We start from the raw sequence: 56,876 nt of genomic DNA, 5'->3' as shown, positions 1-56,876 counted from the left end.
GTCGTCGTTCCTGCGCGAGAACGCACGCCGCAGCGCGCGGCAGATGCTGACCGCCGGCGGCGCCGACCAGCAGGTCGCCGATGCCGGCCCGAACGGGCACTCGGTGTTTACCTGGGTGCTGCTGCAGGCCTTGGCCGGCAAGGGCGATCTCAACGGCGATGGCCTGATCACCGGTACCGAGCTGGCCGCCTATGTGGCGCCGGCGGTGTCGGCGGTCTCGCAGCAGACGCCGGCCTTCGGCAGCCTGCCCGGCTCGCAGGGCGGCGAGTTCGTGTTCCAGGTGCCGGACAGCCAGGAATACCTCAACGCCGATACGCGCCAGCTGACCGCCGATGCAATCGCCCTGAACAACAAGGTCGACGCTGCCCAGGATGCCAAGAACAGCGAAGCGCCAGTGACCGTGGCCGATCTGCAGGGCGGCAAGGCCAGGCTGGTGGTGCCGACGGCCGCACCGGCCTCGGACCGCCAGCGCTCGCAGCAGGCCAACGACCGTGGCCTGCAGCTGTACCGCGAGAAGCGCTACGACGAAGCTGCCGTGCAGTTCGCCGAGGCGCTGAAGCTGCGCCCGGACTTCGCCCAGGCGGCGAACAACCTCGGCTTCGTCTACTACCGCCAGCAACGCTATGCCGAAGCGGCGCGTTGGCTGGAGAACACACTGAAGATCGATCCGTCGCGCGCAGTGGCCCATCTCAACCTGGGTGACGCGTACTTCCACGCGGGCGACAAAGCCAAGGCGAAGCAGGCCTATACCACTTACCTGGCGCTGCAGCCGCAAGGCAGTGGTGCGGCACAAGCGCGCGCGCAGCTGGAGAAGCTCTGAGCGATGAACGACATGACGCGTACCGAGACTATCGTGGCCATTGCCAGCGCACCCGGTGCGGGCGGCGTAGGTTTGCTGCGCCTGTCAGGCCCGCGTGCTGCAGCCATCGCCAACGCGCTCGGCGCTCCGACCCTGCGCCCGCGCCATGCGCACTACGCGCGCCTGCGCGATGCCGACGGCGAGGTAATCGACGACGGCATCGTGCTGTGGTTCCCGGCGCCGAACAGCTTCACCGGCGAAGAAGTGGTGGAGCTGCAGGGCCATGGCAGCCCGGTGCTGCTGCAGCAACTGGTCGCGCGCTGCATCGCACTTGGCGCGCGCCAGGCACGGCCAGGTGAGTTCAGCGAGCGCGCGTTTCTCAACGGCAAGCTCGACCTGGCACAGGCCGAAGCCATCGCCGATCTGATCGCGGCCGGTGACAACCGCGCCGCACGTGCTGCACGCCGTTCGCTGGATGGTGTGTTCTCGCGTCGCATCGACACTGTGGTCGAACAGCTGGTGCTGCTCCGCATCCACGTGGAGGCGGCCATCGACTTCGCCGACGAACCGCTGGATACGCTCGGCGGCGCACAGGTGCGGCGCGGGCTGCAGCAGGCGCGTAGCGACCTGGCCTTGCTGCGTCGTGATGCCGAACGCGGCCGTCGCCTGCGCGATGGCCTGCATGCCGTGCTGATCGGCCCACCGAATGCCGGCAAGAGTTCGCTGTTGAACGCGCTGGCCGGCAGCGAGCGCGCCATCGTCACCGACATTGCCGGCACCACCCGCGACACGCTGCGCGAGACCATCCGACTGGACGGACTTGAACTGACCCTGGTCGACACCGCCGGCCTGCGCGATGGCGGCGATGCCATCGAACGCGAAGGCATGCGCCGCGCGCGCGCGGAGATCGAACGCACCGATCTGGCCTTGATCGTGCTGGATGCGCGCGACCCGGCCGCGGGCGAAGCAGCCATCGGTGATGCGATGAAGGCGGTGCCGCACAAGGTGTACATCCACAACAAGTCGGATCTGCTGGATGCGATGCCGGTGCTGGACGACCCGGACCGCGTGTTCGTTTCCGCTGCCACCGGCGCGGGACTGGACGACCTGCATGCGCGCCTGCGCTCGATCGCCTCGGCCGGTGCGGGCGAGCAGGTGGACGGTGAGTTCTCCGCGCGTACGCGCCACGTGGATGCCATCGAGCGCGCGCAGGGACATGCGCAGCGGGCGGACGGAGAGTTGGTGCACGAGCGCCTGGAACTGGCGGCGGAAGAGCTGCGGCTGGCGCACGACGCACTGGGCGAGATCACCGGGCAGATGAGTGCCGATGATCTTCTGGGAAGGATTTTCTCCAGTTTCTGCATCGGCAAATAGTGCCGCGGTGAACTGCGACATGCCTGGGTTTCATGCAGTACAGCGACTCCCTCTTGGTACGATTCGACAATGGACCCGATAACCGACAGCGACGTCAGATCCGCGCTCCTTCGCAAGGTGATCGCCGAGCACGTGGCCAATCCCCATACGCTGGTCGTGGAGGAGATGGGGCTCGCTCGCGGCGCCTGCCGTGTTGATATCTGTGTCATCAATGGGCATCTGCACGGTTACGAGATCAAGAGCGACGTCGACACGCTGCGCAGGCTTCCTGTGCAGCAGCAGTTCTATTCAAACGTTCTCGACAAAGCGACGATTGTCGTGGGGCAGCGGCATCTTGACCACGCACTGGAGGTCTTGCCGGAGTGGTGGGGCGTACGAACGGTATCGCGCGGCGCGCGCAATGCGGTGCGAATGGAACTTTTGCGACCTGCAAGACTCAATCCGTCGGTCATCGGGATGGACGTTGCCGCACTTCTCTGGCGTGATGAGATCGCGACACTGATCTGTGCAAGGAACCCGGACAAGGCAGCGCTGCGCGGCAACCGCACAGCACTGTGCGAGCGGCTTGGAGAGGTATACAGCCTCGCCGAGATCCGCACGCTGGTCAGGGAACAGTTGAAGCGCCGGACAGATTGGCGAGGTCGCGAACAACCTTAGTCAGGTGGTGGTTGGTCGCCACCGTCGGCCAGGTCGAACTGCCGCCTGTGCTGGCGACGTTGTTGGCGCAGTCTTCGATGTATTCGTCGCCAGCACTGTAGGTTCTCCCCATGAATACCACAGGGCGATCAGAGATCAGGTGCCTGCACAGGTCGCGGTACTGGTCACGGCCATTGCGCTTGACCTGGGTGCCGACGATGATCCGCCACTGGTCATCGATCGTGTACTTGATCTTTGCATTCGGGTCGAACAGACGTGGGTCCATCATCTCGGTCTGTGGTGACGCGCATCCGTAGTCGCCGAACCACGGCTGACGCTGTGGGGCACTGGCAGCGAGCCGGGTGTACCCACGCCATTCGCGACGATGAACGTCTCCATGAGGGCGATACCCTGCTGACGGGTTCAGGCTCGCAGGGAAGCTTCCGCCGGCCACGGTGAGCGATCTCCACCGGTCCATGTGTGGCAATCCAGCGATCCACGCCTGCCAGAACGATGCCTGCAGGGTCGGAGAATCTGCGACATCTGCCGCACTGTCCAGAACGATGTCCACCTGTTCTGGTGTCACGCCCAGGAGATGCATCAAGCCGTCGATCTTTGCTGAAGGGTTGCCTTCCAGGTCATCGGGAATCAAGCGCAGTGCGCACCCACGACCATCCTGGACGATGATGCTGGCCACTGCCTGCTGATACACCAGATGCCGACCGAGACCGGTGACAGGGATGGCCTGGCAGGCCGACGCCCGCGCGAGATCGAAGACGCGCGCGAGGTGATGGTCTCCATTGGCCATCGTGTCGTCGCCGGCAAGATGTGGTGAATCGAACAGGCAGCGGCGCTTCTTCCAGTTGGTGCTCAATCGCTTGCCGACATTCTTCAGATGGTCGTCTAGCGACTTGGCGGGCGCATCGTTCTCGAAGTCCCACTGTTCGACCGGGATCTCGAACAGGGGATACATCCAGTCCTTGATGGTCTCGCGTGTACGACCTACAGCGAGGTACTCACCTTGCCGCCATTTCAGGATGGGCACGTACATTGTTTTCTCCATGGTCTGGTCCTCTGCCAACATCGGTGTTGGTCAGTCGAGGCTATGACCCATCCTTTCCGCGGTTCAATCGGAAAAATTGCAGAATCGAATCCGAATGGAGATCAGCGCGATCATTGGCCGACCGCAGGCAGCCGAACACCGGCTCCCCCAACCTGTCACATTCCCGCCGCATACTGACGCCCATCACAAACCGCTTGGGGAAGTCGCAGTGAAGTCGTGGGGTCGTGCGTTGTTGTTGTCGCTGGCCGTGGCACCATCGGTGGCCATGAGTGCTGAATCCTCCCCTCCGGCCGCGCCCAAGGTGTCGGTCTACGGCCACCGCGGTGCAAGCGCATTGCTGCCCGAACACACGTTGGCGGCCTATGCGCAGGCCATCGCCGACGGCGCCGACTACATCGAACCGGACCTGGTGATGACCAAGGACGGAGTGATGGTGGCCCGCCACGAGAACGAGATCGGCGGCACCACCGACGTGGCCGAGCACAAGGAATTCGCCAAGCGGAAGACCCGCAAGGTCATCGACGGACAGACGGTCGAAGGCTGGTTCACCGAGGACTTCACCCTGGCCGAGCTGAAGACGCTGTACGCCCGCGAGCGCTTGCCGGAGTTCCGCAGCACCGCCTATGACGGCCAGTTCCGCATCGCCAGCCTGGACGAGATCCTGGCGTTCCTGGTCCAGCAGGCCGGCCGTGCCAACCGTGGCATCGGCCTGGTGCCGGAGATCAAGCACCCGACCTATTTCCAGTCGATCGGCCTGCCGATGGAAGACAAGGTGCTGGCTGCGCTGCGTGGCAACGCCTATACCAACGTCGGCCCGGTCACCATCCAGTCGTTCGAGACCGCCAACCTGCGTTACCTGCGCGGCAAGATCCCGCGTGGCAGCAACATCCGCCTGCTGCAGCTGCTGTGGAAGGGCGATACCCAGCCGGCCGACATCGCCAAGGCCGGCGGCGCGCTGACCTATGCGCAGATGATGACCCCGGCGGGTCTGAAGGAGATTGCGACCTATGCCGATGGCATCGGCCCGGAGCTGCGCTCGATCATCCCGCTGGATGCCAACGGTGCGCTGGGCACGCCGACGTCGCTGGTGCGCGATGCGCACGCGGTGGGCCTGATGGTGATCCCGTACACCTTCCGCCCGGAGAACCATTTCCAGGCCAGCAACCTGCGCAAGGGCGCGGACAATGCGCGCAACGCGGAAGGGTCGATCGCGGAGATGCGTGCCTATCTGGCGACCGGCATCGATGCCTTCTTCACCGATGATCCGGCACTGGGCCGGCAGGCGGTGGATGGAATGGGCGCGGCGGGAAACGCGGCGAACTGACCCGCTCTGGTAGGCGCCAACCTTGGTTGGCACGCGGTCACCGCAGGGAGCATATATGGACGCCGGACGCATGAGCGCCGACCAAGGTCGGCGACTACCGGAACGCGAGGACGCGGCGCCCGGGGTCAGAGCCCCTTCGGGGATCCGACCCCGCCACCGCTCAACCGCGCGGGTCTTGCGGCCGCCGGAACGGGATCACCACATAGTCCTGCCCTTCGCGTGGCTGCCACAGCACCGGCACGCGCTGCGGCGACGGCGGCTCGAGTTCGTCGTCGGCCAGCGGCTCGACCTCGTCTTCCTCGTCCTCCCAGCTGTAGCGCGGGCGCGGCGGCAACGGGTCGGCATTGCGGAACAGCAGTGCGGCGATGATGCCGGCGAAGGCTCCGCCCATGTGCGATTGCCAGGACACGCCGTCGGCGTGCGGCAGCACGGTCATCAGCATGCCGCCGTAGAACAGCATGCCGATCAGCCCGGTGGCAATGGCTGCGCGGTCGCGGCGCAACAGGCCGAGGCTGGCCAGCAGGAACATCAGGCCGTGGGTGACGCCACTGGCGCCGAGATGGAAGCTGCCGGGGTTGCCCAGCATCCACGCACCGATGCCCGAGCCAACCCAGAGCAGGGGCAGGGCACGTAGCGTGGCCTTGGGATAGACGCTGCCGGCGAGGGTGCCGAGGATCAGGATCGCGGCGCTGTTGGCGGCGATGTGTTCGACCGAGGCATGCAGCAGCGGTCCGCCGATCAGGCCGAGCAGGCCCTTGGCTTCAAGCGGTGCCACGGCCCAAGGTCGCCAGTCGAAATGATCCTGCAGGGCGAACACGGCCACCAGCACCAGCACGGCAGCCAGGCTGGCATTGAAGGCGCGCAGGATGCGCGTACGGTCGTTGCGGTCGGCCGGCGCGTCGCCGGCGGGCAGGGGCGCGTTCGTGTTCATACCCTCAGCAATGGCGGTGGCCGGCGCGAAACCAAGGCCACCGCTGCGGGAGAGTGGAGGCGGCCGGCGGGACAATCCGCCGGCCGCATCCTTCAATCCGCCTGGATCAGGCGCCACCTTCCTTCGGCGGATTCTTCAGGCTCAGCACCACCGTGGCGGCGATGATCACCGCGACCACGCCCAGCGAGATCGGGGTCGGGATCTTGAACAGGTCGATGATCATCATCTTGACGCCGATGAAGGCCAGCACCAGGGCCAGGCCGTACGGCAGCAGGTGGAAGCGATCGGCCATGCCGGCCAGCAGGAAGAACATCGCACGCAGGCCGAGCACCGCGAACACGTTGGAGGTCAGCACGATGAACGGGTCGGTGGTGATCGCGAAGATCGCCGGGATGCTGTCCACCGCGAAGATCACGTCGGTCACCGCGATCAGGATCAGCACCGCGAACAGCGGGGTGAACCAGCGCACGCCGTCGCGCTTGACGCTCATCGCGCTGCCTTCGTAGTCCGGCAGCAGGCGCAGGTGCTTGCGCATCCAGCGCAGGGCCGGATTGGCTTCCAGGTCAGGCTCCTGGCCCGCGGCGAACCACATCTTCCAGCCGGTGAAGAGCAGGAAGGCGCCGAACACGTAGAGCAGCCAATGGAACTGGGTGATCAGCACGCTGCCGGCGAAGATCATGATCGTACGCAGCACGATCGCACCCAGGATGCCGATGATCAGCACCTTCTGGCGCTGTTCCTCCGGCACCGCGAAGTAGCTCATGATCATCAGGAAGACAAAGATGTTGTCCACCGCCAGCGCCTTCTCGACCAGGTAGCCGGTCAGGAACTCCAGGCCGACCTTGTTGGCCACGACCTGGCCGGCGGTCTCGTTCAGGTAGAACCAGAGGCCGCCGTTGAAGGCCAGCGCCAGCACCACCCAGCCGATGGACCACCACAGGGCCTCCTTGAAGGTGACCTTGTGCGGGCCACCATGGCGCATCAATACGAGGTCGACCAGCAGGGCGATGACCACCACCGCTGCGAAGCCGCCCCACAACCACAAATTACCGATCGTCTGCATGGGTTTGTCCGTTGGGAAATGAAAAATGCCTCAAGCCGGACGGCGAGGATCTGCAACGGAGGATCGGGAGGGGATCCAGGGACAGAGCTTCGCCAGTACGGCGAAGGTCTCGCTCGCAGTTCCGATGGGCCGGAACTGCCGTTGCACCGGAGCCTGCGGGCTCGAATTGACGGCGACAACGTCTGGGAGCTACTCCCCTTCTGCCGCCGATTCTGCGGCCTGGCCGGGCCGGCGTCAAATGCCCTGGGGCGGGGCTCGGATCCCCGCAGGGGCTCCGACCCCATGCCCACGACGACCAAGGGGTCAGAGCCCCTGTGGGGATCTGACCCCAGCGCCCGGTCTACAATAGGTGGATGAATACCCCCCTTCCCGTTATCCGCCTCAAGAACGCGTGGCGCTCCAGCCACCCGTGGATCTTCCAGAAACTGGTCGAGAAGCCGACCGTCCGGCCCAAGCCCGGCTCCCTCGTCGACGTCGTCGGCGTGGATGGCGAGTTCATCGGCCGTGGTTTCTACAACGGGCATTCGCGTATTGCCGTGCGCATCCTCGAAACCGACCCGCAGATCCCGGTGGATGCCGGCTGGTTCTCGCGCAAGATCGCCCAAGCGGTGTCGCTGCGTCGCGAGGTGCTGAAGCTTGATGCGGTGTCCGACGCCTGGCGTGTGGTGCACAGCGAAGGCGATGGCCTCTCCGGCCTGGTGGTGGACCGTTACAACGATCTGGTGGTGGTGGAGTTCTTCGCCGCCGGCATGTTCCGTCACCGCGAGTGGATCTACGACGCGTTGCGCGAACAGTTCCCGGGTTGCCGCTTCCACAGCTTCGCCGACGAGCACGTGCAGAAGCAGGAAAGCTTCGACTTCCACGGCAACACCACCACCGAAGCGTCGGTGATCACCGAGTACGGCATCAAGTTCCGCGCCGACCCGGCCGGTGCGCACAAGACCGGTTTCTTCGCCGACCAGCGCGAGAACCGTGAGTGGCTGAGCCAGCAGGTGGAAGGCAAGAGCGTGCTCGACCTGTGCTGCAACACCGGCGGTTTCGCCGTGTATGCGGCCGCGCGCGGGGCATCTGAAGTGGTCGGCATCGATATTGATGAAGACGTCATCCAGATCGCCAAGGGCAATTCGCGTCTGAACAACGTGCGCCCGAAGTTCGTCCAGTCCGACATCTTCCCGTGGCTGCGTGATGCGGCCAACCGCGGCGAGAAGTACGACGTGGTGATCCTGGACCCGGCGAAGATGACCCGCGATCGCGAGCAGGTGATTACCGCGCTGAAGAAGTACCTGGACATGAACAAGCTGGCGCTGGGCGTGGTCAAGCCCGGTGGCCTGTTCGCCACGTTCTCCTGCACCGGCCTCGTGGCCGAGGACCAGTTCCTGGACATGCTGCGTCGTGCGGCGTACTTCTCCGGCCGTACCATCCAGATCCTGAAGGTGGCCGGCGCCGGCCCGGACCATCCGTTCATGGCCCACGTGCAGGAATCGCGTTACCTGAAGGCCGTGTTCTGCCGCGTGGTGGACTGACCCACGGCATGGAGCCGGGCGATGCCCGGTTCGCGCACACAGCGCCGAAGACTACCCCCGCGCGCCGGCCTCAGGGCTGCGCGCGGGGCGGCGCAGGAACCGGCTGCAGCTGCTGCAGCAACCCGTTGATCACCTCGGACCTGCGCCGCAGATGGTGGCCGAGCACCATCGCCACCGCACCCAGCGCAAGCAGCGCCGGTACCGCGAGCAGTGCGAGCACCCAGCCGACGTCGAACAGAAGCCAGCCCAGCAGACGCTGGTGATGCCATCGCTGCGACCGTTCAGAGCGGGGCAGCCCCGCTGCTTTCTCGAAGCGGGACTGCATTGCCGGCGATACCGGAACACCGATGTCTTCGCCATTGGCCAATGCATGGGCAGTGGCGACCACGGCCGACGAGGCCACGCCGTAGGGAAGCTCCTGCTGTGCACGCAGATAGGCCTGCCACTGGGGGCTGAAGCTGCTGAAGTCTGGACTGGCGATGAGCGCGTCCAGCTGGCGATGGTCGAGGCGATCGCCCTGGCCCACGGCGGGCGCGGTGATGCCCACGCTTCCCAATGCACCGCACAGCAGCATCGAACCCAGGGCGAACGACCAGGCGAAGCGGCGAACGCGATGGCGGCCGAGCAGGTCGCGCACACCGAAGTACATCCACACCAGCAGCAAGGGGGTCATGACCATCAGGATGAGCAGCTGCTTGCCTGTGTCCTTCGCCCCATAGCCCGCCGGCACGTGCGCCCACGACGGCGGGCCCAGCTCGGTGCCGGTGAATGCCAGCGCCATGTAGGACAGCGCCGTTGCCGCCAGCGGAAGGCAGGCCAGGCCGAAGACCCGCAGCAGCGAGGCCCGCCGGTAGAGCGCGCGCAGGCCCGGAACAGCTTCCACCCGCGCCTGCAGATCCGGCGGGATCTGCAGCGGATCGCGTACCGGCGCGCTCATGCCGGCACCGCCGATGTGCGCAGCAACTGCTGCAGGGCCTGTTTCAGCTGGTCCTGTGCCTGGGCCGCGCTGGCGATCATCTGCGGGCTGGCGTTGTCGCTGTTGTGCAGCGCCTGGATGGTCTGGCGCCAGATTGGCAGCAGGATCTGCACCGTCTCGCTGTAACGATCCAGCAGGTCGATGGCGTGGCTGCGTGCCAGCTGCACCTGCATCCGGCTCATCGAATGGCTGGCCAGCAGCGCGGTCAGGTTGGCTACGCGGCGTTGCAGCCGCTCGACCGGACGGTCGAGCACCGGCGCGTCATCGTCGTTGTCGACGGCCGCTGGCAGCTCCTGCAGGAACTGTACGCCTGCATCGATGTACACCTGCAGTCGCACCCCCTGCACGTCATGCTCGAGCAGCTGCGCATCCAGTCGATCGACGCTGGCACGCACGGCGATGGCCTCGCGCTCGATCCTGGCCAGAACATCGCCGTTGCTGCCCATGGCAATGCGACGGCGCAGGCGTTCTTCGATATCGGCACCGGTGAACCGCTTCCACCATCCCGCGCGCTGCAGCAGCGCATTGGGATCATGTTCGGACAGCCGGCTGACCAGCTCGGCAAGCGCCTGGGCCAGTGCGTTGGCGCTGCCATCCTGCCAGGCCGGCTCGGCGCTGGCGCTGGCCAGGTCGGCCGGGCCATAGCGGCCGATGTCGGTGCGCCCGGCAAACAATGTTGGCAGCACATCACGCTTGAGCTGCTCGACGGTGACCACGCTGGCGGGGACGGGCGCCTGGCCCTGCACGGGCAGCGCGGGAGGCTGGGAGTTCGACATCGATGCTTCCATTCCATGGTCGACGCAGCGCGCGGTGCTGCACGCTGACCTATCGGCTGCCGGCGAGTGTAATGGAGCTGGCGGATCATGCGGCACTACCGGCGTTGGCCGTCGCGGCGCTATGGTCGTGTCCTTCCCATTGCTGGTGGATGCCCATGCCGTCGTTGCGTCGTCTGTCCCTGCTGCTCGCGCTGGCGCTGAGTGCGCCGCTGTCCGCCCATGCCATCGACTTCAGCGCGCAGGAGCTGGCCCGTGCCAAGGCACTGCAGCAGCGCCTGCTGACCCTGGACAGCCATCTGGATACGCCTGCCAACTTCGGCCGCGACGGCTTCGACATCGAGCAGCGGCACGACCGCAATGCGCTCTCGCAGGTGGATTACCCACGCATGGTCGAAGGCGCGCTGGATGGCGGCTTCTGGGCAATCTATACCGACCAGGGCGACCGCACGGCCGCCGCGCATCTGGCCGAGCGCGACCATGGACTGCAGCGGTTGCTGGAGATCCGGCAGATGCTGGCCGCCAATCCCGAGCGCTTCGCATTGGCGCTGACCGCCGATGACGCGGCGCGGATCAAGGCCGCCGGAAAGCGCGTGGTCTACATCAGCATGGAGAACGCCAGTCCGCTGGTGGCCGATCCCAGCCTGCTGTCGTTCTATCACCGGGCGGGCCTGCGCCTGCTCAGCACCGTGCACTTCGCCAACAACGAGTTCGCCGACTCGGCCACCGACCCCAAGGGCGCTGAATGGAAGGGCCTGAGCCCAGCCGGCAAGGACCTGGTGCGCTCCGCGGTGAAGCTGGGCATCGTCATCGACCAGTCGCACGCCTCCGATGCCGTGTTCGACGATCTGCTGGCGATGATGCCGGTGCCGTTCGTGCTGTCGCACAGCTCGGCCAAGGCAATCTACGACCACCCACGCAACCTCGATGACGCACGCCTGCGCAGGCTGGCCAGGGCCGGCGGGGTGATCCAGGTGAACGCGTATGGCGGCTACCTGATCGACACCGCCAAGTCGCCCGAGCGCAAGCAGGCCGAAGAAGCCCTGAGCAAGCAGCTGGGGGGCTGGGAAGGCATGACCATCGAACAGGGCGTGGTGCTGCAGAAGGCCGAGCAGGCACTGGACCACGAACACCCGGTGCGCCACGCCAGCCTGGACGACTTCTTCGCCCATTTCGAGCACATCCTGAAGGTGGTCGGCCCCGAGCACGTCGGCATCGGTCTGGACTGGGATGGCGGCGGTGGCCTGAGCGACCTGCCCGATGTCAGTCAGCTGCCGAAGATCACTGCGTGGCTGCTGCGCAAGGGGTACAGCGAACAACAGATCGCCGCCATCTGGGGCGGCAACCTGCTGCGGGTGATGCGCCAGGCGCAGGACTATGCGGCAAAGCAGGGCGGCTAGCCCGCCCTGCGGCAATCCCTCAGCCGCCCAGTGGTAGTGCCGGCCGCTGGCCGGCAGCAGAAAGACCGCCGGGCATGGCCCGGCACTACCTTTACCGGCCGATCAGCGCATTGCGACGGCTGTAGGCGAAGTACAGCACCAGGCCGACCACGTTCCACGCCAGGAAGTACAGCTGGGTGGTGTGCGGCAGGCTGATGAACAGATAGATGCAGCCCAGCGCCGCCAGCGGGCCGACGATGAAGGCCAACGGCGTGCGGAAGGTGCGCTCGCGGTTCGGTTCACGCACGCGCAGCACCACCAGGCAGATGCCAACGGCGGTGAACGCGGCCAGGGTGCCGGCATTGGCCAGTGCGGCGATCTCGTCCAGGCGTGCAATGCCGGCCAGTGCCGACACCACCACGGCGGTGAACAGCGTGGTCGCCACCGGCGTGCCGGTGCGTGCGTTGACCTTGGACAGTCCACGCGGCAGCAGACCATCGCGGCTCATCACGAAGAAGATGCGGCTCTGGCCGTACAGGAAGGCCAGCAGCACGGTCGGCAGGGCAATGATGGCGATCACGCCGATCAGCATCGCGGCGGTCGGCTGGCCCAGCTGGCGCATGATCAGTGCCAGCGGCTCAGCACTCTGGCCGAACACGGTGTAGCTCATCGCACCGATCGCGGCCAGCGCCACCAGCACGTACACGATGGTGCAGCCGACCATCGAGCCGATGATGCCGATGGACAGGTCGCGCGCCGGGTTCTTGGTTTCCTCGGCGGCGGTGGAGATCGCGTCGAAGCCGTAGAACGCAAAGAAGATGATCGCCGCTGCGGCCATCACGCCACGCTCGACGCCATCGGGCCCCAGCGTCTTGGCGAACCCGTAGGGCATGAACGGCTGCAGGTTGTTGGTATCGAATGCTGGCAGCGCTACCGCCACGAAGATGGCCAGCGCGATCAGCTTGAATACCACCAGGATCGCGTTGAGGGTGGCGCTTTCCTTGGTACCGGCCATCAGCATCAGTGCCACCAACCAGGTGATGACGATGGCGGGCAGGTTGATCATGCCGCCATCCACATGCGGGCCGGCCGCGAGCATGGCCGGCAGGCGCAGGTCCCAGCCGAACTGGCTATTCACCCACTCCAGGAAGCCGACGAAATAGCCGGACCAGCCGACCGCCACGGTACTCACCACCAGCGAGTACTCCAGGATCAGGCTCCAGCCCACCACCCAGGCGAACACTTCGCCCAGGGCACTGTAGCTGTAGGTATAGGCGCTGCCGGCGGCCGGCATCATCGTGGACAGCTCTGCGTAGGCCAATGCCGCGCAGGCACACACCGCGCCGGCGATGGCGAAGGAGATCAGCACGGCGGGGCCGGCGCGGTCGGCACCCACGCCGATCAGGGTGTAGATGCCGGTACCGACGATGGCGCCGATCCCCAGTGCGATCAGGTGCGGCCAGCTGAGGGTGGGAACCAGGCGTCGGCCGGCTTCATGGACGGTGACGGAATCTAGGGACTTGCGCCGAAGTAGGGACATGCAGGCCTCGGAAGGGGTGACAGAGAACGACAAGTTCCCGAGTGTGACCGAATGCAGCGCAGCATTACCACTGACGGGGGGCATGGCCGGCGCGACGTGCACTGGACCTTGGGCAGCCTGCCGGAATCGGCATAAAAGTCCTCAGCAGAGCCCGCTAACGGTGACAGTCGTCGTCCTGGAAAGTGTCGACATCTTCTTCGAATACCGTGCGGCGGCCAGCACCGCAACAACGGCAAGGGTTGGCGTTGCGGCCATGGCGCCTCTTTTCCAGCAGGGGGGGCGCCCGCATAGCGCGCCCCGTGTTGCCTGCTCAGCGCGTGCGCGGTTGCAGTTGCGTACCACCGCTCATCAGCATGCGTGGCAGCGGCATCTGCAGGAAGTCGTGCGGGAAGGCAGGTGCGACCGCGCTGATCGCATCCAGGCGCGCCAGGGCGTCTGCCGGCAGCGCCAGATCCAGCGCCGCCAGGTTGTGTTCGAACTGGTCCAGGGTGCGTGCACCGACGATCGGCATGGCCCCGGCACCTGGCCGTTGCAGCAGCCAGGCAAGGGCGACCTGCGCAGCGGAGTGCGAGAGGTCCGCCGCGATGGCGGCGACTTCCTCGGCGATTGTCAGCGAACGTGGTGTCAATGCACCATTGATGAGCGCCACGCTGCGCCTGGAGCCGCCCGGCGTGGCATCGGGGGACTCGGCCGCCGTCAGGTCCGCTGTGCTGTACTTGCCGGTCAGCACCCCGCTGCCCAGCGGCGACCACGCCACCACGCCCAACCCGAGTGCATCGGCCATCGGCAGCAGTTCCTGTTCGACGCTGCGCTGGATCAGGCTGTATTCGATCTGCAGGGCTACCAGGGGGGACCAGCCGCGCAGGTCGGCCAGTGTCTGCATGCGGGCGATCTGCCAGGCCGGGGTATCCGAGATGCCGGCATACAGCACCTTGCCGCTGCGCACCAGGTCGTCGAATCCCCGCATCACCTCATCCACGCCGGTGGTGTCGTCCCAGGCGTGCAGGTACAGCAGATCCAGGTAGTCGGTGCCGAGCCGGCGCAGGCTGTCCTCCACCGAGCGCATCATGCTCTTGCGATGGTTGCCGGCGTTGTTCGGATCGCCCGGCACGGTCGCCAGGGTGTACTTGCTGGCGATCACCAGCCGTTCGCGGCGGCCCTGGGCGAACCGCCCGAGCAGGGTCTCTGCGCTGCCATTGGTGTAGTTGTTTGCGGTATCGACGAAGTTGCCACCGCGTTCGACGTAGGCATCGAAGATGCGGCGGGCCTCGGCTTCGTCCGCGCCCCACCCCCAGTCGGCACCGAAGGTCATCGTGCCCAGCGCCATCGGGCTGACACGCAGGCCGGAGCGACCGAGCAGGCGGTAGTGATCAAGTGACATGTGGCATTCCATCGGAGGAGGCGGTGTGCCGCCGGGAGGCAAAGCATCCACCCGATGATCTTGTGGATAAACTGGACACAGCCGAACTGAAAATGAAGGAAGGCTTCACAATGGATCCCTCCGCACCGCTGTCGGCGGTGGTCGCGTTTGTCCACGTGGCCGACCACGCCAGCTTTACCCGCGCCGCAGATGCGCTTGGTGTCTCGACGTCGGCACTGTCACAGAGCGTGCGCGCGCTGGAAGCGCGGATGGGCGTGCGCCTGTTGCAACGGACCACGCGCCGGGTGGGGCTGACCGAGCACGGTGCACGCTTCCTGCAGCGCGTACGTGGCGGGCTGGCTCAGATCGAATCGGCTTTCGAAGACCTGGACAGCGCGCGGACCGTGCCGGCCGGTCGGCTGCGCATCACCCTGCCACGCATCGTTGCCGAGCGCCGGGTTCTGCCGGCGCTGCCGTCCTTCCTGGCCAGGTATCCGCAGGTGGAGGTGGAATTGTGCGTGGAGCCGGCGTTGACCGATCTGGTCGCCGAGGGCTTCGACGCCGGCATCCGCCTGGGTGAGTCGTTGGCGCAGGGCATGATCGCGGTGCCGATCGGGCCGCCCGAGCGCCAGGTGGTGGTGGCCACGCCGGGATACTTCGCGCGCCACGGTGTGCCGCAGAGCCCGCAGGACCTGCAGGGCCACGACTGTATCGTCCACCGCCGCGCCAATGGCCGGCTCATGCCCTGGGAATTCAGCCGTGAGGGGCGTGACCTGGACGTAGCCGTCGAGGGGCGGCTGGTGTTCAACGATGCCGAACTGACCTATGCGGCGGTGCTGGCGGGGCTTGGCATGGCGCAGGGGTTCGCTTCGCTGGTCGCCGACGACCTGGCCGCCGGCCGCCTTTGCAGCGTGCTGGAGGACTGGCAGCCGCCGTTCCCCGGCTTTCATCTGTACTACCCGGCGCGCGAGCATATGGCGCCCAAGCTGCGGGTGTTCATCGACCACCTGCGCGCGGCATACCGCGCCGACGCGATCTCAGCCGTTCAGGCCCAGGCGGATGCCGAAGCCGACCAGGAACAGGCCGGCCACACGCCGTAGCGCATCGCTGACCCGCGGGTGCTGGATCAACCGACGGCGGGCCAGGTTGCCGACCCAGATCAGCAGCGAGCAGTAGGCGATGCTGACCACGAAGATGATCCCGGCCAGCGCCGCGAAGGTGGCCATGCCCTGGTGTGCCTTCGGGTCGATGAACAACGGCAGGAACGCCATGTAGAACAGGATCGCCTTCGGATTGAGCAGGCTGACCAGGATCGCCTGGTGGAAGTAGCGGCCCGGCTGCATGCGCACCGGGCCAACCTCGGCGCCGTCACCCTTGGGTGTGCGCAGCAGGCTGATGCCTACCCATACCAGGTACGCCGCGCCGAGATACTGCACGGCATGGAACACCGTCGGATTGGCCTTCAGCAGCGCGGCCACGCCGGCCAGTGCCAGCCACATCAGGATCTGGTCGCCGACCAGCAGGCCGGCCAGCGCCGTGTAGCCGCCACGTACACCGCCGCGACCGGTAGCGGTCAGCAGGGTGAAGGTGCCCGGCCCGGGCAGGGCGAGGAACACCAGCACAGCGAGCAGGAAGGTCCACAGGTCCTGGATGCCCATCCACGGCATGGCGCGACTCTCTTACAACGGGGGAGCGCCATTGTCGGCCAGTGCTGGCGCAGGCGACAGGGGCGTGTCGCCATTGCCGGGCATCGCGGACAGCAGCGGTTGCAGATGCTGGCGCAGCTGTGCGTGCAGTTGCCGCACCGCCGGTGAGAACTGCTTGCGGTGCGGGCAAACCAGCTGCAGGGGAATGTGGCTGCCGATGCCATTCAGCAGCACCTGCAGGCGCCCTTCCAGCACGTCGTCGCGGACGTCCAGCCAGGACTTGTAGGTGATGCCTTCACCGGCGACCGCCCAGCGCCGCACCACGTCGGCGTCGTCGCAGACCAGTGGCCCGCGCACCGGGATCACCACGCGGCGCCCCTCCAGCTCGAACGACCAGCGATCGTAGGCGCGGCCGCCGAGCTGGTAGACAAGGCAATCATGCTCGCGCAGATCTTCCAGGCGGCTGGGCGTGCCACGCCGCCGCAGGTACTCGGGCGACGCAGCCAGCACCCGCCGGTTCTGTTCCAGCAAGGGCAGGGCGACGTAGCTGGCGTCGTCGAAATGGCCGATGCGGATGGCCACGTCGACCGGGTCGCGGAACACGTCGGCCACTTCGTCGGACAGGCGCAGGTGCAGTCGCAGCCGTGGATGCGCGGCGCGGAACGCGGTCAGCCACGGCAGCAGCAGGTTGCGGCCGAAGTCCGAGGGCGCAGACAGCTGCAGGGTGCCGTGCAGTTCGGCGTCCTCACCCTGCACCCGCGCCTGGCCTTCGCGCAGGGTGCTCAGAACCTCCTGCGCGTAGGGGAGGTACAGCGCGCCTTCGGCGGTCAGCCGCAGGCTGCGGGTGGTGCGTACGAACAGGCGCAGGTCCAGTTCGCGTTCCAGTCGCGCCACCGCTGCGGCAACCTGGCCCGGCAGCAGGTCGGCCTCGCGCGCGGCCTGGGAGAAGCTGCCCAGCGCGGCGGTACGGACAAACAGCTGCAGATCGTCGAAGCGGACCATTTTCATTGCTGCAGTGAAAGTGTTGATCGATTCTGCGCCTTTCCGCCCCCCTGCGCACGGCGCACGCTGTGACCTCTCCTCCCTGGATATCCCCCATGCGTGCCATTGCCTACACCCAAGCCGGCCTGCCGATCGACGACCCGCAGGCCCTGATCGATCTCGACCTGCCCCTGCCCCAGCCGGGCCCGCGCGACCTGCGGGTGGCGGTGCGCGCGGTGGCGGTGAATCCGGTCGACACCAAGGTGCGACGCGGCGCTGCCACCGATGGCCCGCGCGTGCTGGGGTGGGATGCGGTCGGTGTGGTCGATGCAATTGGTAGCGAGGTGACCCTGTTCCAGCCCGGCGATGCGGTGTACTACGCCGGTGTGATCGATCGCCCGGGCAGTAATGCCGAATACCAGCTGGTGGACGAGCGCAGCGTTGGCCGCAAGCCGGCCAGCCTGGACGATGCCGCCGCTGCGGCGCTGCCGCTGACCGCCATCACCGCGTGGGAACTGCTGTTCGACCGCCTGCGCATCGCCGAAGGCGGCGGCGATGGCCAGACCCTGCTGGTGATCGGGGCAGCGGGTGGCGTGGGTTCGATCCTGGTGCAGTTGGCGCGTCGGCTGACCAGACTCACCGTGATCGGCACCGCCTCGCGCCCGGAGACCCAGGACTGGGTGCAGGCGATGGGCGCGCACCATGTGATCGACCACACCCGGCCGCTGGCCGAGGGCCTGGCCCGGCTGGGCATCACCCAGCTGGACCATGTGGCCAGCCTGACCCACACCGACCAGCACTATGCGCAGCTCGTCGAGCTGCTGGCGCCGCAGGGGCAGCTGGGGCTGATCGATGATCCGGGCCAGATCGATGTGATGGCGCTGAAGCGCAAGGCCCTGTCGCTGCACTGGGAATCCATGTTCACCCGGCCGCTGTACAGGACCACGGACATGCAGCGCCAGCACGAACTGCTGAACCGGGTGGCCGATCTGGTCGATGCCGGTGTGCTGCAGACCACGCTGGGCGAGCACTTCGGGCGCATCGACGCGGCCAACCTGCGACGCGCGCATGCGCTGCTGGAGAGCCATCGGGCCAAGGGCAAGATCGTGCTGGAAGGCTGGTAAGGGTTCGGGCCAACCGGAGACAAGAAACCCGAAGCGATCCTTCTGACCTTCATCCACGCATGGCGTGGATCTACTGCAGATCGCGGAAGTCCGTGAAAGGCGGGGTGGCATGGGTTTGCGGGACCGCAGGCGCCATGGATGGGTTTACGACGTGTCCCGCAAATCCATGCCACTCCGCCATCCCACCGAATGCTGCCTTTCGATGTTGACGTTGCCTCTGCGGGTGCAGGGCGCAGCCCTGCCGGACCCCCTACGCCACGCCGTTGTCCACATGCTCGGTAAAGCCCGGCCGTGGGCGCAGGCGCTCGAACCAGGCTTCCACGTGGGGCAGCGCCGGTTTGTTGCCGGGGGTGCTGCGCCAGCGCTGCGCCGACAGGCCCAGGACGATGTCGGCGAGGGTGAAGGTGGTGCCCGCCACGTAGGCGTTGCTGGCCGCCAGTTGCGCGTCCAGCGTGTCCATCAGCTGGTTCCAGTGCGCCAGGCTTGCCTCGGCGCGTGCGTCATCCGCAAAGTCGGGGTGCTGGCGTACGCGGGCCATGAACACGTGGCGCCAGGCGCTGTTGAGGTCGGTGGCCTGCCAGTCCATCCATTGCTCGACCCTGGCGCGGTCCTGCGCCGTGGCCGGCAGCAGGTCATCGCGGCCCTGGCGTGCGGCCAGGTAGCGGCAGATGCTGTTGGACTCCCACAGCACGAAGTCGCCGTCGCGCAGCACCGGTACCTGCCGGTTCGGATTCAGCGTGGTCAGCAGGTCCGGCAGCGGTGACGGTTCATGCTTCAGCGGGAGATCGAGTTCGGCGCACAGCCACAGCACCTTGCGTACGTTGATCGAGGTGGGTTTTCCGTACAGTACAAACATGGGCTCGTTTCAGCACTTGAGACTGGGCCAGCCTACACTTGTCCCATGCAAACCGAATTCCTCCTCGTCGCCGGCCTGCTGCTGGTCGTGCTTGTCCTGCAACTGGTGGCGCTGCTGCGCCGCCCGCCCCATGATCGGCTGGAACAGGCCGTGCGTGATGAAGCGCGCATCGGCCGCAGCGAGTTGCGCGAGCAGCTCGATGGGTTCGCGCGCGCGCTGACCGATCTGTCCACCCGCACCGATCAGCGTCTGGATCTGCTGCGCGAAGCGCTGGGCGAAGATGCGCGCAAGGCCCGCGCCGAGGCGGCCGACAGCCAGCAGCGCAGTGCCGTCTCGCTGGGCGAACGCCTGCAGGAACTGCGCGTGCAGCTGGATGTGTTCGGCCAGCAGCAGGAGGCGCGCATCCATGCCTTCGGCCAGCAGCTGCAGGAACTGACCGCGCGTACCGACACCCAGTTCGGTGCGCTGCGGCAGGCCCTGGTGGAGGATGCCCGCAAGGGCCGCGAAGAAGGCGCGCAGTCGCAGCAGCGCCTGACCGAGAGCCTGGGCCTGCGCCTGCAGGAGCTGACCCAGCGCAACGAACAGCGCATCTCGGAAATGCGCGCCACCCTGGAAGAACAGCTGCGCGCGCTGCAGGCCGACAACGCGCAGAAGCTCGAGCAGATGCGCCATACCGTCGACGAGAAGCTGCAGTCCACGCTGGAAACGCGGCTGGGCAATTCGTTCAAGCTGGTGTCCGAACGGCTGGAACAGGTGCAGCGCGGGCTGGGTGAAATGCAGCAGCTGGCGACCGGCGTGGGCGATCTGAAGCGGGTACTGACCAACGTCAAGAACCGCGGCAGCTGGGGCGAAGTGCAGCTGGAGAACATCCTCGAGCAGACCCTCACCCAGGAACAGTACGCGCGTGGGGTGAAGGTGCGTCCTGACGGCAACGAGATGGTCGATATCGCCGTGCGCCTGCCGGGCCGTCGCGACGATGACACGCCGGTCTGGCTGCCGATCGATTCCAAGTTCCCGCGCGAAGACTATGAGCGCCTGCTTGATGCACAGGAACAGGGCGATGCCGAGGGCGTTCGCCTGCAGGGCATCCAGCTGGAACGCGCGATACGTGTGCAGGCCAAGTCGATCTGCGAGAAGTACATCGTGCCGCCGCACACCACCGATTTCGCGGTGATGTTCGTGCCCACCGAAGGACTGTATGCCGAGGTGATCCGGCGCCCGGGTCTGGTCGACCTGCTGCAGCGCGAGCATCGCGTGGTGGTGGCCGGGCCGACCACCGTCACCGCGCTGCTCAACAGTCTGCAGATGGGCTTCCGCACATTGGCCATCGAACAGCGGTCCAGTGAAGTGTGGACGTTGCTGGGTGCCGTCAAAACCGAGTTCGGCAAATTCGGTAGCGTGCTCGACAGCGTGAAGACCAAGCTCGATCAGGCCAGCAAGCAGATTGACCAGACAGGGGTACGCACGCGTGCCATTGCCCGGAAGCTGCGGGATGTCGAGTCGCTGCCGGCCGAACAGAGTCGGCAGTTGCTTCCCGACAGCCTGCTGCCCGAGGAGGGGAGCGAAGAAGGCAATGAGGGCGAAGAGGCCTGAGCAGGGCTGACACGCCGCGTGCATGGCGCTGTGCGTATGCTGGCCGCCGTCCACCTCGATCAGGTACCGCCATGCGTTTCCATCGCTTTGCCAGCCTTGCCCTGGGCGTGCTGCTTGCCGCCTGCAGCAGCACCCCACCGGCCAGTGAAGACGCAGGCACGGTAGCCGCGGCGGCCGACAGCCCTGAAGCCGCGGCAGCCTATGAAGAAGCACGCGATGTGGACTGCCGCGCGGCGGGCGGTACCCTGCAGCCGTTGGGCCGCCTGCAACGCGTGCAATGCGTGATTCCCTATGCCGACGCCGGCAGGACCTGCAGCAGCAAGAGCGACTGCAGCGGGCAGTGCCTGGCCACGGGCGAGTTGGCTGCCGGCGTGGTCGCGACCGGCACCTGCCAGCGTGATATCAGCCAGAACTTCGGTTGCCGCCAACGCGTCGACGATGGCAAGGCGCAGGGCACGATCTGCGTGGATTGAGGGTAGTGCCGGCCGCTGGCCGGCAGCCTCATGAACCTTCGGGAACGGTCGTGCGGTTGCCGGACCGCGGCCGGCACTACCGGACACGTGCGGCGGTATGCTGGTGGGCCTTTCCCCGCTGTAGCCGGAGCCCCCGCGTGAGCACCCCGATCCAGGACATTTCCCTCACCACCATCGATGGCCAGCCGTCCTCTCTCGCCGACTACCAGGGCAAGGTACTGCTGCTGGTCAACGTGGCGTCCAAGTGCGGCCTGACCCCGCAGTACGAAGGCCTGCAGGCGCTGTACGCGGAGAAGCACGCGCAGGGCCTGGAGGTGCTGGGCTTCCCGGCCAACAACTTCCTCGGCCAGGAGCCCGGCAGCGAGGCGGAGATCCAGCAGTTCTGCCAGCTGACCTACGACGTGAGCTTCCCGATGTTCGCCAAGATCAGCGTGGCCGGTGAAGACACCCACCCGCTGTACCAGCAGCTGACCGCCGCGCAGCCGCAGGCGATCGGCGAAGGCCCGCTGCGCGAGCGCCTGGCCAGCAAGGAGATTCCGATCCACCCGGCCCCGGCGGTGCTATGGAACTTCGAGAAGTTCCTGGTCGGCCGCGATGGCAAGGTCATCGCCCGCTTCGCCCCGGACGTTGCCGCCGATGATGTGCGCCTGCGCGAAGCCGTCGAGGCGGCGCTGGCGGCCTGAAACGACGTGCCAACCAAGGTTGGCACCTACCGGTAAAACAAAAAACCCCGCCGAGGCGGGGTTTTTTCATGCGTTGCCGGCAGTGGTCAGTTGGTCCACTGCGGCATCGGCATCGCATCGACCGGGATCGGTGAGTTCGCATCGTCGCGGCCACGCTCGCGCTTGCCGCGCAGGTCGTTCTCGATCTGGTAGTTGCGGCGCTGCATCCACGCATCGCGGACCAAGGCGTATTCGTCCACCGCGGTATCGCGCAGGTCGTCGATCGCCAGCAGCTGCGCACGGGTATCGACCAGCTGCAGGCCCTGCAGGCCGATGCGGTACTTGTCGCTTTCGATACGGCGGATCGGCGACAGCGGGATGTCACCGGCCAGGCCGAACACATCACGCACGGTGCGCGGGCCGAAGAACGGCAGCTCCACGTAACGCGAACGACGCCAGCCCCAGGCACCCAGGGTCTGCCCGAAGTCCTCGTTGCGACGCGGCACCATCGCCTTGCTGGCCGGGTCGAACAGGCCACCAATGCCCAGCGTGCTGTTCATCAGGAACCGGCCCAGGGTGTCCCAGGCATCGCCCGGGCGGCCTTGCAACAGCTGGTTGGTGATGGTCAGCGGCGCACGCAGGTTGCTGAAGAAGTTGCTCACGCCGGTACGCGCAAAGCGCGGCACCACGTGGGTATAGGCGGTCGCCAACGGGCGGGCGATACCGCGGTCGACGGCGTTGTTGAACCCGTGCACCTTGCGGTTGAACGGTTCCCACGGGTCGTACGCGGTGGTGTTGGTGGTGCTGCCATTGGCACCGTACAACGCGTCGAAGTCGTCATCGCCGCCCGGAGCGGTGGCGGCGGCGGCATCATTGCCGGTTGCACCCTGCGAAGCGGTAGCCGGTGCCGGAGAGGCCGCAGCAGGTACGGGGGCGTCGGCAACGGCGCTCGCAGCAGGCGCATCCGCACCAACAGCGTTATCGACGGAGGAGGTGCTCGTGGCCGGCACCACGGTGTCGGCCACCGGTGCGTCGCTGCGTGCCGGTTTGCCGGCACAGGCGCTGAGCGCGGCGGCCAGGAGGATCAGAGGGAAAACGCGCACGACGTTCATGTCAGCTCGCAGCAGAAGTAGCGTTGAAGTCCAGGACGGGCGACAGCCGGTAGGCCGCGCTCAGCTCGTTGTAGCCGGCGGGGGCGCCGGAGATTGTCAGCGGATGGCCGCCCTGGCGCGCGCGTGCGGCCAACTCGGCCAACAACGCCAGGCCGGCGCTGTCCACGCGCTCGACCTCCGCCAGTTCCAGCCGCGACAGCTGCGCAGGCAGGGCCTGCAGTTGCGGCCACAGCGCGATCACCGCTGCACGGTCAAGCACCCCGCGCAGGCGCAGGGTGTCGCCTTCCAGCAGCGCCAGCGCCTTATTTGCCATTGCCGGCCGGCCCAGCCTGCATGCTGCCGCTGCGCAGTTCGGTGGCCACCTGCTTGATGCCCTTCTGTCGCAGCGGGGCATCGAACTGGTTGCGGAAGGTCTGCACATAGGAGATGCCTTCGATGTTCACGTCGAAGATCTTCCACTGGCCGCCTTCGTTGCGCATCCAGTACTCGACCGGCGTCGGCTCGCTGCCGGCACGCACCAGCTCGGTGCTCACGCGCACGCCGCGGTTGCCCGGCAGCGGGCTTTCGCCCTTCAGGCGGAAGCTCGGCTTGCCCTGGATGTTGAGCAGGGTCGAGCCATAGCGCTGCATCAGGTTGTCGGCCATCGCATTGGCGAACAGCTTGATGTCCGCATCGGCGGCACCACGGGCGTGCGTGCCCAATACCAGGCGTGCTGCATAGTCGCGGTCGAAGGTGCGGTTGAGCTCACTGTCGATATAGCTGCGCAGGCTGGCCGGGTTGCCGCTGAACTCGGCTCGGCGCTGCTGCAGGGTCGTGAGGATGCGCGTGCTGGCGTCGATCACCACCTTGCCGGCCTGGCCCTGGGGGGCGGCGGCAGCGGCGGGGGCGGCCTGCGCCTGGGCCAGGAACGGGGTGGCCAGCAGCAGCGACGAGGCGAGCAGGGCCGGGATCAGTTTCATCTTCATGGTTGCGGTTCCGTTGCAGGCGCCTGCGCGCCATCGTTGGGCTTCGGAGCAGCGCCGCCACCGGCGCCGCCACTGAACATGTATTTGCCGACCAGCTGCAGCAGGTCCACGGCCGGCTGGGTGAAGACGATCTCTTCGCCGGGCTTGAGCACGTCCGGATCGCCGCCGGGCTGCAGACCGATATAGCTCTCGCCGAGCAAACCACTGGTGAAGATGCCCGCCGAGGTATCGGCCGGCAGATCCTTGACCTTGCTGTCCATGCGCAGGGTCACGATCGATTCGAACTTCACCGGGTCCAGGTCGATCGCCGCGACCTGGCCGACGGTGACACCACCGATCTTCACCGGCGCCTGCTTGCGCAGCTGGCCAACCTGGGAGAAGCGTGCCTTGAGTTCATAGCCTTCGCCACCCCAGCTCCAGCGCTGGTTGGTCGAGGCCACGGCCAGCACCATCAGCGAGGCCAGGGCCAGCAGCAGGAAAGCGCCGACGGAGAATTCGAGTCTGGGACCGCGGATGGCCATGTGGATTACCTGATCAGTCGTGGTGGCCGCACGCCGATGCGCGCCGCCGATGGAGGGGTTAGGTGAACAACATTGCCGACAGCACGAAGTTGAACATCAGCACCAGCAGCGAGGCGTTGACCACCGCACGGGTGGTGGCGACGGACGTGCCTTCGATGGTCGGTTCGGCGTGGAACCCGACATAGGCGGCAACCAGTGCGGCGGTGCCACCGAAGATTGCCGATTTCAGCATCGCCACGCCGAAGTCGTCCCAGAAGTCCACGCTGCCACGCAGTGCCGACCAGAACACGCCGTTGTCCAGGCCCAGCACGTGCACGGCTTCGAAATAGCTGGCGCTGATCGCCAGCGAACAGAAGATGCCGGTCAGCAGCGGCACGGTCAGTACCGCCGCCCAGAAGCGCGGCGCCACGGCCTTGGCCACCGGGTCGATGGCCATCAGTTCCAACGCCTTGATCTGGTCGGTGGCGCGCATCAGGCCCAGTTCGGCGGCGATCGAGCTGCCGGCGCGGCCGATGAACAACAGCGCGGTCAGCACCGGTGCCAGCTCGCGGTACAGCGACAGGCCGAGCAGGGTGGACAGCGCGTCGGCCGCACCGAAGGTGGTCAGCGTGCGGTAGCCCTGCAGGGTCAGCACCAGGCCGACGAAGGCGCCGCCCACGGCGATGATCGGCAGCGAGCGCGCACCGATCTTGTAGATCTCGCGGGTCAGCTCGGCCAGGAAATCACGGGTCGGCAGCGAACCGCGCAGCACGGTCAGCGAGAACAGACCGGCACGGCCCAGCGAACGGGTGGCTTGCACGAACGGCATCAGGCAACCCTCGCGCGCGGTGCGGCATCGAACGGAATGGGACCGTCGGGCTGGCCGTGCAGGAACTGCCGCAGCAGCGGGTCCTCACTGGACTGCAGCGCTTCGGGCGTGCCCTGGAACACGATGCCGCCGTTGGCGATCGCGATCACCTGGTCGCAGATCGGCAGGGTCTCGTGCACGTGGTGGCTGACGATGATGCTGGTCAGTCCCAGGCTGTGGTTGAGGCGCTGGATCAGGCTCATGATCACACCCGAGGCGATCGGGTCCAGCCCGGTCAGCGGCTCGTCGTAGATCATCAGCGGCGGGTCCAGGGCCAATGCACGGGCCAGTGCCACGCGGCGGGCCATGCCACCGGACAGTTCACGTGGCCAGGCATCGGCGGCGGCCAGCAGGCCGACCGAATGCAGCTTCATCTGCACCAGCCGGCGCAGCACCGGTGCCGGCAGGCGGGTGTGGGTGCGCAACGGCAGGGCGACGTTTTCGGCTACGGTCAAGTCGGTCAGCAGGCCATTGCCCTGCAGCAGTACGCCAACGCTCTTGCGCATCTCCAGCAGTTCGGCGGTGCGCTGCGGGATCGGCTTGCCGAACAGGGTGATGTCGCCTGCAACCGGGCGCAGTTCGCCGGTCAGCGCCGCCAGCAGGGTCGACTTGCCGCTGCCGGAGGGACCCAGCACGGCAGTGATGCTGCCTTTGGGCACCTGCAGCGAAACGTCGCGCAGGATCGTGCGCCCGCTCCGGTCGATGCGGACGTTGGACAACTGCACCAGACTGGAAGTGGAAGCCGACATGGGCACCCTTAACGTTTTTTCGACATTGAAGCATCGGGTCAGACTGCTGAACATAAGCAGACTGGACGGTCCAGTATTGTTGCACGGTCGGACCGCCGCCAGACCGGGACAATTCCTGAAACGGCCGGAACAATCCGTCGCGATCACCGTGCCCCGGCATTGAATACGGCCGGGTGTGCTGCACACTGTGCACGATGAGTGACCCGGGCAGCGATTTCCGCCTCTACCATTCCAATTCGCTGGACGTGCTGGCTGCCCTGCTGGCGCGCAACGTGCGTGTGCCGGTGCCGGGACAGCCGCTGCTGGCGCCCGAGGTGGTGCTGATCCCGCAGGTAGCGATGCGGCGCTGGCTGCAGGCGACCCTGGCTGCGGAGTATGGCGTGGCCGCCAACCTGGAATTCCTCACCCCCGGTGAGTTCGTTGCCCGTGCATTGAACGCCAATGTCGAGGGCGAAGCCGACGACCTGGACGCGGCCGCCCTGCATTGGCGCCTGTACCAGGCCCTGCGCGACCCGCACCTGTTGGCGCAGCCCCCCATGCGTGCGCTGCAGTCCTATCTTGCCGGTGGTGACGCGCTGAAACCCTGGGCCCTGGCCGGCGAACTGGCCTCGGTGTTCGAGAAGTACCAGGCCTGGCGCCGCGACTGGCTGCTGCGCTGGGAAGCCGGCGCCGACGCCGCCGATCCGCAGGCCATCCTGTGGCGCAGCATCGCCGCAGGCCATGGTTACCGCGCGCGCCGCATCCAGGCCTATCTGGACCGCTTCGAGGGCGCCGGCCAGCCGCTGCCGAAGGGCCTGCCGCCGCGGATGTCGGCGTTTGCCACGCTCAACATCTCGCCCGACGTACTGCGGGTGATGGCCACCCAGTCGCGGGTGGGCGAACTGCATTTCTATCTGCCCACCCCGGTGCAGTCCTACTGGGGCGACCTGCAGACCCTGGCAGAGCGCCTGCGCAGCGGCGCGCCGGACCCGTTCGGCGAGGCCGCCGGCGAGAACCGCCTTCTGGAAGCGTGGGGTGCGGCCGGCCGCGATTTCATGGCGGTGCTGGGCAGCTATGAAGTGGTGCATCCGGCCGGCGAGATCGCGGCCTACTCCGACCCCGAGGAAGATACGCGCCCGACCATGGACCAGGGCGGGCTGTCCGACAGCCTGCTGCATCGCCTGCAGCGCGACCTGTTCCACCGTCGTGCATTGCCTTCCGGGGAATTGCGCGATGGCCTGCGCAGCGACGACCCGAGCCTGCAGGTGCACGCCTGCCACACCCGCCTGCGCGAGCTGCAGGTGCTGCACGACCAGCTGCGCAGCCTGCTGCAGGACCCGCGCTTCGACCCGCCGTTGCAGGCGCGCGAGATCGCCGTGCTGGCGCCGGACATCGATCCGTATGTGCCCTACCTGGAAGCGGTGTTCGGCGGACGGGGGGGCGAGGACGAACACATTCCCTATGCGCTGGCCGACAGCAGTCCGTTGGCCGGCGAGCCGCTGGCCGACGTGTTCGTGCACCTGCTTGGCCTGCCGATTTCGCGCTTCGGCCTGAACGAGGTGCTGGATCTGCTGGCCAGTGCACCACTGGCCGAGGCCGCCGGTCTGGAAGCGGTGGACTTCGACCGACTGCATGGCTGGCTGCAGCAGGCGGGCGCCCGCTGGGGCCTGGATGCCCAGCATCGCGACCAGCTGCAGGCCCCCAGCGATGACGCCTATACCTGGCAGTTCGCGCTGGATCGCCTGCTGCTGGGCCACGCCACCGGCAGTGAGGTGGACCTGGCCGGGGTGGCGCCGTGGATCGAACTGGAAGGCGGGGCGCTGGATGCGCTGGACCGGCTGCTGCGCCTGCTGCGCGTGCTGGCCGTCTACCAGCGCCGGCTCGGCGAGCTGTTGACCCCGGCACAGTGGCGGCAGCGCCTGCTGTCGCTGCTCGATGCCCTGCTGCCGACACCGCCCAGCTCGCCCAACAGTCAGCGCGCGCTGGAGCGCCTGCGCAAGCTGCTCAACCAGTTCGCCGAGGATGCGTACAAGGCCGGGTTCGCCGACGGCGTGCCGCCGGAGGTGGTGCGTGCGCACTTCGCCGGTGCACTGGCCGAGGCCGATACGCGCGCGCCGCTGTTGACCGGTGGTATCAGCTTCGGCCGCATGGTGCCGATGCGCCTGCTGCCGTTCCGGGTGATCTGCGTGCTCGGCCTCAACGATGGTGATTTCCCGCGTCGTGACCCGGCCGCCGGCCTCAACCAGCTCACCGCCGAACTGGATACGCCGCGCCGCCGTCCCGGCGACCGCTCCACCCGCGAAGACGATCGCTTCCTGTTCCTGCAGCTGTTTGCTGCCGCCCAGGACGTGTTCTACCTCAGCTATCTCGGCGCGGACCCGCGCGATGGCAGCGTGCGCGAACCCTCGGTGCTGGTCAGCGAACTGATCGACGCTGCCGCGGCCTATCACCTCGATCCGTCGACCGCCACGCGCGATTTCACCGTGCGCCACGCGCTGCAGCCGTTCTCGCCGGCCGCCTTCGGTGATGGCGACCCGCGCCGCTTCAGCTATCGCCGGCAGTGGCATCCGGCTGCCGGGCGACTGGGCGGCCAGCGCGGCGGCCTGCTGCCGTGGTTCGACGCCGCACTGCCGCCACCGGCGGATGACGCGGTGGAAGAAGAGGTCTCGCTGGAGAGCCTGCGTCGTTTCCTGTGCGATCCGGCCGGCCAGTTCCTCGCACAGTCGCTGGGACTGCGCCTGGCCGACGACGTCGAGGACGTCGACGACCTGGAGCCGCTGGTGCTGTCCTCGCGTGGGCCGGAGAAGCGCAGTGTGCAGCTGGCCGTGGTGCAGGCCACCCTGGCCGGAGACAGCGAGCCGCTGTACCCGCGGCTGCGCGCACGCGGGCTGCTGCCGTCGGGCATCCTCGGCGAGCGCCAGTTCGAAGTGGAACAGCTGAAGACCCGCCCGTACGCCACGGCCATGCTCGGCTGGTTGCAGGGCACGCCGCTGGAAAGTCGCCGCTATGAAGTGGAGATCGACGGTGTGCGCCTGCATGGGCGGGTGGGCGATCGCCATCCCGAGGGCCTGGTGCGCCTGCGCGCTGGCGCCCTCAACGGCAACGCGGTGATCCGCCAAGGGCTGGACTGGCTGTTGGCCAACGCCGCCGGCGATGCTTTGCCGCTGGTGCAGTTCCACGATAGCGGAGATGCCGGCCCCGGTCCGCATGTCTTGCCTGCGCTGACCGTACCTGCAGCCCGCGCGGCATTGCGCGCGCTGCTGCAGCTGCGCCAGCGCGGCCTGCGCGAGCCGCTACGGTTCGCGCCCTACACCGGCTGGGTGCTGTTCAACGCGCCGGTGGAAAAGCAGCGCAGCGAAGGCTGGAAACAGTGGCATGGCAGCGATCGCAGCTGGGGTGAAGCCAACAGTGATGCCTGGCAGCTGCTGCTGCGTGGCGCCGATCCATTTGCCGACGACGCCAGCTACGCCGATCTGCTGCGCAACAGCCAGGTGGTCTTCAGCGCCGTGCGCGAAGGGCGCAGCTTCGGCAATGATCCACAGGCAGGCCACGCATGAGCAGTGTTGCCGAGGGCCCTTTCATCAACACGCATTGCCCCGACCCTTACCTGGCGTTGCCGCTGCACGGCACGCGACTGATCGAAGCCAGTGCCGGCACCGGCAAGACCTTTACCCTGGCGACGCTGTTCACCCGTCTGGTGGTCGAACAGGGCCTGCGTATCGGCCAGATCCTGGCGGTGACCTTCACTGACGCCGCCACCCAGGAACTGCGCAAGCGCATCCGCGAGCGCCTGGCCCTGGCCGCACGCCTGGTCGATCTGCCGCCAGGCGACGATGAAACACCCGACGCGGCGCTGACCCGGCAGGTGCTGCAACGCCATCTGCAGGACGGCACGGAAAGCGCCAAGGCGTTGAAGCGGCGCCTGCAGGTGGCTGCCGATGAAATCGACCTGGCGGCGATCTTCACCATCCACGGATTCTGCACCCGTGTGCTGCGCGAACATGCGCTGGAGAGCGGGCATACCTTCGACCCGCCCGAGCTGCTGGCCAGCGATCGCGAGCTGCTGGAAGAGCTGGCGGCCGATCTCTGGCGTGTGCATGCCAACGACCCGGCAACGCTGGAACCGCTGACCTGGTTGTGGTCCCACCCGGATGCGCTGGCGGCTGACCTGCGCGCGCTGCTGGCACCGCCACCGCTGCACCCCCCACTGCAGCCGCTGGCCGTGGACGATCCGCGCCCGGCGCTGCAGGGTGCGGCGGCGGAACTGTCGATGGCCGTGCGCGAGCACGGTGAGCGCTTCTTCCTGGACCTGTGCGAAGCGGTCGACAACAAGTGGATCAACGGCGTTTCCTACAAGCTGGGCTGGCTGCACCCGCTGGGCCGCCAGCTGTTGGGCTGGGCCGAGCGCGGCGACGCAGCCGAACTGCTGTCCAGCGACCGCTTGCCGGCGCTGCTGCCCGATGCGCTGGTGGCCAAGACCAACAAGAAGTTCGCCGAGCGCACGCCGTCCTCGCCGCTGCAGGCACCGCTGCAGCGCTACGTGGCACTGCTGGCCCAGCGCGAACAGTGGTTGCGGGCCAGTGCGCTGAACTTCCTGCATGCGCTGCGCGAGGATGCCACCCAGCGCCTGGCGGCCCTGAAACGCCTGCGCCGCGTGCAGACCTACGACGATCTGATCGACGGTGTGGCCCGCGCGTTGGAAGGCCCGCAGCGGCTGGACCTGGTGAAGCAGCTGCGTGCGCAGTACCGCATCGCCCTGGTCGATGAATTCCAGGATACCGATGATCGCCAGTGGGGCATCTTCCATACCGTGTTCGGCGCCTCGCCGGAGGTGGACGAATTGGGGCTGCAGCCGGCGCTGTTCCTGATCGGCGACCCCAAACAGGCCATCTATGGCTTCCGCGGCGGCGACATCCATACCTACCTGAAAGCCAAGCAGGTGGCCGAGCAGGCACCGGCGCTGGACCAGAACTTCCGCTCGCGCCCGGCCGTGCTGCGCGCGCTGCAGGCGCTGTACGCCAACGCTGGCGAAGACGCATTCCTCGAACGCGACATCCAGTTCGAACCGGTGCGCCCGGGTGGCGTGCGTGCCGATGAGGATTACCTGCGTGATTGCCGGGCCGCACCTGCCCTCACCCTGCGGCTGTTGCGCAGCGAGGGTGAAAAAGCTCTCGGCGCCGATGCGTCGCGCGACGCGGCAACCCAGGCCTGCGTGGCCGCGATCCACCAGATCCTGCTGGAGGCGCGTGCCGGCACCGCGCTGCTGCGTGGGCGCCCGGTGCAACCCGGCGATATCGCCGTGCTGGTACGCTCGCATCGCGAAGCCACGCTGGTGCAGCGTGCACTGGCCGCAGTTGGCATTCCCGCGGTGGCGGCCGGCAAGCAGAGCCTGTTTGCCACCAGCGAGGCCCGCGACCTGCGTGCGCTGCTGCTGGCCCTGCTGCAACCGGCCGACGAAGGACGCCTGCGCACTGCATTGGCAACGGTGCTGCTGGGGCAGCGCGCAAGCGCGATTGCCAGCATGGAGCGCGAGGGTGACCTGCAGCGCGGGTTCCAGACCCAGCTGCTGCACTGGCGCGAGCGCTGGCAGCGTGGTGGCCCGTTCGCGGTGGTAGCCGATGTCTGCGCCGCGCAGGGCGAGCGCCTGTTGGCGCTGATCGATGGCGAGCGGCGCCTGACCAATTACCTGCAGCTGGGCGAACTGCTGCAGGAAGCCTCGGCGCAGGCACTGGGCATGCACGGCCTGCTGGACTGGCTGCAGGGGCAGATGGTCAACGCCGACCAGGACGATGAGCAGCAGCTGCTGCGGTTGGAGTCCGATGCGCGGCGGGTGCAGATCATCACCCTGCACAAGAGCAAGGGCCTGGAATACCCGCTGGTGTTCCTGCCGTTCGTGGGTATCGATGGCGGCGCGCCGAACACCGCTACCCACTGCACCGTGCACCTGCAGGGCGAGCGTCAGCTGCACTGGAAGCTGGACAAGGACGAAGCCTGGGAAGCGGCCAGCAGCCAGCGCGAGCGCGAACAGCGTGCAGAAGACGCGCGCCTGCTGTACGTCGGCCTGACCCGCGCCGAGCATGCGCTGTGGATCGCCACCGGCGATCTGGCTGGCCACGCGAAAACCCGCCTGGCCCCGTTGCTGGGCGATCTGCAGGTGCTGCGCGCGCATGCGGACGTGGAGCTGGATGACAGCGCGTTGCCGGGCCGCCTGCCGCAGCTGCTGGCCGAAACCGAAGGTGAGCTGCCCGCGGTGCGTGCATTGACCCGCCGTGTGCCCCATGACTGGTGGGTCTACAGTTTCACCCAGCTGGCACATGCCGACGCGGGCAACGGGGACGATATCGAAGCGGCGGCCACCGAACTGCCGGCACCGGCCGCCGACGAACCCGCCGGTGCCGAGCTGCCGCTGGAACCGGCATTGCCGGAAGCCGCTGCAGAAGACATGGCGCCGCCGGATCCACGCTTCATGGGCAGCCGCTTCGGCAACGTCCTGCACGATGCGCTGGAGAACGTCGACTTCGCACTGTGGAGCGGCTGGCAGCCGCAGCAACCGGCACCGGAAGGACAGGCCGAGGTACTGCGCCGCTCGCTGCACGACGAAGGCTATGCCGACGAGGATCTGGACGATGGTGTGGCGGTGCTGGTGCCGCTGGTGGGCCATACCCTCACCGTGCCGCTGCCCGAAGGCGGTGCGCTGTGCAGCGTGCCCGAGCACGAGCGTCGCGCCGAGATCGAGTTCCACTTCGCCATCGAACCGACCGCAGTACCGGTGCTGCTGCAACTGCTGCACGACCACGGTATTTCCAGCGCGCGGCGCGGCTTCGGCCTGCGCAGAAGGCTGGAAGGCCTGATGACCGGCAAGATCGATCTGACCTACGTGCGTGATGGCTGCTGGTATGTGCTGGACTACAAATCCAACCGGTTGCCGGGCTACAGCCCGGACCTGCTGGAGATCGCCATGCGCCACAGCGAGTACGACCTGCAAGCGCTGATCTACACCGTCGCACTGCATCGCTGGCTGCGTTTCCGCCTGGGCGCGGCCTACGACTACGCGCGCGACATGGGCGGTATCCGTTATCTGTTCTGCCGGGGCCTGGACGTTGCCGGCAACGGCGTGCACGTGCAGCGCTTCGCACCGGCATTGGTGGATGCGCTGGATGCCTTGTTTGCCGGCGGCGAAGCGGCCCAGGCCGCTATGGCGGCGCGCGCGCGCGGAGAAATCGCATGAGCCTGCTGCGCGATCTGCATCGCAGTGGCCAGCTGCGTACCCTGGACCACGCCCTGGCCACCAGCCTCAAGCGCCTGCGCGAGGACACGCCGGACGACGTGGCGTTGGCGGCCGCACTGGCCTCGCTGGCCGTGGCGCAGGGGCACGCTGGCTTCGATCCACGCCAGCCACAGCGCCTGATCGACGGCGTACCAGCATGGCCTGAGCCTGCGCAGTGGCTGGCACAACTGCAGGCCTCGCCTTGGGTAGCGACGCCGCAGGACGCCAGCGTCGCCGCAGAGGAAGCGCCGCTGGTGCTGGAGAACAGCCTGCTGTACCTGCGCCGTTACCGCGAGTACGAGCGGCAGCTGGCGGTCGGCCTGCAGCGCATCGGCCGCCATCCGCTGCCCGCACCGGACATGGCTGCCGTGGCGCCCCTGTTCGCGCGCCTGTTCCCGCAGGCCGCCACCAGCGAAGACCAGCAAGCACGCGCCGCCGGCGTGACCCTGCGCCACCCGTTGGCCCTGGTCACTGGTGGCCCTGGTACCGGCAAGACCACCACCATCGCCCGCCTGCTGCTGCTGTTGGCGGCACAGGCGCTGCACCAGGGCCTGCCCGTGCCGAAGGTAGCGTTGGCTGCACCCACCGGCCGCGCTGCCGAGCGCATGGCCGAAAGCCTGCGTTTGGCCGTACAGCGGCTGCAGGAGCAAGGGCTGGATCCGGCGCTGTGCACCGCGCTGCCCAGCACAGGCACCACCCTGCATCGCCTGCTGGGGGTGATTCCCGATTCACCGCGCTTCCGCCATCACGCCGACAACCCGTTGCCGGTGGACGTGGTGGTGGTCGACGAAGCCTCGATGATCGACCTGCCGCTGATGGCCAAGCTGGTCGACGCGATCGCCAGCGGCACCCGCCTGATCCTGCTCGGCGATCCCGACCAGCTGCCATCGGTGGAAGCCGGCGATGTGCTCAGCGCCATCCTGCGCGCCAGCGGCGATGGCATCGGCACCCGTGCCGACGATGCGCAGGCGCTGCATGGCCTGCTGGCAGCGGCCACGCTGCAGCCACAGGCAGCACCGCGGGCGTTCGCTGGCCGCCGTGTGCAGTTGCAGCGGGGCTACCGGCAGAGTGATGCACTGGACCTGGCACCGCTGGCGCAGGCCGTGCGCGGCGGTGACAGCGGCACCGCCCTGCGCCTGCTGCGCAGTGGCGAACTGGCCGGCGTCCGCTTCCATGAAGGCGAGGCAGATCCGTTGCGCGGCCAGCGCGAGCATCTGCTCGATCATTGGCGCGCGCTGGCCGACGCAGTGGATCCGGCGCAGGCGCTGCAGCAGGCTGGCCGCCTGCGTGTGCTGACCGCACTGCGCGAAGGCCCGCAGGGTGCGCGTGGCCTCAACAGCCGCATCGAACAGCTGCTGGCCGGCAACACCCCGGGCTACTTCCAGGGCCGGCTGCTGCTGATCACCGAAAACAGCTACCGCCACCGCCTGTTCAACGGCGATATCGGCATCTGCCTGCGCGATGGCAGCGGCGCGATGGTGGCCTGGTTCCCCGGCGAGGCCGCCGACCAGCCGCGCGCCTTCCACCCGGCAGCGTTGCCTGCACACGAGAGCGCCTTCGCCATGACCGTGCACAAGGCGCAGGGCTCGGAGTTCGACGAAGTGTGGCTGCAGCTGCCACGGCAGGACAGCCGCGTGCTCTCGCGCGAGCTGGTCTACACCGGTCTGACCCGTGCCCGCCAAGTGCTGCATGTGGCGGGCAGCGCGGACGTGCTGCAGGCGGCATTGAAACGACATGCCAGCCGTCTGGGTGGCCTGGCCTGGCGGCTGGGCGCGGAAGAGGTGTCCGACGAACCAACGTGTATCGAACAACCCACGGTGCAGGGCCAATTGTTCTGATCATGGGTCGGATCCCTTTCCCAACGGGAAAGGGCTCTGACCCCATCGAGGTCTCGGCGGCGCCTCTGTCGCATTTGCCCTTCTGGGATCGCTAGCCAGAAGCAGTCGAGCAGGGCTCGACTCTACAAAAGCGTGCTTCGATCGTTTCGGGGTTCATCCACGCATGGCGTGGATCTACGCGATCAACACCAGCCCATCCGGATACACGATCGCCGCTTCGTCAGCACTCACATCGAAGAACCCAACGCCGTGCTTCTCGGCCAGGTCCTGCACCAGCCCATGCGCGCGCTCGGCCACCGGATACGCGAACGCGCCATAGATCACATCGCGGCCGATGCTGTACTCGGTCACTTCGGCGCGATCGTCATCGTCGCTGCTCAGCGGGCCGTTCAGCGGCGGAAAGACCGCCGCCATCTCCGCGAACCATGCCTGCAGCGCCGGGCTGCTGACCGCCGGATCGTCGTACTCGTGGCGCTCGCCCCACTGCGCCTGCTTCTCGAACCAGGCGATGAACGCCGCCGCTTCACGCGGGGCGACGCTGGCCTCGAACACCATCATGTCGTAACTCATTGAACCGTCCTGTGCAGCGCAGGGGTCAGAGCCCTCGCTCGAGGCGAAGGATCCGACCCCGGAGCGGGGTCTATCGGTGCACAGGGTAGCGTGCTACGGCTGCGGCCCCTCGGCTGCCAGCAGTCCCGGCGCCAACGCCTTTGCTTCCGGGAACAGCGCGAACCGCAGGCCGACCAGGCCCATCAGCGCCTCGTCGCGCGCCTTGCAGGCGGCCACGCTGCCGACCCGGCCCAACGAGGTGTCCAGCCGTTCGCGCAGCGCCTCGGCCGCCACAATCGGCTTGCGCGCGGCGATCTGCCGACGATAGTGCACGGCCACTTCCTCCAGGATGTGCTCGACCGCCTCGCGGCTGCGCTCCGGCAGCTCCAGCCGCGCCCGGCGCAGCTGCAGGATGTTCAGGCCGATGCGCGCCTCGTTGAGCATGTCCACCGACGCGATGTCGCTGCCTTCCGGGGTCGCCGCCAGGCGCGGTGCCAGCAGGCCGAGCAGGTCCAGCATGCGCGCGGCGAAGCGTTGCCGGTCCTGCTGGCCACGGCCCTCGGCCGCTTCGGCCAGCGTGGTCCAGCCCTGCCGTACCAGCCGGCGCGCGGTCCATTCGGCACCCACCGAGCGGAACAGCCGGGTCATCACCACCGCAAAGCCAATGCCGATGAACATCGCGATCGACGAGTTGGCGAAGGTCTGCACGTTGGCACTGTAGGTGTTCTGCAGGCTCAGCAGTGCGGCCAGGTTGACCGTCAGCGGCAGCGCGAACAGCGCGCTCTTCGGGTGGTGCAGCAGCAGGCCCAACGGCAGGAACACCACCGCCAGCACCAGCGCCAGCAGGCCGAAGTCGTGCACGGCGGGGAACACGCCGAACAGGTACACGCCGGCCACCAGCGACGCCACCATCGCCCACACCAGGAACGAGACCATGCTCGGCGCCGGGTCATCCTGTGCAGCAAAGAAGGCGGCGGTCACCGCGGCCATCATCGCGCCGTTGCCACCGCCCTCCCAGCCCAGGCCGATCCACAGCACGCAGTAGCTCATCAGCGCCACGCCGGCGCTGAGCGCGGAGAACAGTGCCATGCCGTAGTCGACGTGCTTGTCGGTGGCGGTGCGTTCGGTGCGGATGCGGTAGTGCGCACGGTCCAGCGGCGCGGTGCCCTGGTCGATCGCGTGCTGCAGGGTGCGGCAGTCCTGCCACAGGTCCACCAGCTCCTCCAGGCGCAGCAGCAGGCTGGCCAGCTGCAGGTGCTGCAGATCGCGGTCCACCTGTGGCTTCAGCGCACTGATGCGTGCGCGCAGGCGCGCGTAGTCGCTGGCACTGGACGGCGTGTCGATCCAGTCATGGATGTCATCGACCAGCGTCGGCAGGCCTTCCGGCAGGGTCTGTCCATCACTGCGCAGCGCGCTCAGGCGGTCGGCGATCGATGACAGCACCGGCAGCAGCAACAGCATGCGTTCGCGCAGGCGCTCCATCGATACGGCCGCGCCGGCATGGCGTGGGTCATCTCGGCGCAGGAACTCGATCAGTGCCTCGAACTGCACCAGGTCGGCGGCCAGCCGGTTGCGCGGGGCATGCGCACGGCCGCGCTCGAGGATCTGCCGGCACCACTGCGCCGCGTCCTCCATCCAGTTGCCGATGCGCGCGCCCAGCATCGGCCGCACCGAGGCCGGGAACAGCAGCGAGGCGAACAGCACCGCTACCACCGTACCGAGGATGATCTCCTCGCTGCGCGCCACCACGGTGTCGAAGATGGTCTCCGGCGAGGTCACCGCGGGGAAACCGATGAATGCAGTGGTGTAGCCGGCCAGCAGGAACGCGTAGCCACGTGGGCCACGGTTGAGCAGGGCCAGGAACAGGCAGCCGGCCAGCCAGATCGACATCGCCGCGCTCAGCACCAGCGGCGTTTCCACCAGGGCGGGCAACATCAGCAGGGTGGCCAGACCGGCGGCCAGGGTGCCGAGGATGCGGTACACGCCCTTGGCCCGGGTCGGGCCCAGCAGCGGCTGGCTGACGATGTACACCGTGCCCATCGCCCAGTACGGACGCGACAGGTTGCCGGCCATGGCGATGTACAGCGCGACGATCGCCGCCAGGTAGGTCTTGATCGAGAACAGCCAGGCCTGGCGGTCGGTCAGCCCGTTCATCGCTTACCTCGCCGTCGTCGGTGAAGCCGTGGCAGTGGCGTTGTCCTGCCAGCCACCGCCCAGTACCAGGAACAGGTGGATCTGGTCGCGCGAGACCTGTGCTTCGGCCGCGGCCAGGGTCGCATCGCTGCTGGCCAGGCTGCGGTCGGCATCCAGGCTGGACAGGTACGGCGTGCGGCCACCCTGGTACAAGCGGCGGTTCTGCTCTGCGGCCAGCGCGGCCTGCTCCTGCGCCACCTTCAACGACTGCAGGCGACGCAGATCCTGCGCATAGCGGTCCAGTGCGGTCTGTGTTTCGCGCAGTGCCTGCAGCACGGCATGGTCGAACTCGGCCAACGCGGCATCGGCGCCAGCCTCGGCGGCGTGGATGCGTGCATGCGTGCCCGAGGACGGCAGCGTCCACGAGATCAGCGGGCCGAACGACCACTGCTGGGTCATCGGCTGGCCGAAGTCTTCCAGCAGGCCGGCGGCGCCGACCGAGGCACCGAGGCGGATGTCCGGGTACAGCTCGGCGGTGGCGACACCAATCCGCGCGGTGGCCGAGGCCAGCTTGCGTTCGGCCTGGCGGATGTCGGGGCGGCGCTGCAGCAGCGCGCGGCCATCACCGACCGGAAGCGGCTGGGCGAGGGTCGGTGCATGCGCGCAATCGATCACCCCGGCCGGCAGCTGGCCCGGCGTCTGCCCAAGCAGTGCCGCCAGCGAATAGGCGGCGGCAGAACGCTGCGCGTGCAGCGGAGGCAATGCCGCCTCCAGCAGTGCGACCTGGGCATTGGCGCGGGCCAGTTCCGGCGGCGTGCCGCGGCCTGCGCTGATCAACCGCTGGGTGACCGAGCGGCTGCGCTGCTGCAGCTGCAGGGAATGCTCGGCGACATGCAGCTCATGGTTGGCGTGGCAGATCTCCAGGTAGCTGTCGGCCACCTCGGCCACCACGCTCACCTGGGCCAGGTCACGTGCAGCGGCCACCGACTGTTCGTCGGCGCGCGCCGCTTCGGCGCCGCGCTTGAGCTTGCCGAACAGGTCGAACTGGTAGCTGACCGCGAACTTGCCGTCGGCCAGGTTGATTACCGGCAGCTCGTGCTCCTGCAGGAAGGACTCGGCCGACAACTGCGCGCGGCTGACCCCGGCTTCGGCCTCGTACTCGAAGCCACCGGCGTCCATCGCCTGCTCGTACACCGCAGCAGCGCGGCGCAGGTGCGCATCGGCGGCCTTCAGTTCGACGTTGTCGCGCAGCGCCTGGGTGATCAGCCCATCCAGCACCGGGTCGTTGTACAGCGACCACCAGCGCGCCGGCAGCGCCTGGTTGGCGGCCACCTGCGGATTCCGGGTGTCGATGAAGGCCGCATTTGCCTGCGGGCGCTTGAACGCCGAGCCTTCCGGCAATGCGTAGTCCGGGCCGACGGTCTTGCACGCGGCCAAGCTGGCCAGGGCGACGATCAGGCCAAGGCGGGGCAGGGCGGTGTTCACAGGCCCGCCTGTGTCGGCGCGCCGCCGGCCTTCTTGTTCTGCACGTGGCGGCCGGTGTCCACGGTCACCGTGGCGGTGCGCCCGGCGATCAGCTCCACCCCGGCAGGCACCTCGTCGATGGCGATGCGCACCGGAATGCGCTGCGCCAGCCGCACCCAGTCGAAGGCCGGGGTCACGTTCGGCAGCAGGGTGCTGCCGTTGCTGCGGTAGCGATCCTCGATGCCGGCGGCGATGCTTTCGACATGGCCGTGCAGAGGGGTGTCTTCGCCCATCAGGCGGATGTCCACGCGCTGCCCCGGGGCCACGCCGCGCAAGCGGGTTTCCTCGAAGTAGCCATCGATGCGGAACGAACCGGTATCCAGCAGCGCCAGCACCGGCTTGCCGGCCACCACGTAGTCGCCCACGCGCATGGTGCGGTCGTTGACCCGGCCATCAGCCGGCGCGCGCACTTCGGTGCGGGCCAGGTTGAGTTCGGCCAGGTCAACCGCGGCCTGCGCAGTGGCCAGTGCGGCCTGCGCAGCCTGCAGCTTGGCCCGGCGCACTTCGGCATCCTCGGCGGCAACCAGATCCTGCAGGCTGCGGTCGCGGCCGATCTCGCGGCGCAGCTGCGCGACCGATGCCTGGCGCTCGGCCAGGCTGGCGCGGCTCTGCTCCAGCGCGATGCGATAGCGCGCGCGATCGATCACGAACAGCAGGTCGCCCTTTTTCACTGCCTGGTTGTCGGCCACCTGCACCGTTTCGACCAGGCCGGACACATCCGGCGCCACCTGCACCACGTCGGCGCCGACGTGGGCGTCGCGGGTCCACGGCTCATCCATGTAGTAGACCCACAGCTGGCGCAGCACCAGCAGGGCGACGATCACGGCTGCGCAGGTAAGCAGCACCGGCAGGGTCTTCTTCACGATCTTGTTCACGATTGCATCCAACGCAGGAGGTGGAACAGCAGGCCCAGCACGATTCCGTACAGCGCCAGGTTGAACAGCGCCGGATGCCAGACATGGCGATAGGCGCCGGCACGCTGCAGCAGCGCGTGCAGGCCGCTGTTGACCAAGTAGGCCAACACCATCAACCCGAGCAGGGTCGGGACGAACACTCCGTGGAGACTGAATTCACCGGGCATCGGAAGGGGCGGGGGCGGTATGGGGAAGGGGAGGTGGAACAGAACAACGGCAACGGGCTGAAGCCGCTGGCGCATGCACGGCAGCGGCGGTGTTCACGGACAGCGGGCTTACGTGATGCGGTCGGCGGCCTCGGCCAGCAGGCGCCACGCCTTCAGTACGGCGTGCAGTTCATCCGTGGAAAGCTCGCCGAACACGTCCTGGCGCAGGCCGATCAACTGGTCTTCCAGTTCGCGCACCAACGCCTGGCCTTCCTCGGTCAGCCACAGCAGGTTGGCGCGGCGGTCGCTGGCATCGCATTCGCGGCGGACCAGCCCACTGGCGCAGAGCTTGTCCAGCAGGCGCACCAGCGACGGGCCTTCCATGCCCAGCTGCTGGGCCAGCGCAACCTGGCGGATGCCACCGCCGGAGCGGCCGATCATCAACAGCGGCATGGTGCAAGCGGTGGAGATGCCGTAGCTGCCCAACCGGCTGTCGGCCAGGCGCTGCCACTGCCGCCCTGCGTACAGCAGGCCGGAGCTGAGCTGCATCTGCAGCACGGTGCGCTCGTCGAGGGGTCGGTCCATAAGTAATAGATAGGATACTACTAATTTCATTCCTATCAATAGGTTTTACTGAATGGGTGGGGTGTAGTGAGGAAAGCGTTGCGCCTGCTGGTTATCGGTTGGGGTGGCGGAGGGCCGGACGGGGCAGGGCACGCTGCAAGTACGTCCATGTAAGCTCGATCGGCGCATCCATGCGCCTCACGGCCCTGCCCCGCCCGGCCCTCCGCCGCCCACCCATCACCCCGCGAGCGCGGAGGGTTGGCTCTAAAGGCAGAAGCAGTGCGGACCAAGGTCCGCACCCACCAAAGCTGCAACCCGCGCAGTCTCCGCAGCCATGAACCCAGCTTTTGACCCCCGCTTTCGGGCGGTCCGGCCGCGCCCGCAGGAAACCGTCGGAGAGGCGGAGGGGCAGGCAGGGCAGGACCGTCCACGGCATGGATGCCGTGGCCGAGCCTACAACGACGTACTTGCGGCGTGTCCTGCCCTGCCTGCCCCTCCGCCTCTCGCTCAGCAGCCATGAGGCGCCGCAGGGGATCTCCCGATGAACCGTCCCCAGAGGACGACCCACCCCCCGGTCGGGTACGATGCTCGCCCCCCGTTCGGGCGCTGTATGCAATGAGCAAGAACAACGAAAAGGCCGCCCCGCAGGGCGATGTGACCCAGGTCCAGGCCGAGGATGCCGTGCGCACCCTGCTGCGCTGGGCCGGTGAGGACCCCACCCGCGAAGGCCTGCTGGATACCCCGCGCCGCGTGGCTGAAGCCTATGGCGACTGGTTCAGCGGCTACCGCGACGACCCGCGCGCCTACATGGAACGCACCTTCGAGGAAGTGGCCGGCTACGACGAGCTGATCGTCCTGCGCGACATCGAATACGAAAGCCACTGCGAGCACCACATGGCGCCGATCATCGGCCGCGTGCACGTCGGCTACCTGCCGGCCGGCAAGGTGGTGGGCATCAGCAAGCTGGCACGCGTGGTCGAAGCCTACGCCCGCCGCTTCCAGGTGCAGGAAAAGATGACCGCGCAGATCGCCCAGTGCATCCAGGATGTGCTGCAGCCGGTCGGTGTCGGCGTCGTCGTCGAAGGCGCCCATGAGTGCATGACCACCCGCGGCATCCACAAGCGTGGTGTCAGCATGGTCACCTCGAAGATGCTGGGCAGCTTCCGCGAAGACGCCCGCACCCGCGCCGAGTTCCTGCGCTTCATCGAAGTGGGCGGCAAGCGCTGAGCGCCGTCGCCTCCCGGTGGCGGCCCCACGTGGCCGCTGCTTTCGCCGTGCCTGCGCCGCGCCTGCGCGCGCGCGCTGGCCGCCGCGCCCTTCGGACCGATCTCGCTGCATGAAGCACCGCGAACGCATCACCCGTTACCGCCACCTGCGCGAACAGCCGCAATGGAAGCTGCTCGCCGCCGACCACGCACCGGAAATCATCGGCCTGCTGCAGGGCCTGCTGATGGACGGCGATCGCACGTTGCCTGCATCGGTCCTCAACGAGCGCCTGCAGCGCGCGCTGGACCAGCTCAACGGTGACGAGCTGTCGCGCGAGCTGCCGCGAACCGCGCAGGCCTACGTCGCCCATTGGTTGGCGCAGGGCTGGCTGGAACGCCGGCTGCCTGAAGGCGCCGACCAGGAGCAGTACGAGCTCTCGACCCAGGCGCTGCAGGCGATCCGCTTCGCCGACAGCATGGAGCAGGCCCGTGTGGCCGCCACCGAGAGCCGTCTGGCATTGGTGATCGAACAGCTCTCGCAGCTGGCCGCGCAGACCGAGGCCGATCCGGACGCACGCCTGTCCGCACTGCGCGACGAGCGCGACCGCATCGATGCCGAGATCGCCCGTGTCGGCGCCGGCCGTGTGACCGCGCTGGATGGCAAGCGCGCGCTGGAACGTACGCGGCAGATCATCGGCCTGGCCGACGAACTGACCGAAGACTTCCGCCGCGTGCGCGACGACTTCGAACAGCTCAATCGTGATTTCCGCGAACGCATCATCGATGACGAGGGCGAGCGCGGCGACGTGCTGTCCAAGCTCTTTGAAGGCGTGGACGTGATTGGCGAGAGCGACGCGGGTCGTAGTTTCCAGGCGTTCTGGCGCCTGCTCAACGACGCCGAACAGAGCGCCCAGCTCGATGCTGCGCTGGAGACGCTGCTGGCCCGTGGCTTCGCCCGTCGGCTGGATCGCAACGAGCGCAATTTCCTGCGCGGCTTCACCAGCACCATGCTTGAGCGTGGTGGCCAGGTACATGACGTGCTGCAGAACTTCGCGCGCAGCCTGCGCGGTTTCGTGCAGAGCCGTGGCTACCTGGAACAGCGCCGCCTCAACCAACTGTTGAAACAGGCGCAGTCCGAAGCATTGGCACTGCGCGATGACTTCCCGGCGCAGCGCGCCATCGGCCGCGACCTGCAGCTGACCACCAGCCGCCTGCGCTCGTGGTCGCAGTGGAAGCTGCACGACCCGCGCAGCGCCCAGGTCGATGGCAACGTCGAATACAACGATGCGGCCAGCATCAGCCTGGAAAGCGTGGGCGATCTGGTGGCGTCGTCGGAAATCGATTTCCGCACCCTGCGCCGCGACCTGCACGACCTGCTCGACAGGCAGCCGAAACTCAGCATCGCTCAGGCCCTGTCGCAGCGCGAAGCGCCGCAGGGGTTGGGCAGTGTCATCGGTTACCTCTCGCTGGGCACGCGCTTTGGCAGCGTGATCGCCGGCGAACAGGAGCTTGCCGAATGGCGAGGTGGCGACGGACAGATCCGTCGTGCCCGCATCCCGCTGGTTTGGTTTACCCAGGAGAGACGCCATGAGCTGGCATGAAGACCCCATCGACGCACCGCATGCCGACCTGGCCGAAGACGCTTACGAGGCCGAGCCGGTGGCGACCGTGGCCCAGCCCCGGCGCGGCAACGACGTCTACTACATGGGCGACACCGGCCGCCTGCCGCTGGATGCGCGCCGCGCGCTGTGCCAGCTGCTGATCGGCCCCAGCATCGACCAGCTGCGCCACGCCAAGCTGTGGCCGGCACTGATCCGCAGCGAAGCCGGTATCCGTTCGGCGCTGTCGGACCTGTTCCTGGAACTGGTGCTCGACCGTGACAGTGGCGTGGCGTTCACCCGCCAGGCCGACACCGAAGATGTCGATGCACCGGTACTGCTGCGCACCTCGCCGCTGACCTTCATCGATTCGGTGCTGCTGCTGTACCTGCGCCAGCAGCTGGGCGAAGCCGATGCGCGTGGCAACCGCGCCGTGGTCGCCGATGCTGAAATGGCCGAAGCCCTGGCCATCTACGAAAAGAACCTGTCCACCGACCGCGCCGGCTTCAACCGCCGTGTCGCCTCGGCAGTGCAGAAGATGAAGGACAACCACATCCTGACCCGCCTCGGCGGCCAGGAAGACCGCCACGAAGTCTCGCCGGCGTTGAAGCTGCTGTTCTCCGCCGAAGACGTATCCCAGCTGTCGGCGGTTTACCGCCAGCTGCGCGAAACCCCGGCCGCTGAAGCCTGAGAGACCCGAGCACCGCATGGCCATTTCCAAGCACACTCCCGCCCTGTTCAACGACGGCCTGCCGGACCCGCGCCTGCAGCAGTTCCGCATGCGCCGCCTGCAGGTGCACAACTGGGGCACCTTCAACGGCCTGACCGAAGTGCCGATCGCCGAGCGCGGCTTCCTGTTCGTCGGCCGCTCCGGTTCGGGCAAGTCGACCCTGCTCGATGCCATGTCCGCCCTGCTGACGCCACCGGCCATCGTCGACTTCAACGCCGCTGCGCGTGAAGCCGAACGCAGCGGTCGCGACCGCAACCTGGTGTCCTACGTGCGCGGCGCGTGGGCCGACCAGCAGGACAGTGGCACCGGTGAAATCGCCACCCAGTACCTGCGCAAGGGCGCAACCTGGACCGCGCTGGTGCTGGAGTACCGCGCCGGTGATGGCCGCGTGGTCAGCCTGGTACGCCTGCTTTGGATCGCCGGCAGCAGCACCTCCGCCGGTGACGTGCGCAAGCACTACATGATCGCCGAGCGCCCGTTCGACATCGCCAAGGATCTGGGCGGCTTCGATCTGGACCTGCGCAAGCTCAAGCAGAAGCTGGCCGACGTCCATCACTTCGATACGTTCTCCGGCTATGCCGAACGCTTCCGCCATCTGCTCGGTATCGACAACGAGATGGCGCTGCGGCTGCTGCACAAGACGCAGTCGGCGAAGAACCTGGGTGACCTGAACGTCTTCCTGCGCGACTTCATGCTCGACACGCCGAAGACCTTCGACGCTGCCGAACGACTGGTCAGCGACTTCGCCGAACTCGATGGCGCGCACCAGGCCGTGGTTACCGCGCGGCGTCAGGTCGAAACCCTGCAGCCGGCGCGCGAACATTACAGTGACCTGCAGGCGATGAGCCGCCGTCGCGGCGACGACGAAGCGCTCAAGCTTGGTATCGACAGCTTCCGCGAAAGCCGCCGCCAGTTGTTGATCGAAGCGCGCCTGCGCGAGATGGACACGCGCGATCGTGGCCTGCTGGGTGAAGAATCGCAGCGCCGTGCGGCGCTGGACAACCACACCGAACGCCTGGCCGAGCTGGAACTGCAGCGCCGCCAGCAGGGCGGTGAGCGCATCGAGGAACTGGAACGCGAGCAGGGCCGCGCCGAAGCCGAACGCGACCGCCGCTTGGCCAAGCAGGCACAGGCACACGACGCCGCACAGAAGCTGCAGGCAGCCTTGCCCGACGACGCGCATGGTTTCGCCGAGCTGGTCGAACAGGCGCAGTCCGAACTGGAAGACCGTCAGCGCGCTTCGAGCGCGCTGGACGACGCCATCAGCGAACGGCTCGGCGGCAAGCGCGACGACGAGCGTCGCTTCTCCGAAGTGCGCGGCGAACTGGAGGCGATGCAGCGCACGCCCTCCAGCATTCCGGCGCCGATGCAGAAGCTGCGTGCTCGCCTGGCCGAAGAAACCGGTATCTCCGAAGCGGCCTTGCCGTTCGTCGGCGAACTGATCCAGGTCCGCTCGGAAGAGCAGAGCTGGCAGGGCGCGATCGAGCGTGTGCTCGGTGGTTTCGCGCAATCGCTGCTGGTCGACGACAAGCACTACAACGACGTCGCCGAATGGGTGAACCGTACTCACTTGGGAATGCGTTTCACCTACTACCGCGTGCGTCGCAATGACGATGCGTTCGCCCGCGAACCCTCCGCCAAGTCGCTGCTGCACAAGCTGGAACTGCGCGACCACGTGTTCGAAAGCTGGCTGCGCCGCGAGCTTGGCAAGCGCTTCGACTACGAATGTGTGGACGCCAAGCAGCTGCGCAACGTAGACCGCGGCATCACCCGCGAAGGCCAGGTCAAGCATCCGGGCGACCGGTTCGAGAAGGACGACCGCAGTGCCGTGAACGATCGCCGTCGCTGGCTGCTGGGCTTCAGCAACCGCGACAGGCTCGCCGTCTTCGAGAAGGAAGCCCAGGAACTGGCTGCCCGCATCGCCAGCTGCGATACCGACATCGCGCGCCTGCGCAGCCAGCGTGACCGCGACAACGAACGTCGCCTGGCCTGCCACCAGCTGGTCGGCATCAGCTGGAACGAAATCGACGTCGCCGCGCCTCAACAGCGCCTGGCCGACATCGAGGCCAGCCTGCACGCCCTGCGCGAAGGCAATGCCGACCTGGCCAGGATCGCCCAGCAGATCGACGCCACCCGCGCCGATATCGAGCAGGCACGACGCACCTATGAAGACACCCGCGTCGAGCGCGGCCAGCTGGTGCGCGAACGCGACCGCCTGGACCGAGCCCGTCAGCAGAGCCGTGCGCTGGTATTGCCGGCACTGGCCGAAGATCAGGAAGCCGGCCTGGCCGAGCGCCTGCAGGAGCAGGGCCCGCTCAGCCTGGAAACGCTGGAAGCGCACATGCGCCAGGTCAGCAACGCGCTGAACGAACAGCTGTCTTCTTCGCAGCAGGACGTCAACCGCGTCGAGAACCTGCTGCTGGGTTGCTTCCGTCGCTTCATCCAGCAGTGGCCGGAAGAATCGGGTGACTTCACCGTGTCGGTGGCCTCGGCCGAGGATTTCCTCGCCCGCCTCGAACGCCTTGAACGCGATGGCCTGCCGCAGCACGAAGAACGCTTCTTCGACCTGCTGCAGAACCAGAGCAAGAACAACCTGCTGGCGCTGCAGCGGCACAGCGCCGAGGCCCGCAAGTCGATCGGCCAGCGCCTGGACGAAGTCAACGCCAGTCTGGAGCAGGTGCCCTTCAACCGTGGCACCCTGCTGACCATCGAGCTGAACGACCGGCGCCTGCCGGAAGTACAGGAGTTCCACCAGCAGCTGCGCGAGGTGTTGTCGCAGCAGCAGACCGAGCAGCGCGACCTGGCTGAAACGCAGTTCACCGTCCTGCGCCAGCTGGTCAACCGCCTCGGCTCGCAGGAAGGCGAAGACAAGCGCTGGCGCGAGATTGTGCTGGACGTGCGCCTGCACGTGGAGTTCATCGGCGTGGAGCTGGACGTGGAAACGCGCCAGCAGGTCGAGATCTACCGCAGCGGCGCCGGCAAGTCCGGTGGCCAGCGGCAGAAGCTGGCCACCACCTGCCTGGCGGCGGCGCTGCGCTACCAGCTCGGCGGTGCCGACAGCCAGTTGCCCAGCTATGCCGCGGTCGTGCTCGACGAAGCCTTCGACAAGGCCGACAACGAGTTCACCGCGCTGGCGATGAACATCTTCGACAACTTCGGTTTCCAGATGGTGGTGGCCACCCCGCTGAAATCGGTGATGACGCTGGAACCGTTCATCGGTGGCGCCTGCTTCGTCGAGATCAGCGGCCGCCACGATTCGGGCGTGCTGCTCATCGAGTACGACGAAGAAGGCAAGCGCCTGAAGCTGCCGGAGCGCAGCCGCCAGCAGGCCGACGAACCGGAAGAAGCCGAAGCCTGACCGCCTCGGCCGCCAACCTGGGATTGCCGGCCGCTGGCCGGCAATCCCCAGTAGAGCCGAGCCATGCTCGGCTGCTCTTCGCGACCGGAAACGGCGTGCCAACCAAGGTTGGCACCTACCAGGTCATGACGCTCATTCACGACGTTCGGAACGTATCCCACGCCATCCGCGCGATCAGCACCACCACCAACCCCACGAACAGCTTGCGGATGAACGGCGTACCGCCCTTCAGCGCCAACCGCGTGCCCACCACCGAACCGATGATGTTGGCCGCCGCCATCGGCAGCGCGAACAGCCACAGGATGTTACCGGTCGGCACGAAGAACGAGATCGCTGCCACGTTCGTCGCCAGGTTCACCACCTTCGACGCTGCCGACGCACGCAGGAAGTCCAGCCCGAAGAAGCGCACGAACAGGAAGATCAGGAAGCTGCCGGTACCGGGCCCGAAGAAGCCATCGTAGAAACCGATTGCCGCACCGATCGCCAGCGCGATCGCCAACTCGTTGCGACCGATCTCGCGGGGCCGATGCAGCGCGCCGAAGTCCTTCTTCCACAGCGTGTAGGCCAGCATCGCCACCAGCAGCACCAGCACCAGCGGCCGCACGGCGTCCTTGGGCAACAGGCTGACCGCCGTAGCGCCAAGGAAGGAGAACACGAAGGCCGTACCGGCCGCGAACAGCACCGGCTTCCACGGGAAGCGCACGTTGCGCGCATAGCGCCATGCCGCCGCGCCGGTGCCGAACATCGAGCTGAACTTGTTGGTGCCGAACAGCATCGCCGGCGTCTGCTGCGGCAGCACCGTGAACAGACCCGGCAGCTGCACCAGTCCGCCCCCACCCACGGCCGCATCGACCAGGCCGGCAATGAAGGCGATCGCCACCAGCCACCACAACTCAGGAGGAATCAATTCCAGCACGGCGATCAATCGAAGTGAGGGCGCGACAGCATACGCCTGTCACATTGCCCCCGCCCACGCGACAATACCCGCATGAGCCGAACCACCCCCGATCCCTGTCCCTGTGGCCTGGCCGCCGACTACGCCTCCTGCTGTGGTCGCTTCCATGCCGGCGCCGCCGCGCCCGATGCCGAACGTCTGATGCGCTCGCGTTACAGCGCCTATGTGCGCCATCTGCCGGACTACCTGCGTGCCACTTGGCATCCGAATACCCGTCCCGCAGAACTGTCGCTCGATGATGCCCCCGGCCAGCGCACTCAATGGCTGGGCCTGACCGTGCAGGACCACCAGATTACCGGCACCGACAGCGCCGAGGTCCGCTTCACCGCCCGCTACCGCGTCGGAGGCGGCAGCGCGGTGAAAATGACAGAGCACAGCCGCTTCCTGCGGATCGAAGGCCGCTGGTACTACCTCGACGCCGTCTGAGCGTGGCTGCCGCGCACGGCCAGCACCCGCTGGCCGCCATGCGCGCACACGCGGTTGCGGCCTTCCTCCTTGGCCGCATACAGCGCCTGGTCGGCCGCTTTGACCACCCCGGCAGGGCGCCGATCGACCCGGCTGTCGGCCAGGCCGATGCTGACGGTCACCTGCACCACCGCACCACCACCGCCGCGCCCGCGCTGCTGCTGGCCGAGCGTGTCGTCACGGCTGCGGGTGCTGCGGTCGCGCAGCTGCATCCGGCTCTGCTCGATGCCCTGTCGCAGCGCCTCCACCGCATCCACGCAGGCCGATGCCGGGCGATCGAGGAAAACCACGGCGAATTCTTCGCCGCCATAACGGAACGCGCGGCCACCGTCGCCCACCCGCGACAGCCGTGAGGCCACCAGTTTCAGCACGTCATCGCCGGTGTCGTGGCCGTGGGTGTCGTTGAACTTCTTGAAATGATCCACGTCGATCATCGCGATGCTGTAGGTGCCGGTGGCGCGCTTGAGGGTCTCGTTGAACGCACGGCGGCCGGGCAGGCCGGTCAGCTCGTCGCCGAATGCCATGTGGAAAGACTCCTGCAGGGTCGCGGCCAGCATCAGCAGCAGCGCCGCCACGCTCAGCGCCGGCAGCAGCACCGGCTGCAGGAAGATCCGCGGCAGCATCCACCACAGGCACAGCAGGGCCAGCAGCATCGCCGTATGCAGTGGCCGGGGCTGGCGCCACGCCTGCCATCCCAGCGCAGCGGTGGCCAGCAGGAACAGCATGGCAGGCAGCTGCGCCAGCGCGTTCCAGTCGCTCGGTATCCAGGGGAAGTGCCGGTTCGACAGCAGGTCGTGCATGCCTTGTGGCTGCTGTGCGGCCAACAGGATGAAAACCGCCACGGCGACACCGCTGATCGTGGCCCTCAGCAGCAGGTCCTGGCGGCGGCGCCCGCGTTCGGGCCACAACGCATGGATGGCGAACAACAACGGCAGCCAGGTCGAGATCGCGTGGAAGCGCAGTGGGGTCAGCGCCGTTACCCGCCCATCACGCAGGTAGTGCCCCAGATCCTGGTGCAGCACCGCGAAGGCCAGCGCCACCAACAGCAACAGGCACAACGTGCGCACCTGGTTGTACATCAGCGCCAGTCCTGCACCCAGGCAGGCCAGCAACCACGGCAGGATGCGCTGCCCGGCGCGGCCGACATCATCGCTTTCCAGGCTCGCCCACAGCACCAGTGCGACCAGCACGGCGGGCAGCACGAACAGATAGTGCACAGGCTGTCGAAGCGGATGATGGGACACACGGAATTCCAGCGCGGTCACGACGCGGCCGCAGCACTGCCGTTAGCGGCGCAGCAGTGCCCTTCTTGAATGTGCGCCCTGATGTGAACACCGCGGCACCGGGCCATGACATTGCGCTCACCGGCCGCGGTCGAAGCTGGTCGCATGGACAGCGTACCCGCCGCCGTCGCTGCCCCGCAGCGTGACCTCGCCCGCCACTTCACCCACGTGCGGGCGCGCAGCATGCAGCTGGCCGCACCCCTCAGCCCTGAAGATGCCCTGCTGCAGAGCATGGCCGATGCCAGCCCAGCCAAGTGGCACCTGGCCCACACCACCTGGTTCTTTGAACGCTTCGTGCTGGCCAGCCAGCCCGGATACACACCCTGGGATCCGGCCTGGGACTATCTGTTCAACAGTTATTACAAGAGTCTCGGCCCGGCCCACGCGCGACCGCAGCGCGGCCTGCTCTCGCGGCCCTCGCTGCAGCAGGTCCACGCCTACCGCCAGCATGTGGATGAGCAGGTGCTGGCAGGACTGCGCGATGGCGATCTCGGCAGCGACGCCCTGCAGCAACTGCAACTGGGGCTGCATCACGAACAGCAGCACCAGGAGCTGCTGCTCACCGACATCAAGCATGCCTTCTGGTGCAATCCGCTGCAGCCGCCGTACCGCGAAGACCTGCCCATCGCCGTCAGCGCCCTCGGCACGCAGGGTTGGGTCGAACAGGGCGAACGCATCGTCAGCATCGGTGCGTCCGCCTGGCCGCGGTACACGGCCTTCGCCTATGACAATGAATCGCCCGTGCATCGCGTGCTGCTTCCTGCGCATGCTATCGCCGAGCGTCCGCTCAGCAATGCCGAGTACCGCGCCTTCATCGACGCGGGTGGTTACCGAGATCCACGCTGGTGGCTGAGCGAGGGCTGGGCGCTGCGCGAGGCCGAGCAGTGGCAGCATCCGCTGTACTGGGACGACGACCTGCTGCGCGAGTTCACCCTGGGTGGCTGGCGTGAGCTCGATCCGCATGCGCCGGTCTGTCACCTCAGTTATTACGAAGCCGATGCCTGCGCACGCTGGGCCGGTGCCCGCCTGCCCACCGAATTCGAATGGGAAGCGGCCGCCGCCTCGCAGCCTGTCGAAGGCCACTTCGCCGATGACGACCATCTGCACCCGATGGCAGGGCAGGGCGACGGACTGCGCCAGTTGTTCGGCGACGTGTGGGAATGGACCAGCAGCGCCTATGGCGCCTATCCCGGCTTCCGCCCCTTCGCCGGCAACCTCGGCGAATACAACGGCAAATTCATGTGTGGCCAGTGGGTCCTGCGCGGTGGCAGCTGCGCCACGCCGCGCGGCCATATGCGGGCCAGCTACCGCAACTTCTTCATGCCACCGGCGCGTTGGCAGTTCTCAGGCCTGCGCCTGGCAAGGGATCTTTCATGAGTACCGTCCAGGATGCGCTGCAGGCGCTGACCGACCTTACCCCCGGCCGCCAGCAGATCCTTGCCGACGCCGTGGCGGGGCTGTCGCACGCCTCACGGCAGCTGCCTTCCAAGTACTTCTACGACGCGCGCGGCTCACGCCTGTTCGAGCAGATCACCCACACGCGCGAGTATTACCCCACACGTACCGAGCTGGCCCTGCTGGACCGGGTGTTGCCGGAGATCGCGCAGGCGGTGGGGCCGCGCGTGCATGTGGTCGAACTGGGCAGCGGCAGCGGCCGCAAGACCGCTCGGCTGCTGGCCGCCCTGCAGGATCCGGTGGCCTATACGCCCATCGAGATCTCGCGCGCGGCGTTGCTGTCCAGCATCGACCACCTGGCACCGGCGCTGCCGGATGTGGAAATGCTGCCGGTGTGTGCCGACTTCACCCGCCCTGTGCAGGTCCCCGCGCCAGACCGGCCTGCCGCGCGCCGGCTGCTGTTCTTCCCAGGTTCCACGCTGGGCAACTTCGCTGATGAGGACGCGATCGCGCTGCTGCGCGCGATGCGCCAGACCATGGGCGGGCAGGGCCTGGCGCTGGTCGGTATCGACCTGCACAAGGACCCGGCACTGATCGAAGCGGCCTACAACGACGCCGAGGGCATCACCGCCGCCTTCACCCTGAACCTGCTGGCGCGCCTGAACCGGGAGGTCGGCAGCGATTTCGATCTCGACGGCTTCCGTCACCAGGCCCGTTACAGCACCGCGCGCCTGCGCATCGAAACCGATCTGGTCAGCCAGCGCGAGCAGGACGTCCATCTCGACGGCCGCACCTTCCACTTCAGCGCGGGCGAACCGATCCGCGTGGAGTACAGTCACAAGTACACCGACGCCAGCTTCGGCCATCTGCTGCAGCAGGCAGGGCTGGAGGTGGTGGCGCACTGGAACGCTGACAATCCTGCGTACGGCCTGCGTCTGCTGCGCCCCGCACCATAGCCACCGGTAGTGCCGGCCGCTGGCCGGCAGCAACGACCAACCTTGCCGCCCCTCCGCGTTACCATGGCTCCAGCACCGGCAACACGGAGTACGCCATGCCCATTCTGACCACGCTCGGCCTCGTCGCCGCGCTTGCCATGCCAGCGGCCGCGCCGCCGGCAGCAGCGGCACCCGCTGATCCCGCGTTTGCCCGCTGCATGGCGGGCCTGCAGGCTACGGCCGCCAGCCAGGGCATTGCCGCTGACCGCTTCAATGCGATCACCGCCGGACTGCAGCCCGACCCTACCGTGCTGCCGCTGCTCGACGCGCAGCCGGAGTTCACCACGCCTATATGGGACTACCTGGCCGCGCTGGTCGATCGCCAGCGCGTGGACGATGGTCGCGCCATGCTGCAGCAGCACCACGATCTGCTTCAGCGCGTATCGGCGCAGTACGGCGTCGATCCAGTCACCATCGTCGCCGTATGGGGCGTGGAGAGCGACTACGGCCGCGTGTTCGGCAAGCGCCCGCTGCTGCAGTCGCTGGCCACGCTGTCCTGTGCCGGCCGTCGGCAACCTTTCTTCCGCGGCGAACTGCTGGCGCTGGTCAAGCTTATCGACAAGGGTGACCTGCAGGCGCAGGGCTTGACCGGTTCCTGGGCAGGGGCCTTCGGCCACACCCAGTTCATGCCCAGCACCTACGCACGCATTGCCGTTGATGGTGATGGCGATGGCCGCCGCGATCTGGTCGGCAGCATTCCCGATGCATTGGCTTCCACCGCCAACTATCTGAAGCGTGCCGGCTGGCGAACCGGCGAACCCTGGGGCATGGAAGTGCGCCTCCCCGCCGGTTTCAACGCCAGTCAGGCGGGACGCACCCAGCGCCGGTCACTGGCCGACTGGCGCGCACTGGGCGTGACCGGCCTGGAGGGCAGCGCGCTGGCACCGTCCGGCCTGCCCGCCGATGCCCGCGCTGCACTGTTGCTGCCAGCCGGGACAAAAGGCCCGGCGCTGCTGGTGTTCCGCAATTACGACGCGATCTACAGTTACAACGCGGCCGAGAGCTATGCGCTGGCCATCGCCACCCTGGCCGACCGCCTGCGTGGCAGCAATGGCCTGGTCACCGCCTGGCCAACCGATGATCCTGGCCTTGGCCGCGACGAGCGCCGCCAGCTGCAGACCCTGTTGTTGGCGCGCGGCCATGACATCGGCGCCGCCGATGGCATGATCGGTACCGCCAGTCGTCGTGCCATCCAGGTCGAGCAGCGCCGGCTCGGTTGGGCCGACGCCGATGGTCGCGCCGGCCAGCGCATCCTGCGCGCGCTGCAGAGCGGACCGCAGGCGAAGGTTCCGGCCACACCCACCCGCTTCAGCCTTCCCACCAACTACAGTGCCGTGCAGTCGCCGGCCATCCGGAGTCGATCCAGCGTGCAACAGATCCAAGGTGTCAGCAGTGGCCAGTTCCAGGGACTCGATGCCTGGCTGGTGGAAACCCCGCAGGCCACCGCCGCCATCAGTGTATTCGGCGGCCAACTGCTCTCGTTCGTGCCCAAGGGCCAACCCGATGTGATGTGGCTCTCGCCCAAGCGTGCGGCACTGCCCACGCCCATCCGTGGCGGCAGCCCGGTGTGCTGGCCCTACTTCGGCCGCCAGGGGCAGGGCGATGACGTGCCGGCCCACGGCTTCGTGCGCACCTTGCCCTGGGAACTGCAGCAGGCGCGCCGCCTCGACGATGGCAGCATCGAACTGACCTTGGCCCCGCCTGCGTTGGACACCCTCGGCCTGCGCCTGGCCATGACCGTCCGTGTCGGCCGTGAACTGCGCCAGCAGCTGGTCACCGAGAACACCGGCAAGGCTCCGGCCACCATCACCCAGGCGCTGCACAACTACTTCCGTGTCGGTGACGCCAGCAAGGTCGATGTCGACGGCGTCGACGGCCTGGACTACCTCGACAAGTTCGAGAACTACGCCCAGCCGCGTCGCCAGCAGGGCCCCTGGTCGCTGCGTGATCCGCGTGACCCGGGCCGCAGCGACCGCATCTACACCCAGGCCGGCGGGCACTATGTGCTGCGCGACCCGGTGCTCAAGCGCCGCATCGACATCCGCACCGAAGGCAGCCGCTCGCTGGTGGCATGGAACCCTGGCGCCGACGCTGCCGCGAAGATGGCCGATGTCGGTGACGGTTGGCGCGACTACGTCTGCCTGGAAGCCGCCAACGCCGGGCCGGATGTGATCACCATCGCCCCCGGCGATCGCCACACGCTGGTGCAGACGCTGTCCAGCGCATCCCTGTAAACCGCGCAACACCCACACAGGAAGATCTTCAATGCAGGAAGCACAGTGGTACTACGCCCGCCACGGCAAGAGTGAAGGCCCAGTGGACCTGGCTGGCCTGCAGAGGCTGCAGCAGGACGGCGTCATCACCGGCCACACCCTGCTCTGGTGCGAGGGCATGGCTGGCTGGCAGCCGCTGCAGTCGCTGCAGTCGACTGCAGCGCCAGCGTCGGGTGCCGACGGCGTCGCCGACGGCCCGGCAGCACCGCCTGCCAGTGAGACCGCCGTCGCCACAGCGTCCAGCCATGACCCATACCGCGCACCGACCGCAGCGGCAACGCCCGATGTCATTCCACTGGGCGCCGGACTGACCGGCCAGTTGGGTCTGTATGCAGCCATTGTCGGCGGCAACTTCCCGATCTATCGCAAGCGTTGGCGCCTGGACCAGGGCACCGCGAACGCGGCGGGCACCTGGCACTGGCCGGGGTTCCTGTTTGGCGTGATCTGGATGATGTACCGGAAGATGTACCGCATGGCCGCCATCTGGGTCGGCGTGCTGGTGGCATCCAGCGCGATCGAGGCCTTCATCGAAGTGCCGGATGCCCTGTCGCTGGTGATCAACCTGGGCCTGAGCGTTACCGTGGGTGTCTTTGCCAACAGCTGGTACCTGCAGCATTGCCAGCGGGAGATCGCACGCGCCCAGTCGCTCAGTACGGACAACGAGGCTGCGGTGCGCAGCACGCTGGCAGCACGTGGCGATACCAGCGTGATTGGTGCTGTGATCGCCATCGCCGTGTCCGTCACCCTGGGCATCGTCGGGGCCGTGTTGACCGGCTGATCCCTTCAGCTGGCCTGCCGCGGCCGCAGCACCCACAGGCAGAGCGTCCCGGCGACCAGGCCCCAGAACGCAGAACCGATACCGGCCAGTGTCATCCCCGAGGCAGTCACCAGGAAAGTGACCAGCGCGGCCTCGCGGTCGCGCTCCACTGCCAGTGCGCTGGCCAGGCTGTTGCCGATGGTGCCGAACAGGGCGATACCGGCCACGCAGGCCACCAGTTCCTTGGGGAAGGCAGCGAACAGGGCCGCTACGGTGGCCCCGAACAGGCCGATGACGATATAGAAGGCGCCGGCCGCCATCGCCGCCGTGTAGCGCCGTGCCGGGTCCTCGTGGGCATCACGGCCCATGCAGATCGCCGCAGTGATGGCTGCCAGGTTCAGTGCGTAGGCACCGAAGGGTGCCAGCAGCGTGTTGACCACGCCGATCCAGCCGATCACGGGCGACACCGGTGCGTCGTAGCCGGAGGCGCGCATCACCGCCACACCGGGGATGTTCTGCGAGGCCATGGTGACCACAAACAGGGGCAGGGCGATGCCGACCATCGCCGTCCACGAGAGCGAGGGAGTGACCCATTGCGGCACCGCCAGCTGCAGGTGCACCTGTTGTGCGTGCAGCAGACCCTGGCTGGCAGCGATGGCGATGCCGACCAGCAGGGTG

48 protein-coding genes (2 of these 48 only partly in view) are annotated in these 56,876 nt (G+C 67.5%); 23 read left to right on the top strand and 25 right to left on the bottom strand.

Going from position 1 to position 56,876, the window contains the following annotated elements:
* The 3 genes from ACEF39_RS21130 to ACEF39_RS21120 form a co-directional block, all read left to right on the top strand.
* Positions 1-820, top strand: partial view of a polysaccharide deacetylase family protein gene (locus tag ACEF39_RS21130; protein ID WP_500286498.1) — the 3' portion only. The gene continues 1,850 nt to the left of window position 1, outside the view; 820 of the gene's 2,670 nt are visible here — the last part of the coding sequence; its start codon lies off the left edge, out of view; its stop codon occupies positions 818-820.
* Between the two features lie 3 nt (positions 821-823).
* Entirely contained in the window at positions 824-2,173 is a 1,350-nt protein-coding gene (mnmE, locus tag ACEF39_RS21125) for a tRNA uridine-5-carboxymethylaminomethyl(34) synthesis GTPase MnmE (RefSeq protein ID WP_500286497.1), read from the top strand.
* A 69-nt stretch (positions 2,174-2,242) separates the two neighbouring features.
* Complete coding sequence (locus ACEF39_RS21120) at positions 2,243-2,830, top strand: sce7726 family protein (RefSeq protein WP_500286496.1); 588 nt, start codon at positions 2,243-2,245, stop codon at positions 2,828-2,830.
* On the opposite strand, the gene ACEF39_RS21115 is transcribed toward ACEF39_RS21120, so the two are convergent.
* Complete coding sequence (locus ACEF39_RS21115; protein WP_500286495.1) at positions 2,778-3,860, bottom strand: beta family protein; 1,083 nt, start codon at positions 3,858-3,860, stop codon at positions 2,778-2,780. The two genes, ACEF39_RS21120 and ACEF39_RS21115, sit on opposite strands and share 53 nt — an antisense overlap.
* A gap of 220 nt (positions 3,861-4,080) precedes the next feature.
* Between ACEF39_RS21115 and ACEF39_RS21110 the strand changes: the two genes are divergently transcribed.
* Positions 4,081-5,196 carry a glycerophosphodiester phosphodiesterase gene (locus ACEF39_RS21110; RefSeq protein WP_500286494.1) on the top strand — a complete coding sequence of 372 codons (1,116 nt, stop codon included), beginning with the start codon at positions 4,081-4,083 and terminating at the stop codon, positions 5,194-5,196.
* 160 nt (positions 5,197-5,356) lie between these two features.
* On the opposite strand, the gene ACEF39_RS21105 is transcribed toward ACEF39_RS21110, so the two are convergent.
* Positions 5,357-6,127, bottom strand: a complete 771-nt coding sequence (locus tag ACEF39_RS21105) for a rhomboid family intramembrane serine protease (protein WP_500286493.1) — start codon at positions 6,125-6,127, stop codon at positions 5,357-5,359.
* Positions 6,128-6,233: 106 nt separating this feature from the next.
* A complete protein-coding gene (locus ACEF39_RS21100) occupies positions 6,234-7,190 on the bottom strand; it encodes a TerC family protein (RefSeq protein WP_500286492.1) in 957 nt (318 codons plus the stop codon).
* Between the two features lie 353 nt (positions 7,191-7,543).
* On the opposite strand from ACEF39_RS21100, the gene ACEF39_RS21095 reads away from it, so the two are divergent.
* On the top strand, positions 7,544-8,713 hold the full coding sequence (locus tag ACEF39_RS21095; RefSeq protein WP_500286491.1) for a class I SAM-dependent rRNA methyltransferase: 1,170 nt from the start codon (positions 7,544-7,546) through the stop codon (positions 8,711-8,713).
* Between the two features lie 70 nt (positions 8,714-8,783).
* Here the strand turns inward: ACEF39_RS21095 and ACEF39_RS21090 are convergent, their stop codons facing one another.
* Together ACEF39_RS21090 and ACEF39_RS21085 are read right to left on the bottom strand one after the other, a co-directional pair.
* Positions 8,784-9,650: a hypothetical protein gene (locus tag ACEF39_RS21090; protein ID WP_500286490.1), complete on the bottom strand. Its 867-nt coding sequence runs from the start codon at positions 9,648-9,650 to the stop codon at positions 8,784-8,786.
* A complete protein-coding gene (locus ACEF39_RS21085; RefSeq protein ID WP_500286489.1) occupies positions 9,647-10,465 on the bottom strand; it encodes a protein klaA in 819 nt (272 codons plus the stop codon). Before ACEF39_RS21085 ends, ACEF39_RS21090 begins: the two co-directional genes overlap by 4 nt.
* A gap of 155 nt (positions 10,466-10,620) precedes the next feature.
* Here ACEF39_RS21085 and ACEF39_RS21080 point away from each other — a divergent pair, with 155 nt between their 5' ends.
* The gene (locus ACEF39_RS21080) at positions 10,621-11,862 is read left to right on the top strand and encodes a dipeptidase (RefSeq protein WP_500286488.1); all 1,242 of its coding nucleotides are present in this window, start codon (positions 10,621-10,623) and stop codon (positions 11,860-11,862) included.
* 91 nt (positions 11,863-11,953) lie between these two features.
* Here ACEF39_RS21080 and ACEF39_RS21075 read toward each other — a convergent pair whose 3' ends face one another.
* Entirely contained in the window at positions 11,954-13,381 is a 1,428-nt protein-coding gene (locus ACEF39_RS21075) for an amino acid permease (protein ID WP_500286487.1), read from the bottom strand.
* Between the two features lie 310 nt (positions 13,382-13,691).
* On the bottom strand, positions 13,692-14,762 hold the full coding sequence (locus ACEF39_RS21070; RefSeq protein ID WP_500286486.1) for an aldo/keto reductase: 1,071 nt from the start codon (positions 14,760-14,762) through the stop codon (positions 13,692-13,694).
* A gap of 110 nt (positions 14,763-14,872) precedes the next feature.
* Here ACEF39_RS21070 and ACEF39_RS21065 point away from each other — a divergent pair, with 110 nt between their 5' ends.
* Positions 14,873-15,841, top strand: a complete 969-nt coding sequence (locus ACEF39_RS21065) for a LysR family transcriptional regulator (RefSeq protein WP_500286485.1) — start codon at positions 14,873-14,875, stop codon at positions 15,839-15,841.
* Here ACEF39_RS21065 and leuE read toward each other — a convergent pair.
* Entirely contained in the window at positions 15,779-16,408 is a 630-nt protein-coding gene (gene leuE / locus ACEF39_RS21060; protein ID WP_089241943.1) for a leucine efflux protein LeuE, read from the bottom strand. The two genes, ACEF39_RS21065 and leuE, sit on opposite strands and share 63 nt — an antisense overlap.
* A 12-nt stretch (positions 16,409-16,420) precedes the next feature.
* A complete protein-coding gene (locus ACEF39_RS21055; RefSeq protein WP_500286484.1) occupies positions 16,421-17,395 on the bottom strand; it encodes a LysR family transcriptional regulator in 975 nt (324 codons plus the stop codon).
* Between the two features lie 89 nt (positions 17,396-17,484).
* Between ACEF39_RS21055 and ACEF39_RS21050 the strand changes: the two genes are divergently transcribed.
* Complete coding sequence (locus tag ACEF39_RS21050) at positions 17,485-18,492, top strand: zinc-binding alcohol dehydrogenase family protein (RefSeq protein WP_500286483.1); 1,008 nt, start codon at positions 17,485-17,487, stop codon at positions 18,490-18,492.
* Positions 18,493-18,742: 250 nt separating this feature from the next.
* On the opposite strand, the gene ACEF39_RS21045 is transcribed toward ACEF39_RS21050, so the two are convergent.
* On the bottom strand, positions 18,743-19,348 hold the full coding sequence (locus tag ACEF39_RS21045) for a glutathione S-transferase family protein (protein WP_500286482.1): 606 nt from the start codon (positions 19,346-19,348) through the stop codon (positions 18,743-18,745).
* A gap of 45 nt (positions 19,349-19,393) precedes the next feature.
* On the opposite strand from ACEF39_RS21045, the gene ACEF39_RS21040 reads away from it, so the two are divergent.
* The 3 genes from ACEF39_RS21040 to ACEF39_RS21030 all read left to right on the top strand — a co-directional run bounded on the left by ACEF39_RS21040 (position 19,394) and on the right by ACEF39_RS21030 (position 22,097).
* Entirely contained in the window at positions 19,394-20,941 is a 1,548-nt protein-coding gene (locus tag ACEF39_RS21040) for a DNA recombination protein RmuC (RefSeq protein WP_500286481.1), read from the top strand.
* Between the two features lie 71 nt (positions 20,942-21,012).
* On the top strand, positions 21,013-21,414 hold the full coding sequence (locus ACEF39_RS21035) for a hypothetical protein (RefSeq protein WP_500286480.1): 402 nt from the start codon (positions 21,013-21,015) through the stop codon (positions 21,412-21,414).
* 137 nt (positions 21,415-21,551) lie between these two features.
* The gene (locus ACEF39_RS21030; protein WP_500286479.1) at positions 21,552-22,097 is read left to right on the top strand and encodes a glutathione peroxidase; all 546 of its coding nucleotides are present in this window, start codon (positions 21,552-21,554) and stop codon (positions 22,095-22,097) included.
* Positions 22,098-22,183: 86 nt separating this feature from the next.
* Here ACEF39_RS21030 and ACEF39_RS21025 read toward each other — a convergent pair whose 3' ends face one another.
* From ACEF39_RS21025 to ACEF39_RS21000, 6 genes are read right to left on the bottom strand one after another with little or no spacing between them, the layout of a single operon-like run.
* A complete protein-coding gene (locus tag ACEF39_RS21025; protein ID WP_500286478.1) occupies positions 22,184-23,188 on the bottom strand; it encodes an MlaA family lipoprotein in 1,005 nt (334 codons plus the stop codon).
* 1 nt (position 23,189) lies between these two features.
* A complete protein-coding gene (locus ACEF39_RS21020; RefSeq protein WP_500286477.1) occupies positions 23,190-23,501 on the bottom strand; it encodes an STAS domain-containing protein in 312 nt (103 codons plus the stop codon).
* On the bottom strand, positions 23,491-24,153 hold the full coding sequence (locus ACEF39_RS21015) for an MlaC/ttg2D family ABC transporter substrate-binding protein (protein WP_500286476.1): 663 nt from the start codon (positions 24,151-24,153) through the stop codon (positions 23,491-23,493). The genes ACEF39_RS21020 and ACEF39_RS21015 overlap by 11 nt, the downstream gene beginning before the upstream one ends.
* Positions 24,150-24,674, bottom strand: a complete 525-nt coding sequence (gene mlaD / locus ACEF39_RS21010; RefSeq protein ID WP_500286475.1) for an outer membrane lipid asymmetry maintenance protein MlaD — start codon at positions 24,672-24,674, stop codon at positions 24,150-24,152. Before mlaD ends, ACEF39_RS21015 begins: the two co-directional genes overlap by 4 nt.
* Positions 24,675-24,732: 58 nt before the next feature.
* Entirely contained in the window at positions 24,733-25,482 is a 750-nt protein-coding gene (locus ACEF39_RS21005) for an MlaE family lipid ABC transporter permease subunit (protein ID WP_006404088.1), read from the bottom strand.
* Positions 25,482-26,270, bottom strand: a complete 789-nt coding sequence (locus tag ACEF39_RS21000) for an ABC transporter ATP-binding protein (protein ID WP_165378503.1) — start codon at positions 26,268-26,270, stop codon at positions 25,482-25,484. Before ACEF39_RS21000 ends, ACEF39_RS21005 begins: the two co-directional genes overlap by 1 nt.
* 194 nt (positions 26,271-26,464) lie before the next feature.
* Here ACEF39_RS21000 and recC point away from each other — a divergent pair, with 194 nt between their 5' ends.
* Genes recC through recD form a run of 3 tightly spaced genes read left to right on the top strand, consistent with a single transcriptional unit; the run spans position 26,465 to position 35,354 of the window.
* Complete coding sequence (gene recC, locus ACEF39_RS20995; protein ID WP_500286474.1) at positions 26,465-29,806, top strand: exodeoxyribonuclease V subunit gamma; 3,342 nt, start codon at positions 26,465-26,467, stop codon at positions 29,804-29,806.
* Positions 29,803-33,477 carry an exodeoxyribonuclease V subunit beta gene (gene recB / locus ACEF39_RS20990; RefSeq protein WP_500286473.1) on the top strand — a complete coding sequence of 1,225 codons (3,675 nt, stop codon included), beginning with the start codon at positions 29,803-29,805 and terminating at the stop codon, positions 33,475-33,477. The genes recC and recB overlap by 4 nt, the downstream gene beginning before the upstream one ends.
* Positions 33,474-35,354 carry an exodeoxyribonuclease V subunit alpha gene (recD, locus tag ACEF39_RS20985; RefSeq protein WP_500286472.1) on the top strand — a complete coding sequence of 627 codons (1,881 nt, stop codon included), beginning with the start codon at positions 33,474-33,476 and terminating at the stop codon, positions 35,352-35,354. The genes recB and recD overlap by 4 nt, the downstream gene beginning before the upstream one ends.
* 174 nt (positions 35,355-35,528) lie before the next feature.
* Here recD and ACEF39_RS20980 read toward each other — a convergent pair whose 3' ends face one another.
* The 6 genes from ACEF39_RS20980 to ACEF39_RS20955 form a co-directional block, all read right to left on the bottom strand.
* Positions 35,529-35,924, bottom strand: a complete 396-nt coding sequence (locus ACEF39_RS20980; RefSeq protein WP_500286471.1) for a hypothetical protein — start codon at positions 35,922-35,924, stop codon at positions 35,529-35,531.
* Positions 35,925-36,017: 93 nt separating this feature from the next.
* Positions 36,018-38,057 carry an FUSC family protein gene (locus ACEF39_RS20975; protein ID WP_313251379.1) on the bottom strand — a complete coding sequence of 680 codons (2,040 nt, stop codon included), beginning with the start codon at positions 38,055-38,057 and terminating at the stop codon, positions 36,018-36,020.
* A 3-nt stretch (positions 38,058-38,060) separates the two neighbouring features.
* Positions 38,061-39,521, bottom strand: coding sequence for an efflux transporter outer membrane subunit (locus ACEF39_RS20970; protein ID WP_500286470.1), 1,461 nt, complete (start codon positions 39,519-39,521; stop codon positions 38,061-38,063).
* Positions 39,518-40,435, bottom strand: a complete 918-nt coding sequence (locus ACEF39_RS20965) for an efflux RND transporter periplasmic adaptor subunit (protein WP_500286469.1) — start codon at positions 40,433-40,435, stop codon at positions 39,518-39,520. The genes ACEF39_RS20970 and ACEF39_RS20965 overlap by 4 nt, the downstream gene beginning before the upstream one ends.
* Entirely contained in the window at positions 40,432-40,641 is a 210-nt protein-coding gene (locus ACEF39_RS20960; RefSeq protein ID WP_025875651.1) for a DUF1656 domain-containing protein, read from the bottom strand. Before ACEF39_RS20960 ends, ACEF39_RS20965 begins: the two co-directional genes overlap by 4 nt.
* A gap of 108 nt (positions 40,642-40,749) precedes the next feature.
* Positions 40,750-41,205 carry a MarR family winged helix-turn-helix transcriptional regulator gene (locus ACEF39_RS20955; protein ID WP_089241977.1) on the bottom strand — a complete coding sequence of 152 codons (456 nt, stop codon included), beginning with the start codon at positions 41,203-41,205 and terminating at the stop codon, positions 40,750-40,752.
* A gap of 594 nt (positions 41,206-41,799) precedes the next feature.
* Here ACEF39_RS20955 and folE point away from each other — a divergent pair.
* The 4 genes from folE (at position 41,800) to ACEF39_RS20935 (ending at position 48,075) form a co-directional block, all read left to right on the top strand.
* Positions 41,800-42,411, top strand: coding sequence for a GTP cyclohydrolase I FolE (gene folE, locus ACEF39_RS20950; protein ID WP_089241981.1), 612 nt, complete (start codon positions 41,800-41,802; stop codon positions 42,409-42,411).
* 109 nt (positions 42,412-42,520) lie between these two features.
* On the top strand, positions 42,521-43,990 hold the full coding sequence (locus ACEF39_RS20945; protein ID WP_089241983.1) for a DUF3375 domain-containing protein: 1,470 nt from the start codon (positions 42,521-42,523) through the stop codon (positions 43,988-43,990).
* A complete protein-coding gene (locus ACEF39_RS20940) occupies positions 43,977-44,678 on the top strand; it encodes a DUF4194 domain-containing protein (RefSeq protein ID WP_191078332.1) in 702 nt (233 codons plus the stop codon). Before ACEF39_RS20945 ends, ACEF39_RS20940 begins: the two co-directional genes overlap by 14 nt.
* 16 nt (positions 44,679-44,694) lie before the next feature.
* Positions 44,695-48,075, top strand: coding sequence for an ATP-binding protein (locus ACEF39_RS20935; RefSeq protein WP_500286468.1), 3,381 nt, complete (start codon positions 44,695-44,697; stop codon positions 48,073-48,075).
* Positions 48,076-48,211: 136 nt separating this feature from the next.
* Here the strand turns inward: ACEF39_RS20935 and ACEF39_RS20930 are convergent, their stop codons facing one another.
* On the bottom strand, positions 48,212-48,991 hold the full coding sequence (locus tag ACEF39_RS20930; protein ID WP_500286467.1) for a sulfite exporter TauE/SafE family protein: 780 nt from the start codon (positions 48,989-48,991) through the stop codon (positions 48,212-48,214).
* A 72-nt stretch (positions 48,992-49,063) separates the two neighbouring features.
* Between ACEF39_RS20930 and ACEF39_RS20925 the strand changes: the two genes are divergently transcribed.
* Positions 49,064-49,456, top strand: coding sequence for a YchJ family metal-binding protein (locus ACEF39_RS20925; RefSeq protein ID WP_500286466.1), 393 nt, complete (start codon positions 49,064-49,066; stop codon positions 49,454-49,456).
* Here ACEF39_RS20925 and ACEF39_RS20920 read toward each other — a convergent pair.
* Positions 49,438-50,739, bottom strand: coding sequence for a GGDEF domain-containing protein (locus tag ACEF39_RS20920; RefSeq protein ID WP_500286465.1), 1,302 nt, complete (start codon positions 50,737-50,739; stop codon positions 49,438-49,440). The two genes, ACEF39_RS20925 and ACEF39_RS20920, sit on opposite strands and share 19 nt — an antisense overlap.
* A 144-nt stretch (positions 50,740-50,883) precedes the next feature.
* Here ACEF39_RS20920 and egtB point away from each other — a divergent pair, with 144 nt between their 5' ends.
* From egtB to ACEF39_RS20900, 4 genes are all read left to right on the top strand, one after another.
* Positions 50,884-52,155 carry an ergothioneine biosynthesis protein EgtB gene (gene egtB / locus ACEF39_RS20915; RefSeq protein ID WP_500286464.1) on the top strand — a complete coding sequence of 424 codons (1,272 nt, stop codon included), beginning with the start codon at positions 50,884-50,886 and terminating at the stop codon, positions 52,153-52,155.
* Positions 52,152-53,129: an L-histidine N(alpha)-methyltransferase gene (gene egtD / locus ACEF39_RS20910; RefSeq protein ID WP_500286463.1), complete on the top strand. Its 978-nt coding sequence runs from the start codon at positions 52,152-52,154 to the stop codon at positions 53,127-53,129. The genes egtB and egtD overlap by 4 nt, the downstream gene beginning before the upstream one ends.
* A gap of 137 nt (positions 53,130-53,266) precedes the next feature.
* Positions 53,267-55,402, top strand: a complete 2,136-nt coding sequence (locus ACEF39_RS20905) for a lytic murein transglycosylase (protein ID WP_500288063.1) — start codon at positions 53,267-53,269, stop codon at positions 55,400-55,402.
* Positions 55,403-55,433: 31 nt separating this feature from the next.
* The gene (locus ACEF39_RS20900; RefSeq protein WP_500286462.1) at positions 55,434-56,219 is read left to right on the top strand and encodes a DUF2628 domain-containing protein; all 786 of its coding nucleotides are present in this window, start codon (positions 55,434-55,436) and stop codon (positions 56,217-56,219) included.
* Between the two features lie 5 nt (positions 56,220-56,224).
* Here the strand turns inward: ACEF39_RS20900 and ACEF39_RS20895 are convergent, their stop codons facing one another.
* Positions 56,225-56,876: the 3' portion of a benzoate/H(+) symporter BenE family transporter gene (locus ACEF39_RS20895; protein WP_500286461.1), read on the bottom strand. 536 nt of this gene lie beyond the right edge of the window; only the last 652 of its 1,188 coding nucleotides appear in the window; its start codon lies off the right edge, out of view; it ends in the stop codon at positions 56,225-56,227.

Source organism: Stenotrophomonas indicatrix, from assembly GCA_041545745.1.
Taxonomy (GTDB): Bacteria; Pseudomonadota; Gammaproteobacteria; order Xanthomonadales; family Xanthomonadaceae; genus Stenotrophomonas; species Stenotrophomonas indicatrix_A.
Note: the sequence above shows the minus strand (reverse complement) of the source record. Positions and strands in the feature narration are given on the sequence as shown.

Excerpts from the sequence above, each read along its gene's own strand:
- ACEF39_RS20900 (WP_500286462.1), top strand. The coding sequence starts at position 55,434 with ATGCAGGAAGCACAGTGGTACTACGCCCGCCACGGCAAGAGTGAAGGC.
- ACEF39_RS20945 (WP_089241983.1), top strand. The coding sequence starts at position 42,521 with ATGAAGCACCGCGAACGCATCACCCGTTACCGCCACCTGCGCGAACAG.
- mlaD (WP_500286475.1), bottom strand. The coding sequence starts at position 24,674 with ATGGCCATCCGCGGTCCCAGACTCGAATTCTCCGTCGGCGCTTTCCTG.
- ACEF39_RS21015 (WP_500286476.1), bottom strand. The coding sequence starts at position 24,153 with ATGAAGATGAAACTGATCCCGGCCCTGCTCGCCTCGTCGCTGCTGCTG.
- ACEF39_RS21115 (WP_500286495.1), bottom strand. The coding sequence starts at position 3,860 with ATGTACGTGCCCATCCTGAAATGGCGGCAAGGTGAGTACCTCGCTGTA.
- egtD (WP_500286463.1), top strand. The coding sequence starts at position 52,152 with ATGAGTACCGTCCAGGATGCGCTGCAGGCGCTGACCGACCTTACCCCC.
- ACEF39_RS21090 (WP_500286490.1), bottom strand. The coding sequence starts at position 9,650 with ATGAGCGCGCCGGTACGCGATCCGCTGCAGATCCCGCCGGATCTGCAG.
- ACEF39_RS21025 (WP_500286478.1), bottom strand. The coding sequence starts at position 23,188 with ATGAACGTCGTGCGCGTTTTCCCTCTGATCCTCCTGGCCGCCGCGCTC.
- ACEF39_RS21075 (WP_500286487.1), bottom strand. The coding sequence starts at position 13,381 with ATGTCCCTACTTCGGCGCAAGTCCCTAGATTCCGTCACCGTCCATGAA.
- leuE (WP_089241943.1), bottom strand. The coding sequence starts at position 16,408 with ATGCCGTGGATGGGCATCCAGGACCTGTGGACCTTCCTGCTCGCTGTG.
- ACEF39_RS20975 (WP_313251379.1), bottom strand. The coding sequence starts at position 38,057 with ATGAACGGGCTGACCGACCGCCAGGCCTGGCTGTTCTCGATCAAGACC.
- ACEF39_RS20940 (WP_191078332.1), top strand. The coding sequence starts at position 43,977 with ATGAGCTGGCATGAAGACCCCATCGACGCACCGCATGCCGACCTGGCC.
- ACEF39_RS21070 (WP_500286486.1), bottom strand. The coding sequence starts at position 14,762 with ATGTCACTTGATCACTACCGCCTGCTCGGTCGCTCCGGCCTGCGTGTC.
- ACEF39_RS21055 (WP_500286484.1), bottom strand. The coding sequence starts at position 17,395 with ATGAAAATGGTCCGCTTCGACGATCTGCAGCTGTTTGTCCGTACCGCC.
- ACEF39_RS21080 (WP_500286488.1), top strand. The coding sequence starts at position 10,621 with ATGCCGTCGTTGCGTCGTCTGTCCCTGCTGCTCGCGCTGGCGCTGAGT.
- ACEF39_RS21000 (WP_165378503.1), bottom strand. The coding sequence starts at position 26,270 with ATGTCGGCTTCCACTTCCAGTCTGGTGCAGTTGTCCAACGTCCGCATC.
- ACEF39_RS21100 (WP_500286492.1), bottom strand. The coding sequence starts at position 7,190 with ATGCAGACGATCGGTAATTTGTGGTTGTGGGGCGGCTTCGCAGCGGTG.
- egtB (WP_500286464.1), top strand. The coding sequence starts at position 50,884 with ATGGACAGCGTACCCGCCGCCGTCGCTGCCCCGCAGCGTGACCTCGCC.
- ACEF39_RS21005 (WP_006404088.1), bottom strand. The coding sequence starts at position 25,482 with ATGCCGTTCGTGCAAGCCACCCGTTCGCTGGGCCGTGCCGGTCTGTTC.
- mnmE (WP_500286497.1), top strand. The coding sequence starts at position 824 with ATGAACGACATGACGCGTACCGAGACTATCGTGGCCATTGCCAGCGCA.
- ACEF39_RS21020 (WP_500286477.1), bottom strand. The coding sequence starts at position 23,501 with ATGGCAAATAAGGCGCTGGCGCTGCTGGAAGGCGACACCCTGCGCCTG.
- ACEF39_RS21035 (WP_500286480.1), top strand. The coding sequence starts at position 21,013 with ATGCGTTTCCATCGCTTTGCCAGCCTTGCCCTGGGCGTGCTGCTTGCC.
- recC (WP_500286474.1), top strand. The coding sequence starts at position 26,465 with ATGAGTGACCCGGGCAGCGATTTCCGCCTCTACCATTCCAATTCGCTG.
- ACEF39_RS21040 (WP_500286481.1), top strand. The coding sequence starts at position 19,394 with ATGCAAACCGAATTCCTCCTCGTCGCCGGCCTGCTGCTGGTCGTGCTT.
- ACEF39_RS20980 (WP_500286471.1), bottom strand. The coding sequence starts at position 35,924 with ATGAGTTACGACATGATGGTGTTCGAGGCCAGCGTCGCCCCGCGTGAA.
- ACEF39_RS21105 (WP_500286493.1), bottom strand. The coding sequence starts at position 6,127 with ATGAACACGAACGCGCCCCTGCCCGCCGGCGACGCGCCGGCCGACCGC.
- ACEF39_RS20905 (WP_500288063.1), top strand. The coding sequence starts at position 53,267 with ATGCCAGCGGCCGCGCCGCCGGCAGCAGCGGCACCCGCTGATCCCGCG.
- ACEF39_RS21050 (WP_500286483.1), top strand. The coding sequence starts at position 17,485 with ATGCGTGCCATTGCCTACACCCAAGCCGGCCTGCCGATCGACGACCCG.
- recD (WP_500286472.1), top strand. The coding sequence starts at position 33,474 with ATGAGCCTGCTGCGCGATCTGCATCGCAGTGGCCAGCTGCGTACCCTG.
- ACEF39_RS21120 (WP_500286496.1), top strand. The coding sequence starts at position 2,243 with ATGGACCCGATAACCGACAGCGACGTCAGATCCGCGCTCCTTCGCAAG.
- folE (WP_089241981.1), top strand. The coding sequence starts at position 41,800 with ATGAGCAAGAACAACGAAAAGGCCGCCCCGCAGGGCGATGTGACCCAG.
- ACEF39_RS20955 (WP_089241977.1), bottom strand. The coding sequence starts at position 41,205 with ATGGACCGACCCCTCGACGAGCGCACCGTGCTGCAGATGCAGCTCAGC.
- recB (WP_500286473.1), top strand. The coding sequence starts at position 29,803 with ATGAGCAGTGTTGCCGAGGGCCCTTTCATCAACACGCATTGCCCCGAC.
- ACEF39_RS20925 (WP_500286466.1), top strand. The coding sequence starts at position 49,064 with ATGAGCCGAACCACCCCCGATCCCTGTCCCTGTGGCCTGGCCGCCGAC.
- ACEF39_RS21065 (WP_500286485.1), top strand. The coding sequence starts at position 14,873 with ATGGATCCCTCCGCACCGCTGTCGGCGGTGGTCGCGTTTGTCCACGTG.
- ACEF39_RS20935 (WP_500286468.1), top strand. The coding sequence starts at position 44,695 with ATGGCCATTTCCAAGCACACTCCCGCCCTGTTCAACGACGGCCTGCCG.
- ACEF39_RS21085 (WP_500286489.1), bottom strand. The coding sequence starts at position 10,465 with ATGTCGAACTCCCAGCCTCCCGCGCTGCCCGTGCAGGGCCAGGCGCCC.
- ACEF39_RS21095 (WP_500286491.1), top strand. The coding sequence starts at position 7,544 with ATGAATACCCCCCTTCCCGTTATCCGCCTCAAGAACGCGTGGCGCTCC.
- ACEF39_RS20960 (WP_025875651.1), bottom strand. The coding sequence starts at position 40,641 with ATGCCCGGTGAATTCAGTCTCCACGGAGTGTTCGTCCCGACCCTGCTC.
- ACEF39_RS21045 (WP_500286482.1), bottom strand. The coding sequence starts at position 19,348 with ATGTTTGTACTGTACGGAAAACCCACCTCGATCAACGTACGCAAGGTG.